At 67.6% G+C, this 44,719-nt stretch carries 44 protein-coding genes and 1 pseudogene (1 of these 45 cut by a window edge); 13 read left to right on the top strand and 32 right to left on the bottom strand.

Annotated elements, in window-relative coordinates; all coding sequences use genetic code 11:
* The 4 genes from BLR51_RS07810 to BLR51_RS07795 form a co-directional block, all read right to left on the bottom strand.
* A partial coding sequence (locus tag BLR51_RS07810) for a DUF4147 domain-containing protein (protein ID WP_131821798.1) occupies positions 1–563 on the bottom strand: 563 nt, incomplete at its 3' end.
* Between the two features lie 11 nt (positions 564–574).
* Positions 575–886 carry a Dabb family protein gene (locus tag BLR51_RS07805; protein WP_089845644.1) on the bottom strand — a complete coding sequence of 104 codons (312 nt, stop codon included), beginning with the start codon at positions 884–886 and terminating at the stop codon, positions 575–577.
* A 24-nt stretch (positions 887–910) separates the two neighbouring features.
* A complete protein-coding gene (locus BLR51_RS07800; protein ID WP_089845642.1) occupies positions 911–1,681 on the bottom strand; it encodes an enoyl-CoA hydratase/isomerase family protein in 771 nt (256 codons plus the stop codon).
* The gene (locus tag BLR51_RS07795; RefSeq protein WP_089845640.1) at positions 1,678–3,264 is read right to left on the bottom strand and encodes an acyl CoA:acetate/3-ketoacid CoA transferase; all 1,587 of its coding nucleotides are present in this window, start codon (positions 3,262–3,264) and stop codon (positions 1,678–1,680) included. Before BLR51_RS07795 ends, BLR51_RS07800 begins: the two co-directional genes overlap by 4 nt.
* 143 nt (positions 3,265–3,407) lie before the next feature.
* Here BLR51_RS07795 and BLR51_RS07790 point away from each other — a divergent pair, with 143 nt between their 5' ends.
* A complete protein-coding gene (locus BLR51_RS07790; RefSeq protein ID WP_089845638.1) occupies positions 3,408–4,226 on the top strand; it encodes an aldo/keto reductase in 819 nt (272 codons plus the stop codon).
* Positions 4,227–4,295: 69 nt separating this feature from the next.
* On the opposite strand, the gene BLR51_RS07785 is transcribed toward BLR51_RS07790, so the two are convergent.
* From BLR51_RS07785 to BLR51_RS07755, 7 genes are all read right to left on the bottom strand, one after another.
* Positions 4,296–5,894 (bottom strand): GMC family oxidoreductase, encoded by a 1,599-nt coding sequence (locus tag BLR51_RS07785; RefSeq protein WP_089845636.1) that lies wholly within the window; start codon positions 5,892–5,894, stop codon positions 4,296–4,298.
* Positions 5,895–5,897: 3 nt separating this feature from the next.
* Positions 5,898–7,400 (bottom strand): aldehyde dehydrogenase family protein, encoded by a 1,503-nt coding sequence (locus tag BLR51_RS07780; protein WP_089845634.1) that lies wholly within the window; start codon positions 7,398–7,400, stop codon positions 5,898–5,900.
* Positions 7,401–7,427: 27 nt separating this feature from the next.
* Positions 7,428–8,462: a zinc-dependent alcohol dehydrogenase gene (locus BLR51_RS07775; RefSeq protein WP_207543587.1), complete on the bottom strand. Its 1,035-nt coding sequence runs from the start codon at positions 8,460–8,462 to the stop codon at positions 7,428–7,430.
* Positions 8,463–8,472: 10 nt separating this feature from the next.
* On the bottom strand, positions 8,473–9,414 hold the full coding sequence (locus tag BLR51_RS07770) for an ABC transporter permease (RefSeq protein ID WP_089845633.1): 942 nt from the start codon (positions 9,412–9,414) through the stop codon (positions 8,473–8,475).
* Between the two features lie 9 nt (positions 9,415–9,423).
* Positions 9,424–10,929 (bottom strand): sugar ABC transporter ATP-binding protein, encoded by a 1,506-nt coding sequence (locus tag BLR51_RS07765; RefSeq protein WP_089845631.1) that lies wholly within the window; start codon positions 10,927–10,929, stop codon positions 9,424–9,426.
* A gap of 13 nt (positions 10,930–10,942) precedes the next feature.
* On the bottom strand, positions 10,943–11,908 hold the full coding sequence (locus BLR51_RS07760) for an ABC transporter permease (RefSeq protein WP_089845629.1): 966 nt from the start codon (positions 11,906–11,908) through the stop codon (positions 10,943–10,945).
* 90 nt (positions 11,909–11,998) lie between these two features.
* On the bottom strand, positions 11,999–13,105 hold the full coding sequence (locus tag BLR51_RS07755) for a sugar ABC transporter substrate-binding protein (protein ID WP_089845627.1): 1,107 nt from the start codon (positions 13,103–13,105) through the stop codon (positions 11,999–12,001).
* 260 nt (positions 13,106–13,365) lie between these two features.
* Between BLR51_RS07755 and BLR51_RS07750 the strand changes: the two genes are divergently transcribed.
* Positions 13,366–14,007 carry a TetR/AcrR family transcriptional regulator gene (locus BLR51_RS07750; RefSeq protein WP_230795795.1) on the top strand — a complete coding sequence of 214 codons (642 nt, stop codon included), beginning with the start codon at positions 13,366–13,368 and terminating at the stop codon, positions 14,005–14,007.
* Positions 14,008–14,013: 6 nt separating this feature from the next.
* Here BLR51_RS07750 and BLR51_RS07745 read toward each other — a convergent pair whose 3' ends face one another.
* The 4 genes from BLR51_RS07745 to BLR51_RS07730 all read right to left on the bottom strand — a co-directional run bounded on the left by BLR51_RS07745 (position 14,014) and on the right by BLR51_RS07730 (position 17,801).
* Positions 14,014–14,442: a GlcG/HbpS family heme-binding protein gene (locus BLR51_RS07745; protein ID WP_089845623.1), complete on the bottom strand. Its 429-nt coding sequence runs from the start codon at positions 14,440–14,442 to the stop codon at positions 14,014–14,016.
* A gap of 115 nt (positions 14,443–14,557) precedes the next feature.
* The gene (locus BLR51_RS07740) at positions 14,558–15,163 is read right to left on the bottom strand and encodes an Isoquinoline 1-oxidoreductase subunit (RefSeq protein WP_089845621.1); all 606 of its coding nucleotides are present in this window, start codon (positions 15,161–15,163) and stop codon (positions 14,558–14,560) included.
* Between the two features lie 3 nt (positions 15,164–15,166).
* Positions 15,167–17,338, bottom strand: a complete 2,172-nt coding sequence (locus BLR51_RS07735) for a xanthine dehydrogenase family protein molybdopterin-binding subunit (RefSeq protein WP_089845693.1) — start codon at positions 17,336–17,338, stop codon at positions 15,167–15,169.
* Between the two features lie 4 nt (positions 17,339–17,342).
* Complete coding sequence (locus tag BLR51_RS07730) at positions 17,343–17,801, bottom strand: (2Fe-2S)-binding protein (RefSeq protein ID WP_089845619.1); 459 nt, start codon at positions 17,799–17,801, stop codon at positions 17,343–17,345.
* A 290-nt stretch (positions 17,802–18,091) separates the two neighbouring features.
* On the opposite strand from BLR51_RS07730, the gene BLR51_RS07725 reads away from it, so the two are divergent.
* Genes BLR51_RS07725 through BLR51_RS07710 form a run of 4 tightly spaced genes read left to right on the top strand, consistent with a single transcriptional unit; the run spans position 18,092 to position 21,321 of the window.
* Positions 18,092–18,799: an ABC transporter permease gene (locus tag BLR51_RS07725; RefSeq protein ID WP_089845618.1), complete on the top strand. Its 708-nt coding sequence runs from the start codon at positions 18,092–18,094 to the stop codon at positions 18,797–18,799.
* Entirely contained in the window at positions 18,792–19,547 is a 756-nt protein-coding gene (locus tag BLR51_RS07720; RefSeq protein WP_089845615.1) for an ATP-binding cassette domain-containing protein, read from the top strand. The genes BLR51_RS07725 and BLR51_RS07720 overlap by 8 nt, the downstream gene beginning before the upstream one ends.
* A 22-nt stretch (positions 19,548–19,569) precedes the next feature.
* On the top strand, positions 19,570–20,391 hold the full coding sequence (locus BLR51_RS07715) for an ABC transporter substrate-binding protein (protein ID WP_089845613.1): 822 nt from the start codon (positions 19,570–19,572) through the stop codon (positions 20,389–20,391).
* Positions 20,392–20,436: 45 nt separating this feature from the next.
* Entirely contained in the window at positions 20,437–21,321 is an 885-nt protein-coding gene (locus BLR51_RS07710) for a substrate-binding domain-containing protein (protein WP_089845610.1), read from the top strand.
* Positions 21,322–21,355: 34 nt separating this feature from the next.
* Here BLR51_RS07710 and BLR51_RS07705 read toward each other — a convergent pair whose 3' ends face one another.
* From BLR51_RS07705 to BLR51_RS07670, 9 genes are all read right to left on the bottom strand, one after another.
* The gene (locus BLR51_RS07705; RefSeq protein ID WP_089845606.1) at positions 21,356–23,704 is read right to left on the bottom strand and encodes a mechanosensitive ion channel domain-containing protein; all 2,349 of its coding nucleotides are present in this window, start codon (positions 23,702–23,704) and stop codon (positions 21,356–21,358) included.
* Between the two features lie 168 nt (positions 23,705–23,872).
* On the bottom strand, positions 23,873–23,998 hold the full coding sequence (locus BLR51_RS28445) for a hypothetical protein (protein ID WP_269061956.1): 126 nt from the start codon (positions 23,996–23,998) through the stop codon (positions 23,873–23,875).
* Between the two features lie 36 nt (positions 23,999–24,034).
* On the bottom strand, positions 24,035–25,264 hold the full coding sequence (locus tag BLR51_RS07700; RefSeq protein WP_089845604.1) for a formate dehydrogenase subunit gamma: 1,230 nt from the start codon (positions 25,262–25,264) through the stop codon (positions 24,035–24,037).
* A 116-nt stretch (positions 25,265–25,380) separates the two neighbouring features.
* Positions 25,381–25,980 (bottom strand): formate dehydrogenase FDH3 subunit beta, encoded by a 600-nt coding sequence (gene fdh3B, locus BLR51_RS07695; RefSeq protein ID WP_089845602.1) that lies wholly within the window; start codon positions 25,978–25,980, stop codon positions 25,381–25,383.
* Positions 25,981–25,991: 11 nt separating this feature from the next.
* Positions 25,992–28,976 (bottom strand): formate dehydrogenase subunit alpha, encoded by a 2,985-nt coding sequence (locus BLR51_RS07690; RefSeq protein WP_089845600.1) that lies wholly within the window; start codon positions 28,974–28,976, stop codon positions 25,992–25,994.
* A gap of 122 nt (positions 28,977–29,098) precedes the next feature.
* Positions 29,099–29,293 (bottom strand): twin-arginine translocation signal domain-containing protein, encoded by a 195-nt coding sequence (locus tag BLR51_RS07685; protein WP_089845598.1) that lies wholly within the window; start codon positions 29,291–29,293, stop codon positions 29,099–29,101.
* A gap of 49 nt (positions 29,294–29,342) precedes the next feature.
* Positions 29,343–29,963: a TorD/DmsD family molecular chaperone gene (locus BLR51_RS07680; RefSeq protein ID WP_089845595.1), complete on the bottom strand. Its 621-nt coding sequence runs from the start codon at positions 29,961–29,963 to the stop codon at positions 29,343–29,345.
* On the bottom strand, positions 29,960–30,568 hold the full coding sequence (locus BLR51_RS07675; RefSeq protein ID WP_089845594.1) for a DUF3306 domain-containing protein: 609 nt from the start codon (positions 30,566–30,568) through the stop codon (positions 29,960–29,962). Before BLR51_RS07675 ends, BLR51_RS07680 begins: the two co-directional genes overlap by 4 nt.
* Positions 30,565–31,098, bottom strand: a complete 534-nt coding sequence (locus tag BLR51_RS07670; RefSeq protein ID WP_089845690.1) for a DUF3305 domain-containing protein — start codon at positions 31,096–31,098, stop codon at positions 30,565–30,567. The genes BLR51_RS07675 and BLR51_RS07670 overlap by 4 nt, the downstream gene beginning before the upstream one ends.
* A gap of 371 nt (positions 31,099–31,469) precedes the next feature.
* On the opposite strand from BLR51_RS07670, the gene BLR51_RS07665 reads away from it, so the two are divergent.
* The 6 genes from BLR51_RS07665 to BLR51_RS07640 are packed head-to-tail and all read left to right on the top strand — an operon-like array spanning position 31,470 to position 36,151.
* On the top strand, positions 31,470–33,416 hold the full coding sequence (locus tag BLR51_RS07665; protein WP_089845592.1) for a 4Fe-4S binding protein: 1,947 nt from the start codon (positions 31,470–31,472) through the stop codon (positions 33,414–33,416).
* A gap of 24 nt (positions 33,417–33,440) precedes the next feature.
* Positions 33,441–33,632: a DUF6494 family protein gene (locus BLR51_RS07660; protein WP_089845590.1), complete on the top strand. Its 192-nt coding sequence runs from the start codon at positions 33,441–33,443 to the stop codon at positions 33,630–33,632.
* Positions 33,633–33,635: 3 nt separating this feature from the next.
* On the top strand, positions 33,636–34,709 hold the full coding sequence (locus tag BLR51_RS07655; protein ID WP_089845588.1) for an Mrp/NBP35 family ATP-binding protein: 1,074 nt from the start codon (positions 33,636–33,638) through the stop codon (positions 34,707–34,709).
* Positions 34,706–35,419, top strand: coding sequence for a biotin/lipoate--protein ligase family protein (locus BLR51_RS07650; RefSeq protein ID WP_089845586.1), 714 nt, complete (start codon positions 34,706–34,708; stop codon positions 35,417–35,419). Before BLR51_RS07655 ends, BLR51_RS07650 begins: the two co-directional genes overlap by 4 nt.
* Positions 35,416–35,901, top strand: a complete 486-nt coding sequence (locus BLR51_RS07645) for a DUF6505 family protein (RefSeq protein WP_089845583.1) — start codon at positions 35,416–35,418, stop codon at positions 35,899–35,901. The genes BLR51_RS07650 and BLR51_RS07645 overlap by 4 nt, the downstream gene beginning before the upstream one ends.
* A gap of 1 nt (position 35,902) precedes the next feature.
* Positions 35,903–36,151, top strand: coding sequence for a sulfurtransferase TusA family protein (locus BLR51_RS07640; protein ID WP_089845581.1), 249 nt, complete (start codon positions 35,903–35,905; stop codon positions 36,149–36,151).
* A gap of 3 nt (positions 36,152–36,154) precedes the next feature.
* Here the strand turns inward: BLR51_RS07640 and BLR51_RS07635 are convergent, their stop codons facing one another.
* From BLR51_RS07635 to BLR51_RS07620, 4 genes are read right to left on the bottom strand one after another with little or no spacing between them, the layout of a single operon-like run.
* Positions 36,155–38,275 carry a molybdopterin-binding protein gene (locus BLR51_RS07635; protein ID WP_089845577.1) on the bottom strand — a complete coding sequence of 707 codons (2,121 nt, stop codon included), beginning with the start codon at positions 38,273–38,275 and terminating at the stop codon, positions 36,155–36,157.
* Positions 38,272–38,763 (bottom strand): molybdopterin-guanine dinucleotide biosynthesis protein B, encoded by a 492-nt coding sequence (mobB, locus tag BLR51_RS07630; RefSeq protein ID WP_089845575.1) that lies wholly within the window; start codon positions 38,761–38,763, stop codon positions 38,272–38,274. Before mobB ends, BLR51_RS07635 begins: the two co-directional genes overlap by 4 nt.
* On the bottom strand, positions 38,760–39,392 hold the full coding sequence (gene mobA / locus BLR51_RS07625; protein WP_089845573.1) for a molybdenum cofactor guanylyltransferase MobA: 633 nt from the start codon (positions 39,390–39,392) through the stop codon (positions 38,760–38,762). The genes mobB and mobA overlap by 4 nt, the downstream gene beginning before the upstream one ends.
* 24 nt (positions 39,393–39,416) lie before the next feature.
* Positions 39,417–40,286, bottom strand: a complete 870-nt coding sequence (locus BLR51_RS07620) for a formate dehydrogenase accessory sulfurtransferase FdhD (RefSeq protein WP_089845571.1) — start codon at positions 40,284–40,286, stop codon at positions 39,417–39,419.
* A gap of 79 nt (positions 40,287–40,365) precedes the next feature.
* Between BLR51_RS07620 and BLR51_RS07615 the strand changes: the two genes are divergently transcribed.
* Entirely contained in the window at positions 40,366–40,881 is a 516-nt protein-coding gene (locus tag BLR51_RS07615) for a DUF2478 domain-containing protein (RefSeq protein WP_089845569.1), read from the top strand.
* Positions 40,882–40,890: 9 nt separating this feature from the next.
* Here the strand turns inward: BLR51_RS07615 and BLR51_RS07610 are convergent, their stop codons facing one another.
* From BLR51_RS07610 to BLR51_RS07595, 4 genes and pseudogenes are all read right to left on the bottom strand, one after another.
* Positions 40,891–41,619, bottom strand: coding sequence for a FadR/GntR family transcriptional regulator (locus tag BLR51_RS07610; RefSeq protein WP_089845567.1), 729 nt, complete (start codon positions 41,617–41,619; stop codon positions 40,891–40,893).
* Positions 41,620–41,645: 26 nt separating this feature from the next.
* Entirely contained in the window at positions 41,646–42,506 is an 861-nt protein-coding gene (locus BLR51_RS07605) for an amidohydrolase family protein (protein ID WP_089845565.1), read from the bottom strand.
* Position 42,507: 1 nt separating this feature from the next.
* The gene (locus BLR51_RS07600; RefSeq protein WP_089845563.1) at positions 42,508–43,524 is read right to left on the bottom strand and encodes an NAD(P)-dependent oxidoreductase; all 1,017 of its coding nucleotides are present in this window, start codon (positions 43,522–43,524) and stop codon (positions 42,508–42,510) included.
* 30 nt (positions 43,525–43,554) lie between these two features.
* Positions 43,555–44,719: pseudogene (locus BLR51_RS07595) on the bottom strand (TRAP transporter large permease); it runs 33 nt beyond the window's last position.

Below are 44,719 nucleotides of genomic sequence, written 5' to 3'. Positions count from 1 at the left end.
TGCGCCGGATCATCCCCGGGCACGTCCGACACGATCAGGCTGACCACGCGGGCAGGCGCGCAGGCAGCCGCCAGCCTGCCGCCCTTGATGCGGCTCGCATGTTTGCGGATGGCGTTCATCACCCCGATCGGCGCGCCGGAGGCCAGCAGCGCCCGGTTCAGCGCCTGTTCCTCCGCCAGCGTCAGCCCCTCGGGCGGGGCGGGCAGCAGCGCCGAGCCGCCGCCGCAGACCAGCGCCACCACCAGATCACGCTCGGTCAGGCCCCGCACCGCGTCAAACAGCGCCTCTGACGCCGCCATCCCTGCCGCATCGGGCACCGGATGCGCGGCCTCCATCACCCGCAGCGTGGCACAAGGCGCGCCATAGCCGTAGCGCGTGACCACCACGCCCTCGAGCGGGCCGTCCCAGAGCTGCTCAAACGCCTGCGCCAGCTGCGCCGCCCCCTTGCCAAGGCCGATCACCACGGTGCGCCCCTCCGGACGCCCGGGCAGATGCGCCCGCAGCGCCTGCACCGGATCGGCAGCAGCCACCGCCGCGTCGAACAGCCCCGCCAGAAACTGCATCTCCGTCACGGTCAGATCTCCAGATCGCAGACAAACACCCCCTCCGCGCCGCCGTCCAGCCGCGCCACGATCTCGGCGCCAATGGCCTGATGCTCCGCATCGGCCAGATAGGCATCGCGCGCCGCCCGGTCGGCGAAGTCGATCCAGAACATGTCCAGAAAGCCCCGCACCAAGGGCAGCTCGACCGACAGATTGCGCCTGCTCTGAAACGCCACCAGCCCGTCAAGATGTGAAGAAAGCCCCTCAAGCCGCTCATAAAGCGCGTTTTTTTCGCGTTCAGTCACATCGTCGCGAAACCGCAGAAACACCATATGCCGGATCATCGGCCTTCCTCCCTGTGACAGATCTCAGCCGCGGAAGCGCGGCGGATGTTTGCCGCGAAACCCGGCCAGCCCGGCCTGAAGCTCTGCGGACCCGGCGGCGATGCGCCCGGCCAGCGACTCCAGCACGCGCGCGTTTTCCTCGCCCTCGGCAGCATTGATCAGCATCTTGGCAAGCTCGGTCGCAAGCGGGCCGCGTGCCAGAACCCGCGCCGCAAGCGCCTGCCCCGCCGCAAGCCCGCCGCCCGTGGCGGTGACGGCATCGACCAGCCCCAGCGCCTGCGCCTCCTCGGCGGTGAACACCTCGCCAAACAGCGCCATGCGCCGCACGGTCTGCGCCCCGAACCGCCGGGTGCAGCGCTGCGTGCCGGACCAGCCCGGAATGATGCCCAGCCCGGTTTCCGGCAGCCCGATCTTCACATGCGCTTCGGCGATGCGGTAATCGGCGCAGGCCGCAAGCTCCAGCCCGCCCCCCAGCGCGGGGCCGTTCAGCACCGCGATCACCGGCTGGCGCAGCCGGGCCAGCGCGTCAAAGGCGCTATGCCCGTCGCGGATCCAGTGCCGCCCGAAATCCTGCGCGCTCTCTCCGCTCCAGGCGTCGATATCTCCGCCCGCGCAGAAGGCCCGCCCGCTGCCGGTCAGCAGCAGCACGTCCAGATCGTCGCGCCGTTCGATCTCGCGGCAGAGGGCTGCAAGCTCGTCCACCATCGCGGCATCCAGCGCGTTGCGCCGCGCCTCCCGGGTCAGCCGCAGCACGCCCACCCGGTCCGCCACGCTGAGCGACAGCGCCCCGTTCATGCGCCCGCCGGGGTCAGCGACAGCCCCATCGGGCCGGGGCGGAACAGCCGCGCATCCATGGGCCGCAGATCCGCCGCCACCTCCAGCGCGCCGCTGCACTGATCCAGCACGTCGCGCTGCAGGTCCAGCCCCGGCGCAAGCTCTGTCACCACCAGACGCCCGCCGCGAAGACAGATCACGCAGCGTTCGGTCACATAGGTCACCTGCTGGCCCTGATCCGAAGCGCGGCTGCCGGAAAAGGACACCTGATCCACCGCATCGACAAATTTCGGAATCCGGCCCTCGCGGTCGATCACCAGCCGGCCATCGGTGATGCGCATCTTGGCCCCGGCGTTGAAATTTCCCGAAAAAACAATACGCTTCGCCCGAGAGGTAATGTCGACGAACCCGCCCGCGCCCGCTGTCCGGTGCGGCACCGCCGACAGCCGAGAGACATTGACCGACCCGTCACGCCCGACTTCCAGAAACGACAGCAGCGAAGCATCGAAGCCGCCCGCCTGAAAATAGGCGAACTGATGCGGGGAGGCGACAAAGGCCTCGGCATTGGCAGCGCAGCCGAATTTGAAATCCAGCAGCGGCACCCCGCCCACCGCGCCCTGTTCGATCATCCATGTGACGGCGCCGTGCTGGCCCTCCTCGACCAGAATGCGCGGCACATTGGCGGAGATCCCGAAGCCGATATTCACCGCCCATCCCGCCTGCAGCTCCTGCGCGACGCGGCGTGCGATGACCTTGCCCACGCCGAATTCCGGCAGGCTGAAGCTGTCGAGCGGGCGGATCAGCTCTCCGGAAATCGCCGGATCATAGGGGGTGGCCGTGGTCTGCAGCTGTTCCGGGGCCTCGACCACCACATCGACAAGAATGCCCGGCACCCGCACGTCGTGGGGCCGCAGCGAGCCGTTCATCGCGACGCGGCGCACCTGCGCGATGACGACGCCGCCGCTGTTGCGCGCGGCCAGCGCCAGTTCCATGGCACCAAGATAGGCGCCCTCCTGCTCGAAGCTGAGATTGCCGCGCTCGTCGGCGGTGCTGGCCCGGATGATCGCGACATCGGGCGCGATGGGTCGGAAATACAGCCAGTCCTCGCCCTCGAAATGGCGGCGCTGCACGATGGGCGCGGCGCGGGCGGCATCGTTCATCGCACCGCCTTCCAGATCCGGGTCGACAAAGGTCTGCATGCCGATCTTGGTCAGCACGCCCGGACGCCGGGCGGCACCTTCGCGCAGCATGTCGAAGATCACGCCCGAGGGCAGGTTGTAGGCGCGCAGGTCATTGGCAAGGATGCGCTGCCAGATCAGCGGCGGCTCGGCACTGCTGGGCCCCGATGGGTAGGATCCGCCGATGATGCAGGCGATCATGCCGGGCTGCGCCAGATGGTCCACGCCCTTGGTGCCGAACATGTCCCCGGCGGCGATGGGGTGCACCGTGGTCAGATCGCGCGGCGCGCCCTCGCGCGCAAACCGCGCGCCAAGCGCCGACAGAACCGCATCGGGGCAGCACAGCCCGCTCGACGAATTGACCGCCACAACGTCAGAATCCTTGACGAGCCGGACGGCCTCCTCCGCCGTCTTGACCTTGGACATCTGGCCTCCCCCCTCTTTCGCACTTCATGTAACTAACTGGTTATTTGTGACTATGGCGCGAAGGCCGCAGGGCTGCAAGTGTCTTTTCTTGCGTTAAATATAAGTAACTGTATGGTTACATTATTTGGCAAGGAGGACCAGAGATGACCATCTATTTCCAGAAGACCTACCAGCGCGGCTTCGGCACCTACCCGCTGCGCGCAGAGCCGCTGCGGCAGGCGATTCTCGCGGCTGCAAAGACCGGCTACCGCGCCTTTGACACCGCACAGATGTATGGCAACGAGGCCGAGACCGGTGCCGCCCTCGCGCAGACCGGCCTCGCGCGCGACGAATTCTGCCTGACCACCAAGGTGGATATCGCGAATTTTGGCGCGGACCGGTTCCTGCCCTCGGTGGAACAGAGCCTGCGGGATCTGCAGGTTGATGCGGTGGACGTGCTGCTGCTGCACTGGCCCGCGCCTGATGGCGATCTTGCGCCGTCGCTGGATCTGCTGGAACAGGCGCGCACGCGCGGGCTGACCCGGCATGTGGGCCTGTCGAATTTCACCGCCGCGATGATGCGCGAGGCGCGGCAGCGGATGTCCTGCCCCATCGTGACCAATCAGGTCGAATTCCACCCGCTGCTGGACCAGAGCCGCCTGCTGGAGGCCGCGCGGGACACGGGGATCCCGCTGGCCTCCTACTGCTCGGTGGCGCGCGGCGAGGTGTTCAGGCACGCCATCTTTGCCGAGATCGGCGCGGCTTATGGCAAAAGCGCGGCACAGGTCGTGCTGCGCTGGATCCTGCAGACGGGCGTATCCATCAACACCATGTCCACCAAACCCGAAAACATCGCCGCAAATTTCGACGTGATGGATTTTACCCTGTCCTCGGTCGACATGGCGCGGATCGGCGCGATGACCGCCACCGGCCACCGGGTCGTCAGCCGCGATCTTGTGCCCTATGCGCCGGAATTCGACTGACGCCACGCAAACGGGGGGCAGGCGCGCGGCCTGCCCCCCTGTCAATGCATGGGTCTTTGCCGCCGAAGGTCAGCGGTTGCCGCGGATCATGTCCGCCGCTTTTTCCGCGATCATGATGGTTGCAGCGTTGGTGTTGCTGCCCACAAGGCTGGGCATCACCGAACTGTCGCAGATGCGCAGCCCCGCCACGCCGCGCACCCGAAGTTGCGGATCGACCACCGCCATCTCGTCGCTGCCCATCTTGCAGGTGCAGGTCGGGTGATAGGAGGTCCGGCCATACCGCCGCGCATAGGCCTCGTAATCGGCCTGGCTCTGCACCGAGGCATCGGGAAAATGCACCGCGCGCAGGATCTTGCTGAGGCTGGGCTGGGCAAAGATCTCGCGGCTGATCTTCACGCCTTCGACCGAGACGCGCAGATCGTCCGGATCGCCAAGGAAATTCGGATCCACCAGCGGCTGATCCGCCGCAGTCCCCGACCGCAGCCGCACGCTGCCCCGCGACTTGGGCCGCAGCGTATAGCTGTTCAGCGTCACGCCAGAGCTGCCTTTCGGCACGCTCGGCACCCCGGCCTCTGCCCCGGCCCCGGCAAGGAAATGGAACTGCAGGTCGGGCATGGGCGCGCTGCGGTCGGCATACCAGAAGGCGCCCCCCTCCACCACGTTGGAGGTGACAGGCCCGCTGCCGAACAGCAGGTATTGCAGCCCCGCCCAGACCATCCAGTGCGGCCTGTTGTATTTGTCCAGACTGTCATGCCCGGTCAGCTCCGCCACGATGTCGATGCCGAAATGATCCTGCAGGTTCTCGCCCACGCCGGGCAGATCCTGCACGACCGCGACCCCCGTCTCGCGCAGATGCGCGGCAGGACCAAGCCCCGAAAGCAGCATGAGCTTCGGCGATCCGATGGCCCCCGCCGCAAGGATCACCTCCTGCGTCGCGCGCGCCACGATCCGGGCGCCCTTGCGGTCATACTCCACCCCGGTGGCGCGGCCCTTCTCGATCACCACGCGGTGCACGAGGCAGCCGGTTTCCACCGTCAGGTTCGCCCGCCCCAGCGCGGGCCGCAGATAGCCCACCGCCGTGGAACAGCGCCGCCCGTTCCGGGTCGTGGTCTGATAGATCCCGGCGCCTTCCTGCGTCGCGCCGTTGAAATCCGGATTGTAGGGCAGGCCCAGTTCCTGACAGGCGCGGACAAAGGCGCGGGTGGTGGGCTGCGGCGTGGGCAGGTCGGACACGCCAAGCGGCCCATCGGTGCCGTGCCACGCGCCGGAAAAGCTGCCATTGCCCTCGGCGCGCAGGAAATATTTCTGGATCTCGGCAAAGGACCAGCCCTCGCAGCCCTCCTCGAAGGCCCAGCGGTCGAAATCGGCGGGCACGCCGCGCGTGAACACCTCGGCATTGATCGAACTGCCACCCCCCAGCACCCGCCCCTGCACATAGGGCAGGCTGCGGTTGTCGGCATGGATCTGCGGCGTGGTGACAAGCCCCCATGTATAGGGGCCGGAGGTCATCTTGGCGAAGCCCACCGGCATGTGGATCAGCGGATGACGGTCGCGCCCGCCCGCCTCCAGCAGCAGCACCTTTGCCGAAGGATCCTCGCTCAGCCGTGTGGCCAGCACGCAGCCCGCAGCCCCTCCTCCGACAATGATGTAGTCATATCCCTCCCGCAAGGTTCACTCCCCCCAATGCGTGCGTTTCCCGATCTCGACGTGAACGGACTTGATCTGCGTGTATTCTTCAACCCCGTAGACCCCGGCCTCCCGGCCCCAGCCCGACTGCCTGAAGCCCCCCAGCGGCAGTTCCGGCCCGCCCGCAAGCGTGGTGTTGACCCAGAACCGGCCCGCGCGCACCCGCCGGGTGACGGTCAGCGCCGTGTCGATGTTCTTGCTCCAGACGCTGGCCGCCAGCCCGTAGACGGTATCATTGGCGATCTCGATGGCCTCGTCGAGCGTGTCAAAGGGCAGGATGACCAGCACCGGGCCAAAAACCTCGTCGCGGGCAAGGTCCATGTCGCGGGTCACGTCGGTGAATACGGCGGGGGTGATGAACCGCCCCTCGCCGGTATCCAGCACCTCGCCGCCACAGATCAGCCGCGCGCCATCCTCCTGACCGCTCTGGATATAGCCAAGGATGATGTCATGCTGCGCCGCCGTGGTGATCGCGCCCACCTGCGTCGTCTCGTCCAGCGGATCGCCGATGCGCAGCCTGGCCAGCTTGGCCTGCACCCGCTGCGCAAAGGCTTCGGCCACCGACCGTTCCACGATCAGCCGCGACCCGGACACGCAGCACTGCCCGGCATTGAAGGCGATGCCAAAGGCCACCCCGTCTGCCGCATCGTCAAGATCGGCGTCGGCGAACACGATCTGCGGGTTCTTGCCGCCCAGCTCCAGCCCCAGCTTCTTGAAATTGCTCCGCCCCGCCGCCTCGACGCAGCGCCGCCCGACGGCGGTCGATCCGGTGAAGGACAGCATGTCCACATCCATATGCTCGATCAGCGCCTGCCCGATGCTGCTGCCCGACCCTGTGACCACGTTCATGCAGCCATCCGGCAGCCCTGCCTCGGTCAGGATCTCGGCCAGCAGCAGCGTGGTGGCGCTGGTAACCTCGGAGGGCTTCACCACCAGCGTGCAGCCGGAGGCAAGGATATAGGGCACGCGTTCGCACAGGATCAGGAAGGGGAAATTCCACGGCGTGATAAGCCCCACCACCCCCACCGGTTCGCGCGTGACAAGGCCGAATAGCCCGTCGCCCAGATTGTTGAAGCTGTCGCCATGCAGGCTGCGCGCCAGCCCGCTGGCATAGTCGAACATGTCGGCGCAGCCCATCACCTCGCCGCGCGCCTGTGCAATGGGCTTGCCGTTCTCCAGCGTCTCGAAATAGGCGATCTCCTCGGCCCGGGCGCGGATCAGCGCGGCGGCGCGCAGCAGCACCGCCCCGCGCGCGGCCCCGCCCAGCCCCGACCAGCGCCGGTCCTCGAACGCGCGGCGCGCGGCGGCCACGGCGGCATCCAGATCCGCTGTGGTGCATTTCGGAATGCGGGTCACCGGCACGTCATGCGCGGGCGAGCGGCGTTCCGACAGATCCCGCGTGCCCGCAGGCACCACCTTGCCATCGACAAAAAAGCCGAACTCGCGCGGCACGGGCGGCAGAGAGAGGGGGGTCAGGGCTTGGGTCATCGGATGTCTCCGTTCTTTGGGACCGGCTCAGGCCATCACGATCTGTGTCTTCAGATCGGCGGGCCGGTCGGGACTGCTGTCAAAGGCCTGCTGGATCTGCTCCAGCGGATAGGCGGCGCGGGTGAAGGCGGAGGTGTCGAACCGGCCATGGCAGAGCAGGGTCAGCGCGTCATGCATGTCCTGCCCCATGCCCGCCACCGACCCCTTGACCGAGGTTTCGTGCAGGATGGTGTCAAGGATACCCAGCGGCAGCACCGCGTCCGGTCCGGTCAGCCCGAAGGCCGCAAGATGCCCGCCGCGCCGCATCAGCGTCAGCGCCTCGGCATAAAGCGCCGGATGCCCGACGCTTTCGATCACCAGATCGGCGCCGCGCCCCTCGGTCGCCTCCTGCACCGCCGCGCGCAGCAGGGCGGGATTGCTGATGCCCCGGTCCGCGCCGACAGCCACCGCCATGGCCACCCGGTCGGGCGACAGGTCGCTGACAAGGATCGGCGCCACGCCCAGCAGTCGCAGAAGCTGCACATGCAGGTTGCCCACCGGGCCCGCGCCGATCACCAGCGCCGACTGGCCCAGACCCACCTGCGCCTTGCGCGCGGCGCGCACCACGCAGGCCACGGGCTCGGTCAGGGCCAGAACCGCATCGGGCACGCGTTCCGGCGCGGGCAGCACCAGCCGGGCGGGCACCAGCAGATATTCGGCAAAGGCGCCGTCCGCAGTGATGCCGATCTGGCGCATCTGCGGACAGTTGAGGATTTCGTTGCGGCGGCACCAGTAGCAATGGCCACAGCCGATGTTCATGTCGACCACCGCCTTGGCGCCCACTTCCAGCCCGGTGACGCCCGGCCCCAGTGCGGCGATGCGCCCGGCCAGTTCGTGCCCCGGCACCATGGGCAGGCTGTCCGCAGCATAGCGCCCGTGGAAGATGTGCAGATCGGTGCCGCAGATCCCGACGCGGGTCACCCGGATCAGCGCCTCGCCGGGGCCGGGAACGGGAACCGGGCGGGTCTGCAGCGTGAAATGGCCCGGCGCGGTCAGGACGGCGGCCTGCATCGTCTTGGTCATGCCCCGCCCCTCATTTCACGATCCGCATCTTGCTGCGGTCGATGGTGGCGGCGATGGCGACGATCAGGATGATGCCGAAGACCATCTGCTGCATGGTGGCATCCACCTCGAAATAAAGCATGGACGAGCGGATCACCGCTACGATCAGCGTGCCGATCAGGGTGTTGATCACGCCGCCCACCCCGCCGGTCAGCGGCGTGCCCCCGACCAGCACCGCGACGATGGCGGGCAGCAGGAAACCATTGGCCAGCGTCGGCGACCCGCCGGACAGCTTGGCCGAAAACAGCAGCCCCGCGATGGCGGCCAGCATCCCCGACAGCGCGAAGGCCAGTACCTTGATCCGGCGCACCGGCAGTCCGGAGGCGGCGGCGGCGGGCTCGCCCGCTCCCACCGCCTTCAGCGCGCGGCCAAAGACCGTGCGGCTCTGCAGGAACCATGTCAGCGCCAGCAGCGCGGCCCCCACCACGATCTCGTGCGGGATGCCGAAGCTGGACCCGATCATCCAGCCGAAGGAGGCGTCGCGCAGGGTCACATCCATATAGAGCGCCCGCTGCCCCGACAGATACTGCGCCACCGAATAGGCGATGCCCCCCACCGCGAGCGTGGAGACAAACGAGGGCACCAGCAGCCGGGTGGTGACAAAGCCGGACACCGCCCCCATCGTCAGCCCCGCCAGAATGCAGACCAGCGCGGCGCCCAGCCCCAGACCCGGCAGCGCGATGGTCGCCAGCACTGTGGTCATGTTGGCCACCGACTGCGACGACAGGTCGATGCCGCCGATATAGATGGCAAAGGTCATCCCCAGCGCCATGATGAACAGCGGCATGATGTCAGCAACCATGGAGATCAGGTTCGCGGGCAGCAGGAAATTCGGATGCGCCACGCCCACGACCGCCACCAGCGCCAGCAGGGTGATCCATGGGAAATGCGGTTTGAGTTGGTGGAGGGTCATCTGTCTGCCTCAGGTCATGTGATGCACGAGGTCGAAGAGCGAGGGCTTGCTGCCCGGCGCGCCGCGGAACAGATGCCGCGCCTCTCCGTCCTTCAGAACGAGGATCGTGTGCGAAAGGCCGATCGCCTCCTCCAGCGTGTCGGCCACCAGCAGGATGCCCGCGCCATCGGCACACATCTCGCGCACCATGTCGTAGACATCTTCCTTGGCGCCGATGTCGAGCCCGCGCGTCGGATGGTCGAGCAGGATGATGTCCGACCCGCCAGAGCGCCATTTGGCAAGAACCACCTTCTGCTGGTTGCCGCCCGACAGCCCGCCGCAATCCTTGAAGACATCGGGGGTCTTGATGCCAAGCCGCCGGATCCAGTCCCGCGCCAGCGCCCTTTCCTTGCCAAGATGCAGGATCCCTGCGGTGGAATAGCGCCCCATCTGGCTGAGCGTCATGTTTTCATAGACGTTCATGCCGCCCACGATGCCCTCGATCTTGCGCTCGCGCGGGACATAGCCCACCCCCGCCTCGACCGCCGCGCGGGCGCCAAAATCGCGCCGCGCCTGGCCCTTGATCCGCACCGTGCCCGAGTCCGGTTTTTCCAGCCCGAACACGGTGCGCAGGATGGCCTCGCGTCCCGCGCCTTCGGTGCCGACAAGGCACAGCACCTCGCCCGCATGCAGATCAAGGGAAATGTCGCTGTAGCGGCCCGGCAGGCTGACGCGGTCAAGGCTGACCAGCACCCTGTCCGGATCATAGGGCTGCTGTTTCTGCTCGCGGTAATACTGCTTGTCGATGTCCCGCCCGACCATCTTGCGCTGGATGGCATCGACCCGGGCCTCGGCGCGGGGGACCATGTCCACCACCTCGCCATCCTTCATCACATAGACGCGGTCCGACAGCTCCAGCACCTCGTCCATGCGGTGCGAGACGAAGATGAACGAGGCACGCGAGGTCAGTTCCCGCACCAGCGAGAACAGCAGCTCCACCTCGGTGCGGGACAGCACGCTGGTCGGCTCGTCAAGCAGGATCACCAGATCCCCCTCCACCCGCTCTTCCAGCGTCAGCACCTTGGCCAGTTCCACCAGCTGCCGCTGCGCGAAAGACAGCTTGGCGGTCACCGTGGCCGGATCGATGTCCAGCTTGACCTTGGCCAGCTGCTGCCGCGCCGCGCGGGCCATGGCGGTCCAGTCGATCACGCCGAAGCGGACGAACTGCCGCTCATAGCCCAGAAAGATGTTTTCCATCACCGTCAGGTTGGTGATGAGCGACTGCTCCTGAAACACCATGCCGATGCCGTGGTCCATCGCCTGTCGCGGAGACTGGAACCGCACCGGCTTGCCATCGATGGCGACGGTGCCGCCATCGGCCTGATAGGCGCCGTAGATCACCTTCATCAGCGTGGATTTGCCCGCGCCGTTTTCGCCGACAAGCCCCACGATCTCGCCGCGCTCGATCCGGAAATCCACCGCCTTCAGCGCGTGGACGCCGGGAAAGACCTTGTCGACCTTGGTCAGTTCATACATCTTGGGCGCCCTTTCACTTCACGATGCTGACGGAGCGGCGGTCGGTGGACAGCACGACCGCGATGATGACCAGCAGGCCAAGGATGCCGTCCTGCAGGTAGCCGGGCAGGCCGATCACCACCATGCCGTTGCCGATGACGCTGACGATCAGCACCCCGACCAGCGTGTTCCACACGCCGCCCGTCCCCCCCCAGAGCGCGGTGCCGCCAACCACCACTGCCGTGATGGAGGTGAACATGAACCCGTTGCCGGTGGCCGTTTCGGCAATCCCGATCCGGGCCACGGCCATCAGCGCCCCCACCGCGTAGAACACCCCCGCCAGCATGAAGCCCATGATCCGCACCCGGGCGACATTCAGCCCCGAGCCATGCGCCAGATCCTCGCCGCCGCCCACGGCGTAAAGGTTGCGGCCCAGCGTGGTGCGCGACTGGATGAACCAGCCCAGCAGCAGGAACAGCCCCGCCACATAGATCATCACCGGAAAATCGAGCCAGCGGGTGGTCAGCAGCGCGCGAAAGGCCGGATCCTCGATACGGATGCGGTCGCCGCCGGTCATCAGCATGGCAAGCCCCGTGCCCACAAAACCAAGCGCCAGCGAGGCCATGAAAGACGGGATCCGGAGCCGGACATGGACCAGCCCGTTGACCAGCCCCAGCACAGCCCCCGCCACCAGCGTCAGCGGCAGCGCCAGCCAGCCCCAGCCGCCAAGGCTACCGCCGAGCCACAGGAAGACGAAGGCGAAGGACACAGCACAGACCGATACCGCCCCCTCCATGGACAGGTCGATGGAGCCCATCAGGATGATGAAGGTCACGCCGACCGCCACCATCAGCGCGGGGGCTGCGGAAATCGCGATGCGGGCAAAGTTCCGGACCGAGAAGAAGCGGGGCTCCAGCGCGGTGAAGAACAGCATCAGGATAAGAAGGACGATCAGCGGGGCCCACCTAAGCAGGACCTCACGGTTCGGGAAGCCGGTCACGGGATCCTCCGGGCAATGTCAGTGATCTGAGGGGGCGGTGGGGGCGGTGGCCCCGGCCGACAGAACCGTCGGCCGGGGCAGATCTGTCCGTCAGTAGCGGATCGGCCCGTTGCTGGGCCCCCAGTAATCGGTCCAGTCATAGTCGGGCGCGGAGTCGAGATAGGTCGCCTTGAACTCCAGCGCGTCCTCCGGGGTGACAAGGATGGTCGGGCCGTAGAACTCGCGATGCTCGTTCGGCTCCTCCGAAGGCTTGAAGGCCCCGGTGGCGGCGTAATAGGCCAGCGCCGCCGAGATGCCGCCGCCCCAGTAGGGATTGGTGAAGACCGTGGCGAGGATCTTCTTTTCGGCCACCAGCTGCACCGCCTGCGGGTTACCGTCATAGGACACGATGGGCATGTCCTCGATGCCCTCGGCCCGCAGCGCCTCGAGCACGCCATAAGCGATGGTGTCATTGGCGCAGTGCACGCCCGTGATCTCGTCCCCGAAGCGGGTCAGGAAGGCGGACATGACCTGATTGGCCTTCTGCGTGTCCCAGTCGGCGGGCTCCGCCGCCAGAAGCTCCACATCCGGGTAATCCTTCAGCGCGTTCTCCAGCCCCTGCCGCCGCTGGATCGCGGGGCTGTTGGAGGCGATGCCGCCCAGATGCACGACGCCGCCCTTGCCCCCCATCGCATCCAGCAGGATGCGCGCGGTGTCCTCGGCGGGTTTCACATCGGACCAGCTCATGTGGCTGACATAGTTGTCGCCAAAATCCCACGGATGCAGGTCGTCGGTCTTGTTCCAGATCGTCGCCACATAGGCCCCGGCCTCCGCCACCGCCTCGACCACGGGGCGGCAGTTCGGCGCGTCATTGGCATCGATGGCCAGCGCCAGATTGCCGCCCGTCTTGGCCAGCAGCGCCTTCACGTCCGACAGGCTTTTTTCCGAAGACCCCTCGTTGATGAGATGGGTCAGCGCGTCCCGCGGCAGGCCAAGGCTCTGCACGAAGCTTTCCCCGCCGGAGACGATCTCGTTCCAGTAGGGGTTGGTGCGGTTGCGGTAACCCCATGCGATGGTGGGATCGGTCAGCGCCGCCCGGGCCATGCCGGGGCCGAACAGACCGCCCGCCGCCACGCCACCCAGCCCCGCCGCCGACGCGAACAGGAAGTTCCGCCGGTTGAGGGTTTCACGCGCGATATAGTCCTTGATGAAACTCATGTGCTCCTCCCTAGAAAGCTGCCGTCACGCCAGCGGACGGCTCTGATCCTGCTGCCGGGCCGACCCTGTCTCCTGCAGGGCTGGCCGGTGCTCCGGACCGCTAATGCACCATCTGGTTACTTCATTGATTTCGAGTTCGTCAAGTCTTTTTGCGGGTTGCGGGACAGGCCCGCTCCACGCCGCAAGTAACCAGCCTTTGACCTTGTGCCCAAAACCCGGCTATCACTGCGGGCAACATGTCTGTCCAACCGAGGAAAAGAATGGCCGCCAAGGAAGCCCCCAAGCAGCGCGACGCGGAAGCGACAAAGGGCCGGATCCTGTCCGCCGCGAAAGTGGAGTTCGCGAAGAATGGCCTTGCCGGGGCGCGCGTGGACGAGATCGCCGACCGCGCCAAGGCGAACAAGCGGATGATCTACCACTATTTCGGCAACAAGGACGATCTGTTTCAGGCGGTGCTGGAAGAGGCCTATGTGGACATCCGGACCGCCGAACAGAAGCTGGAACTGGACCATCTGCCCCCGCGCGAGGCGCTGGAAAAGCTGGTGCGCTTCACATGGCAGTATTACCTGAAGAACCCGGAATTCATCACGCTGGTCAACAGCGCCAACCTGCACAAGGCGCGCCATCTGAAACATTCCAAGGTGATCGAGGTGGTGAGCCGCAAGTTCGTCACCATGGTCGGCGGGCTTCTGGATCGGGGCGTGGCCGAAGGCGTGTTCCGGCCCGGCATCGACCCCGTGCAGCTCAACATCACCATTGCGGCCATCGGGTACTACTACCTGACCAACCGCTTTACCGGCTCCATCGTCTTCGAGCGTGATCTGACCGCGCCGGAGGCGCTGGACGAGCGCCTGCAGTTCAACATCGACACGGTGCTGCGGCTGGTCTGCATCACCCCCTGAGCCGGATCAGCCCGGCGTCAGCCCCTGCGCGCGGATCGCGGTTTCGGCACAGAGGATGTCTTCGTCCTCCTGCGCGCCGGAGACCCCGAGCCCGCCGATGCAGATGCCATCCTCGAACACCGCGACCCCGCCGCCCCATGTCATCAGCCGGGGCCGGTTGCCATGGCCCGCGCGCAGCGTGTCGCTGGCCAGCACCCGCGCGCCCCAGACGCGCGAGGATTTGCCCAGCGTCGCCGCCGTCCATGCCTTGTCACAGGCGAAATCCCCCGCCGGAGTGATGGCCCGGTCCATCCGGCGAAACGCGATCAGCTGGCCCGACGGATCGACCACTGCCGCCGCCACCTGCCAGCCGCTGTCGGCGGCATGGCGCAGGGCTCTGGCAATCAGCGCCTCCGCCGTGTCGGATGCGATGACGCGCAGGGTAATGCTGGACATGGATCTGCCTCCCGTGATGTAACCATATAGTTACACAACGGTTCCGGCATTCTGCGCGCGCTGTCAAGCGCGGCGGTGGGTCACCCGCCGCGCAGCAGCCCGCCGCCGCCACCGGTCAGCTTTGGGGACAGGCCGCGCCGGTGTCGATCCAGGCCTGCGTCAGCTGGCCAAAGATCTCCTGACTGCCCGGCGCGGGCTCGCGCCCTTCGCCCGGGTGCCAGCCCCAGCCCACCAGACCATCTTCGGCATTGTGCTCGTGCAGATCGGCCAGCGTCTTGCCGCCATTGCGCTCCGGATCCTTGAGCTGCGCGCAGATCTCGGCGGCGCTCTTGCCGATCCACCCCATGCTGATGGGGGCAAGCTGCCACGGGCTATGGCCGGGGATCGACCCTTCGCCGGTGCTGTAGGTCACGTTCTCGTCGCTGTGGCAGGTGATGCAGCGCATCCCCGGCGCGCCAAAATCGGCATCACCCCGCACCACCGGCGGCTGGTGCATCTGCATGTCCATGCCCTGACGCGGCGAGTTGTCGACCGGGTGGCAGTTCAGGCAGCGCGGATGTTCGATGACCACCAGCATCTCCTGAAACAGCGCGACCGAGCGGTCGCTTTCGCTGTCGATGCTGTCGAACTCGTCGACGGTGCGCAGCCCGTTCACGGTCTCGGCAAGGCCAAGGGCGGGGGCGGCGCAGATCAGCGCCGCCAGCAGGAAGGTCTTGGTCATGGCTCAGGCCTCCAGCGCTCTGGCAAAGGGAAGACGGGTGACGTTGCGCCCGGTCAGCGCGCGCCACGCATTGGTGACGGCGGGCCCGATCGGCGGCACGCCCGGCTCGCCCACCCCGGTCGGGTCGGCATCGGATTTCAGGATTTCCACCATCACCTCCGGCATCTCGTGGATGCGCAGCATGCGATAGGTGTCGAAATTGGCCTGCTCCACGGCGCCGCCTTCCGCCAGCGTGATCTCGTCATAAAGGACCGAGCCCAGACCGAAGCCGATCCCGCCCTCCATCTGCGCGCGGATCACATCGGGGTTCACCGCCACGCCGCAATCCACCGCGCACCAGACCCGGTGCACGCGGGGCATCCCGCCCTCGTCCGACACCTCGGCAATCTGCGCCACATAGGTGTTGAAGCTTTCATGCAGCGCCACGCCATAGGCCCGGCCATCGCGCAGCTTGGTGCCATCCCAGCCTGCCATCTGCGCCACCTTTTCCAGCACGGCGCGATCGCGGCCCGCATCGGCGCGCAGCAGGTCAAGCCGCCCCTGCACCGGATCCTTGCCCTGCGCCTCCAGCACCATGTCAAGGAACACCTCGGTGGCATAGCCGGTATGGGTATGCCCGACCGAGCGCCACCACAGCACCGGCACCGGGCTTTCCTGTGCCGCCCAGCCCACGCGCAGATCAGAGAGCGCATAGGGCATCCGGGTGGAGCCTTCATAGGCGGTGGGATCAAGCCCGTCCTGCATCATCTGCGCCATGGGGCCGCCCGCCATGATCGACTGGTTGACCACGACATTGTCCCAGCCGGTGAGCGCGCCCTCCGCGTCCAGACCCGCGCGCATCCGGTGCACGGTCAGCGGGCGGTAATAGCCGCCCTGCAGGTCATCCTCCCGCGTCCAGACCAGCTTGAAGGCGCCGGGGCCGCCCGCAGCCTTCGCCACCTCGGCCAGTTCGGCGGCAAAATGCGCGGTGTCCTGCGCGCGCCGCCCGAAGCTGCCGCCTGCCAGCATCACGTTCAGCTGCAGGGTCTCGGGCGCAACACCCAGCCCCTGCACCAGCGTCGGCTTGTCGAGCGCGGGAAACTGCGAGCCCATCCAGACCTCAGCCCCGTCCTCGCGCAGCTCGATCACGCCATCAAGCGGCTCCATCGGCGCATGGGCAAGATAGGGAAAGCGGAACTCCGCCTCGATCACCCGCGCCGCGCCGTCGATGCCGGAGGCGCCGCGCCCGGCCAGTTCCGCCTCCTGCCCGCCTTCGGCAGCGGCTTGGGAGAACTCTTCGAACATCTGCTCGGTGGAGCGGGTTTCGGCGCCGCTTTCGTCCCAGTCGACGGACAGCGCCGCGCGCCCCTTCAGCGCCGCATGGGTAGAGGTGGCATAGACCGCAACCCCCTGCGGGATCTGCCGCACCGCCACAACGCCGGGCACCTGCACCGCCGCGCTGTCATCAAACCCCGCGACCGTGGCGCCGAATTTGCGCGGATGGGCCACCACCACGGTCTGCATCCCTTCGCGGTAGACATCCATGGTGAACTGCGCCGTGCCATTGGATTTGGCGGCGGTGTCAAGCTTCGGCAGGTCGGTGCCGATCAGGGTGAACTGGTCCGCGGATTTGACGGGCGGATCCTCGGGCGGGGTCAGCCCCGCCGCCCGCTCCGCCAGCGCCCCGAACCCCGAAGAATGCGCGCCATGGCTGATCCGGCCTTTGGAGACGGTGATCTCGGCCTCGGGCACGCCCCAGTCTTCGGCGGCGGCGGCGACCAGCAGCGCGCGCGCCGCGGCCCCCGCCTTGCGCATCTGCATGTAGGAATTGGCCATGGCGGTGGAGCCGCCGGTGCCCTGCATCCCGAAGGCAAGGTTCTTGTAAAGCTCGTCATTGGCGGGGGCATGTTCGGCCCGCATCTGGCTCCAGTCGGCATCCATCTCTTCGGCGACCAGTGTGGCAAGGCCGGTGAACGGCCCCTGCCCGAATTCGATATGCTTGATGAGCACGGTCACGGTGTCGTCAGGGGCGACCCGGATAAAGGCATTGGGCGCAAAACCCGCGCTGCCGGTGGCGCCCGACTGCAGCGCAGCGGCAGCACCCGACTGCGCGCGCGCAGCCAGCGGCAGGGTCAGGCCGATGACAAGCCCGGCGGAGGAGCCCAGAAAGGCACGGCGGGACAGGGAACGGGTCATGATCTTACCCTTCCAGCTGGTCGGCGGCGTCATGGATCGCCTTCCGGATGCGGACATAGGTGGCGCAGCGGCAGATATTGCCCGCCATGGCATTGTCGATATCGGCATCGCTGGGCTGACGCACCTCCAGCAGCAGGGCGGTGGCGCTCATCACCTGACCGGACTGGCACCAGCCGCATTGCGGCACGTCAAGCGCCCCCCATGCCGCCTGCACCGCGTCATATTCCGGGCCTTCCATGCCCTCGATCGTGGTGACGAAGCCGCCCTCGACCATGGACAGCGGCGTGACACAGGACCGTCGCGTCATGCCGTTCAGCATCACTGTGCAGGCGCCGCATTGCGCCACGCCGCAGCCGAATTTGGTGCCGGTCAGGCGCAGATCGTCGCGCAGCACCCAGAGCAGCGGGGTGTCGTCGGGCAGATCGACCGTCACCTCCCGACCGTTGAGTTCGAATGACGCCATGATGGTCCTCCTCGGCTGCGACAACGTGGCTGGATGGGCGGCGGAAATGATAGCGCTGCCGCAGGCCCCGTCCATGGCTGGGCGCCGCCTTTGCCGAAGAAAAAGCTGCTGTGCCGTCATTAGGGTTCGGATTTCGGGAAATTTTGCAGTATGGCGCAAGCCTGCGCGCAGCTCCAACGCTGCCACTTGCAGCGAAATGCTTGACTTTTGAGCAGGTAACGCGGATTGCTGGATCAATCCGGCCCCGCGCCCGCCCCGTCCAGCCGCATAATTTCCGGAAAGGGGAAATCTTGCACACCTTCACCGAGGCCTTTTCGCTCGCGCTGGCGCTGATCCTGACCGGCGGATCCGATCTTTACCAGATCGTCGGCCTGTCGCTGCAGGTCAGCCTTGGCGCCACGCTGGTCGCCTGTGCCCTTGGCCTGCCGCTGGGGGCGCTGGTCGCCATCGCGCGGTTCCGGGGGCGCAACCTGCTGCTGATCGTGATGAACGCGCTGATGGGCCTGCCGCCCGTGGTTGTCGGCCTGCTGGTCTATCTGCAGCTGTCGCGCTCGGGGCCGCTGGGGTTTCTGGGGCTGCTTTACACCCCCACCGCCATGGTGATCGCGCAGACCATCCTGATCACACCGATCATCGCGGCGCTGTCGCGGCAGGTGCTGGAGGATCTGCATGGCGAATATGCCGAACAGTTCCGCTCGCTCTGCCTGCGGCCCGCGCAGGTGATGGGCGCACTCCTGTGGGACGGGCGCCATGCGCTGCTGACCGTGGGGCTCGCGGGCTTTGGCCGCGCCGTGGCCGAGGTGGGCGCGGTGATGATCGTGGGCGGCAATATCGACCATCTGACGCGGGTGATGACCACGGCCATCGCGCTCGAAACCTCCAAGGGCGATCTGCCGCTGGCGCTGGCGCTGGGGCTTGTGCTGCTGGGGCTGGCGCTGGTCATCAACGGCGCCGTGCAGGCGCTGCGCCCTGCCGCACAAAGGCCCGTCCATGTCTGAGCTGACCGCCTTCCGCACGCAGGCCAAGGCTGCCAGCCCGGCGCTGAGCCCGCTGCTGCCGCTGGAGGTGCGCGGCCTGCGGCTGGGGTTCGGCGGCGCGCCGGTGCTGGACGGTCTGGATCTGCGGCTTGGCGCCAGCGGCTGCACCATGGTGATGGGCCCCAATGGCGCCGGCAAAAGCCTGCTGCTGAAGCTGCTGCACGGGCTGATGGCGCCGGATGCGGGCAGTCTGTCGTGGAATGGCAGCCCCCCGGGTCAGGCGACGGTGCGGCAGGCGCTGGTCTTCCAGAAACCGGTGCTGCTGCGCCGCAGTGTCATCGCCAACATGGATTTTGTGGTGCGGGCGCGCGGGGTGGATCCCGCCCGCCGCGACCACCTGCTGCAGGAAGTGGGGCTGGCGCATAAGGCGCGGCAGCCCGCGCGGCAACTGTCGGGCGGCGAGGCGCAGCGGCTGGCGCTGGCCCGCGCCCTGCTCACCGATCCCGAGGTGCTGCTGCTGGACGAACCCACCGCCAGCCTTGATCCCGCCTCGGTGCTGGTGATCGAACGCATCGTGGCCGCCGCGCGCGACCGCGGCACCCGCATCATCTTTGTCACCCATGACATCGGGCAGGCACGGCGCATGGCCGATGACGTGGTGTTCCTGCATCGCGGGCGCGTCGCCGAACACAGTCGCGCCTCCGCCTTTTTCCCCACGCCCAGCAGTGCGGCGGCGCGGGATTACCTGAACGGCAAGATTGTCGTCTGACCTTCCAGCAAAAGGATTCCCCATGTTGACCTCCCGTTTTCTGACCTCCTCCGCCCTTGTTCTGGGGCTGACCGGCGGCGCCATGGCGCAGGACACGTCCATTCTGGTGCAATCGACCACCTCCACCGCCAATTCCGGGCTTTATGACCATCTGCTGCCGCTCTTTACCGAAAAAACCGGCATTCAGGTGAATGTGGTCGCCGTGGGCACCGGTCAGGCCATCCAGAACGCGCAGAACTGCGATGCCGACGTGCTGCTGGTCCATGCCAAGCCCGCCGAAGAGAAATTTGTCGCCGAAGGCTACGGAACGCAGCGCACCGACCTGATGTATAACGATTTTGTCGTGGTCGGCCCCGAGGCGGACCCGGCGGGGGTCACCGGGATGACCGATGCCGAGGCGGCGCTGGCCAAGATCGCCGAGGCGGGTGCGCTTTTTGCCTCGCGCGGGGATGATTCCGGCACGCATAAAAAGGAACTGGCGCTGTGGCAGGCGGCAGGGGTCGATCCGGCCACGGGTTCGGGCGACTGGTATCGCGAGACCGGGTCCGGCATGGGCGCCACGCTGAATGCCGGGATCGGCATGGGCGGCTATGTGCTGACCGACCGCGCCACATGGATCAGCTTTGACAACAAGCAGGATTACACCATCGCCGTCGAAGGCGACACGGACATGTTCAACCAGTATGGCGTGATCCCGGTGAACCCGGAAAAATGCCCCGAGGTGAAGATCGAGGCAGCGCAGGACTTCGCCGACTGGCTGGTCTCTGCCGAAGGTCAGGCGGCCATTGCCGACTATACCATCGACGGGCAGCAGCTTTTCTTCCCCAACGCCCCGCAAAGCTGATAGTCCTGCGGGGGCAGCGCCTTTCTGCCCCCGCAAGACAGACCGATGACCACAAGCCAGACACCTTCGCATGACTATCTCACCGTCCGGGAACTGGCGGATCTGCTGCGCCTGAAAGAGCGCAAGGTCTATGACCTTGCCGCCTCGGGCGCGCTACCCTGTTCGCGCGCCACCGGCAAGCTGCTGTTCCCGGCGACCGAGATCCGCGACTGGATCGCCCGCGCGCAGTCGGGCGGCCTGCCCGCCCAGCCCGACCGGCCCCGGGTGTTTCTGGGCAGCCATGATCCGCTGCTGGACTGGGCGATCCGGCAGTCCCGCTGCGGGCTTGCCACCTATTTCGACGGCTCCGAACAGGGGTTGCGCCAGTTCGCCGCGCGCGAAGGCGTGGCGACCGGCCTGCACCTTCCGGACCCCTCCGGCGGCTGGAACCGCACCGCCGCGCAGGACATCTGTGGCGGGCAGGACGCGGTGCTCTTGCGCTTTGCGACGCGCAGGCGCGGGCTGGTGCTGCGCCCCGACGGACCCGCACCGCAGCGGCTGGGTGATCTGGCGGGCCTGCGGATCGTGGCACGGCAGGAAGGATCCGGCTCGCAGCGGCTGCTGCAGCAGCTGATCCGGCAGGAAGGGCTCGACCCCGCTAAGCTCAGCTTCACCGCCCCCGAACGGACCGAGGACGAGGCCGTGCAATGCGTCCGCCGTGGCGAGGCGGATGCCGCGCTGGGGCTCGACTGTGCCGCGCGCGCGGCGGGCCTGCCCTTCGTGCCGCTGGTCGAGGAAAGCTTCGATCTGCTCTGCGACCGCAAGGCGGTGTTCGACCCGCCGCTGCAGAGCCTGCTGGAGTTCTGCCGCAGCCCCGCCTTCCATGACCGCGCGACAAGCCTTGGCGGCTATGACGTGACGGGGCTGGGCCGCGTGGTCTGGAACGGCTGACCGGCCCCGCCCGAAGACGGGGCCGCGCCCTGCCTCAGCTTTCGCCCGCGCCTTCGCTGCGGATGCGGAACGGCTGGGTGGTGCCGTCCTTTGCCTCGCCCAGATAGATGGTCTGATGCGGGAAGGGGATTTCGATGTTGCGGTCATCGAACACCCGCTTGAGCACGCCGTTATAGGCCCGGCCCACGCCCCATTGCGCACCCGGCACGCATTTGATCCGTGCCCGCACCACCACGGCGCTGTCACCGAAGGCATTGATGCCGAACCATTCCAGATCGCCCATGATCGACTTGGCCTGCTCCGGATCGCTGCGCAGTTCCTCGAACGCGTCGAGCATGGCCTGCTTCACCTCGTCGATGTTCTCGCGATAGGCCACGCCCATGTCGCAGACGAAATAGCCGAATTCACGCACGAAGTTGGTGACCATGTCGACCGAAGAGAACGGGATGACATGAAACGCCCCGCTGAGATCGCGCAGGCTGACCGAGCGGATGGTCAGCCGTTCCACCACGCCGGTGGTGCCGCCCACCGTGACCACATCGCCCACGTTCATCGCATTCTCGAACTGGATGAAGATGCCGGTGATGATGTCCTGCACCAGCTTCTGCGCACCAAAACCGATGGCCAGACCCAGAACCCCCGCCGAGGCCAGCAGCGGCGCGATGTCGAGCCCCACCTCGGACAGCACGAACATCAGCGTGATGATGACCAGCGCGATGGTGGCGGCATTGCGCAGCAGCGTCAGCAGCGTGCGTTCCCGCGCCGTGGCGATCGATCCGAATTCCGGGTTCAGCCGGTAATCCACCCACGAGGTCATGGCCACCCAGACCACGAAGGCCACCAGCAGCACCGCCGCCACCGAAAAGATCGTGCTGGTCAGCTGCACGCCGATCTGGCTGGCCATCCACGCGCGCAGGTCGATCAGGCTGATCGCGTTCAGCGCAAAGACCACCACCAGCACGAAGATGGCAAAGCGCAGCACCACCAGCAGCTTCGGCACGAAGGTGTTGAGCCGCTTTTCCAGCAGCGGCAGCCGCGCGTTGACGGTGTCGGGCAGCTGCACCCCGCGCACCACGACACGCGACAGCACCCCCGACAGCGTGATCCCCAGCAGCGCCACCACCAGCACCTGACCGGAATTCAGCAGCGAGCGGAAGGCGGCGTCAGCGGGCTGCACCAGCACCAGCACCAGCATCACCAGCAGATAAAGCAGCGCGGGCCAGTGCCAGTGCCGGGCAAGGAAATGCAGCGGGCCGCGTTTCCTGCGCGCGGGCTCTGGCGCGCCCATGGGGAATTCCTCGGGGGCGGCGGAGGCGGGCATCGCCCCGGCCTCGACCTCGCGCACCAGACGCTGTTCCTCGGCGTGATGCTCGGGCGGCTGGCCGCCGCGTTCCAGCCAGTCGGCCACGGGGCGCCGGTTGCGCAGCACCAGCCAGATGGCCAGACCCACGACCAGCACCGCGATCAGCGCCGACACCGCGCGCCCTGCCGCGGCAGAGGCCTGCGCGTTGATGATCGGCACCACCAGAAGCTGGCCATAGCCCACCAGCCCCACCATCAGATTGAGCCGCCGCGCCAGATAGCGCGCCGCCGTGTCCGAGACCGGCAGAGGCCGCAGGTTGTGCGCAGAGGGCGACAGCACCAGCCGCACCGCCACCTTGGCCAGTTCCACGATCAGGAAGGCGTTGAGGTAAAGCGTCTGGCGGATGCCGATCTGGCCGAAATTGCCCAGAACCAGCGTGGCCAGCAGATAGCCCACCGCCCATGAGATTGCGACGATCAGGATGTCGATCAGCCCGGAGGCGACAAACAGGAACAGCGTGCGCAGCCAGCCACTGTCGCGCGCGGTGGCGCCCATGCGGGCGTAGATGCCCTTGCCCAGACGGCGCAGCAGCAGGAACACCGCAAACGTGACCACGATCACCAGCGCCAGTTCCTGCAGGGCGCCAAGCAGCACCCCGGCTTCGGAGCCGCTCAGCCCGTCAAACACCTGCGGCGCGCGCACAAGCTGCGCCCATGCGCCTTCCAGCGCGCCTGCCACATCCTGCGCCACCTCCTGCGTGATCAGCGCGATGCGGCGGCCAAAGGACATTTCTTCGGGCAGCGCCATGCCTTCGGGGGCCAGCGTCTCGACGATCTGTTCATCGACCGGGGCGGCCACCTCCTGCTGCGCGGCGCGCAGATCCTCGATCAGCGCGGCGCGGCTGGCATCATCCTCGATCACGTCCAGCAGCAGATCCAGATTGCTGCGCACGGGGTCAGAGGTGGCTTCGGCGTCCGGACTGGCGGTGTCCTGCGCAAGCACGGGGGTCGAAGGGAAGACGCCGAGCGCCACGGTTGCGAGGATCAGCAGAGCTGCGATCCGAAGTCCAAGTCGTTTCATGCCACCACGTTCGGTTACCAAAGTCACAGAGGCCCTGCCTGCGACAGCAGGGCCGGGATTGACACCGGCGGATCATCACAGTTCCGTGATGATCCGCCGCAGCATCTTCCTGTGGGGTATTTAGGCTCGTGCGCCCGCTTGGCCAGAAGAAGCTGACCCGCGCGGCGGTCAGTCGAGCCGCACGGCGGGGCTGGAATAGACCTCTGCCGAAGTCAGCCCGATCTGGTGCAGCCCATACCAGGCTGCGACCCCGATGATGATGATTGCGGCGAAACCGCTCAGCATGGCTTTCATGGAATGGTCTCTTTCACGTCCGTGCCGGTTGTGGCGTCATTCCGCCGGGGTGGCGGATTTGCCCTTGGGGGTCTCGCCGCGCGCCTTCAGCTCGTCATACCAGATGGAATGGTGCTGATGCGCCCAGTTCTCGTCCACCTCGCCCGATCCCATCGCGTCATAGGCGCCTTCCATGCCCACGGTGCCGATATAGATATGGCCGATGATGACCGCCATCAGCCCGAAGGCGACGATGGAATGCCAGAGCTGCGCGAACTGCATCTCTTCCTGCGGGGCAAGATCGACGGGCAGCGGATCCATCCCCACCCAGCCCGGCGCGCCCAGATCGTTGAGAAACTGGAAGCTGTGCGCAAAAAGCGGCATGTCGAACGGGAACAGCAGCGACAGCCCCGAGACGGAGATCGACGCGCCGAGCAGGATCACCGACCAGAAGATGATCTTCTGGCCCGCGTTGAACTTCTTCGCGGGGGGGTGGTTCTTGCCGATGATGCCGCCCGCCTGCGCGAACCATGTGAGGTCGGTGCGGTTGGGAATGTTGTGCCAGACCCACATGAAAAACACCATGACCAGCGCCAGCATGAAGGCCCAGCTGACATTGTTGTGGATGAATTTCGACGCGGTCAGCAGCACGCTGTTGGCCTCGTGCCCCAGGATCGGGATCAGATACATCCGGCCAAACAGGGTGAAAAGGCCGGTCAGGCCCAGCAGGATGAAGGATCCGGCCAGCATCCAGTGCGCGAAACGTTCGATCCACTGAAACCGCAGCACCGTGGTGCCCGCCTTGCCGCCTTCGATGCGGACCCGTCCGCGCAGCAGGTAGAACACCGCCAGCACCGCGATGGTGACCAGAAGCAGCAGCCCGCCGTAATGGGCCAGCGGACCTTCCCGGAATTCCAGCCACCACATGCCGCCGTCCTGAATCAGCACCCGGCCATTGGGGTTGAGCGTGGAGCTTTGCACATCCGCCTCGTCATAGCGCAGCGCGCGCCAGAGATCGGCATCAGAGGCCGCGCCGCGCGGACCCAGCCCGCCGGGGGGCGTGCCCGCCGCCTCGGCCCGTTCTGCGGCGCGCTCCAGACTGTTGCGGCGGAAGTCGTCATCCACCTTCAGCCCTTCCTGCCGCCGCAGGATGTCGTCAAGCGTCTGCGCGCCGCCAGTGGCGGAGCGGTCGATCTGGGCGGGCGCACCGGCATCCTGTGCCGCCACGCCCATGGGGGCGGCGGTCAGCAGGACCAGCGCAAGAAAGGCCATGACATGGCGCAGCATGGGAAACTCCCGGAAAACGGGCCGGACGGCGCGCGCGGCAGTGCCGCACCCCCCGCCCGACCGGCGTTGAAAGGCCAAGAACGGGCCCGCGCGGGGCCCGTCCGTCCGGTTCCGTATCAGGGCGTCGGGTTCTTCGACTCATAGGCCGTGCCCCAGCCCCATGCGCCCGAGCCGAAGCCGCGGGCCACGACGCGCTCGCGGTAGATCTCGGACACCATGTCGCCATCCCCGGCCAGCAGCGCCTTGGTGGAGCACATCTCGGCGCAGATCGGCAGCTTGCCCTCGGCGATCCGGTTGCGGCCGTATTTCTGGAACTCGGCCTGTGAGCCGTTTTCCTCGGGGCCACCGGCGCAGAAGGTGCATTTGTCCATCTTGCCGCGGGATCCGAAATTGCCCGCCTGCGGATATTGCGGCGCGCCAAACGGGCACGCGTAGAAGCAGTAGCCGCAGCCGATGCACAGATCCTTGGAATGCAGGACGATGCCTTCCTCGGTCTGGTAGAAGCAGTCCACCGGGCAGACCGCCATGCAGGGCGCATCCGAACAGTGCATGCAGGCCACCGAGATCGAGCGTTCGCCCGGCTCGCCGTCCTGAATGGTCACCACCCGGCGGCGGTTGATGCCCCACGGCACCTCGTGCTCGTTTTTGCACGCGGTGACGCAGGCGTTACATTCGATGCAGCGCTCGGCATCGCACAGAAATTTGGCTCGTGCCATGATGTAGTTCCTTATGCCGGCATGATCTTGCAGAGAGTGGCCTTGGTCTCCTGCATCTGGGTGACGCTGTCATAGCCATAGGTCTGCGCGGTGTTGGTCGACTCGCCCAGAACGTAGGGATCGGCGCCGTCGGGATATTTCGACCGCTGGTCGACCCCTTCGAAATGCCCGCCGAAGTGGAAGGGCATGAAGGCCACGCCTTCGCCCACCCGCGGTGTCACCTGCGCCATGACCTTGACCTTGCCGCCCTCGGGGCCTTCGACCCAGACCTGCGCCCCGTCGCGCACGCCCAGATTGTTGGCGTCCCGCGGGTTGATCTCGACGAACATGTTCTGCTGCAGTTCGGCCAGCCACGGGTTCGACCGCGTCTCGTCGCCGCCGCCCTCGTATTCGACCAGCCGCCCGGAGGTGAGGATGATCGGATAGTCGCGCGAGAAGTCGTTCTTCTGGATCGAGGCGTAAAGCGTCGGCACCCGCCAGAACGACTTGTCCTCGTAGGTCGGGTAATCCGCCACCAGATCGCGCCGGTTGGTGTAAAGCGGCTCGCGGTGCACGGGGATCGGGTCGGGGAAGGTCCAGACCACGCAGCGCGCCTTGGCATTGCCGTAGGGCGCGCAGCCATGCAGGATCGCGACGCGCTGGATGCCGCCCGACAGGTCGGTCTTCCAGTTGACGCCGCCGACCTTTTCCACCCATTCCGAAGGGTAGGGCCCGGTCTGCGACTGCTCGCCCACCACCGTTTCGGTTTCGGGCCGCGCCTCCAGATAGCCCGACACCCATTCGATCATGCCCCGCTCATAGGGGGTCAGGTCGCTGTCCCAGCCCAGATCGATGAGCATCTGCATGGTGAATTCGGGATAGCCGTCCTGAATTTCCGACCCCACCGTATAGGTGCCTTCGGCCAGCAGGTTGTCGCCGTTATATTCCACGCCATAGCGCGCGCGGAACGGCAGGCCGCCCTGCGCCACCGGGATCGACTGGTCGTAAAGGTTGGCCGAACCGGGGTGGTTCATCTCGGGCGTGCCCCAGCAGGGCCACGGCATCCCGTAGAAATCGCCATCGCAGGGCCCGCCATTGGCGCGCAGCGTGGTGCGGTCAAAGGTGTGCTGGTTGGCCATGTGCTTTTTCAGCCGCTCCGGCGACTGGCCGGTATAGCCGACGGTCCACATGCCGCGATTGAACTCGCGGGTCAGATCCTCGATGTTGGGCTCGTCCTCGCTGTCCATGGAAATGTTGCGCAGCATCTGGTCGGCAAAGCCGAACTTGCGCGCGAATTTCGTCATGATGACGTGGTCGGGCAGGCTTTCGAACAGCGGATCCACCACCTGATCGCGCCACTGCAGCGAGCGGTTGGAGGCGGTGACCGATCCGCGGGTTTCGAACTGCGTGGTGGCGGGCAGCAGATAGGTGTTGTCCGTCCGGTCATGCAGGATCGCCGACACGGTGGGGAACGGATCCACCACCACCAGCAGGTCGAGCTTTTCCATCGCCGTCTTCATTTCCTTCAGACGGGTCTGGGAGTTGGGCGCATGGCCCCAGAACACCATGGCGCGGGTGTTGTCGGGCTGTTCAAGGTTGTCCTTGGCTTCCAGCACGCCATCGATCCAGCGGGAGACGGGGATGCCGGTCAGGCCCATCATCTCCTTGTCCTTGCCGTCCTTGCCCTTCATCGTGACGAAGCGCGACTTGAGGTAATCCAGATCCTCGCCCCAGACGCGGGCCCAATGCGCCCATGCCCCGGCGGTCAGGCCGTAATAGCCCGGCAGCGTGTCGGCCAGAACGCCAAGGTCGGTGGCGCCCTGCACGTTGTCATGGCCGCGGAAGATGTTGGTGCCGCCGCCGGCCACGCCCATGTTCCCCAGCGCCAGCTGCAGGATGCAATAGGCGCGGGTGTTGTTGTTGCCGTTGCTGTGCTGCGTGCCGCCCATGCACCAGATCACGGTGCCGGGACGGTTGTTGGCCAGCGTGCGCGCCACGCGCTCCAGCTGGGTGCCGGGCACGCCGGTCACACGCTCCACCTCTTCGGGGGTCCAGCGGGCGACTTCGGTGCGGATCTGGTCCATGCCCCAGACGCGGGTGCGGATGAATTCCTGATCTTCCCAGCCGTTTTCAAAGATGTGCCACAGCAGGCCCCAGACCAGCGCCACGTCGCTGCCCGGACGGAAGCGGACGAATTCGTCGGCATGGGCGGCGGTGCGGGTGAAGCGCGGATCGCAGACGATCAGCGGCGCGTTGTTCTGTTCCTTGGCCTTCAGCACATGCTGCAGCGAGACGGGATGCGCCTCGGCGGGGTTGCCGCCGATGATGAAGATCGCCTTGGAATTGTGGATGTCGTTGTAGCTGTTGGTCATGGCGCCGTAGCCCCATGTGTTGGCCACGCCCGCCACGGTGGTCGAATGGCAGATGCGCGCCTGATGGTCCACGTTGTTCGTGCCCCAGTAGGCGGCGAACTTGCGGAACAGATACGCCTGTTCGTTGGAATGCTTGGCCGAGCCCAGCCAGTAGACGCTGTCGGGGCCAGAGCTTTCGCGGATCGACAGAAGCTGGTCGCTGACCTCGTTGATGGCCTGCTCCCACGAGATCCGCTGCCATTCGCCGCCGACCTTCTTCATGGGGTATTTCAGCCGCCGTTCGCCATGCGCATGTTCCCGCACCGAAGCACCCTTGGCGCAATGCGCGCCGAGGTTGAACGGGCTGTCCCAGCCGGGCTCCTGCCCGACCCAGACGCCGCCCTGCACTTCGGCGATGACGGTGCAGCCCACCGAACAATGCGTGCAGACGGTCTTGCGGGTTTCGATGGCGCCGCTGGCCACGGCAGTGGCCGCATCGGCGCGGCTGACGGTGCCGCCGGTGGCGGCGATGGCCGCAAGCCCGCCGATGGCGAGCCCCGATCCGCGCAGGAAGGCGCGCCGGTCAACCGAGGTTCGCCCCACCTCGGCAAGGAGACTTGTCCGCTGGGAGCGTCGCGCAACCCCGTTGGTCTTTTTCCTCAACATGTGTCTTACTCCCTAGCGTGCTCGGCCCCCATGGTGCGTCGCTTGCTTGGTTACGGGTTCGGTGCCTTGGACAGTCGGGCGTCACGCAACCAGTCGTCCTTGGCGGTGGATCCAGCGTCCGGTCAGAACCGGGCGGAGGCGTAATAGGCGCGGGTATGCGCGGTATCCTGCATCTTGGTCTGCGACAGGTCGGGTTCGGCGGCCTGCGCTTCGGTTCCGTCCGTGGTCACCACCGCCACCACCGCAAGCGGTGCCGCCGTGGAGGCCAGTTTCAGAAAGCCGCGGCGGCTGGTGGCCGTCTCGTCGGTCCGGGTCATCACAATCCTCCTGTTCCTCTAGGGTGGCGGTTGCCCGCCGGGGTGCGGATCACTCCGCGCTCATCCGAAAGGCTTCGGCCTCGATCTCCATGAACGCCCGGCCCAGACGGCCGACCGGCGCATAGAAGACAGAGTTCTTCGCCCCTTCGAGATCGGTGAAAAAATGCCCCGCCCATGGTCCGATATGGCGGTTGAAAAAGGCTTTCTGCTGGGCCAGCGTCGCGGGCGCGCCAAAACGGCCCACGATCATCGCGCCCATCATCTCCATCAGGCTGGCGATGTTGTCCTCGGGTTCGAACACCGTTTCGGCCCGGGCCAGCCCGCGCAGCGCCATGTCCTGCCGCAGCAGCGCCAGCGGCTTTTCGTTCAGAAAGCCGGTCAGGTAATAGGAGGCATAGGGCAGCAGTTCGCCCCGCCCCAGCCCGATGAACAGGCGGTTGTATTCGCTGGTCACGGCGGCGGGCTTGGTCAGCCGCGCCATCTTGGCCAGCGTCCCCACCGCCTCGCCGATGGCGCCGTCGCTGCCCTGCAGCCCGGCGGTCTGGTCCAGCAGCATCTGGTCGGGCGGCTGCGCCAGCAGCACGCCCAGATAGTTGTAAAGATCGGCGCGCAGACGGTCTTCTTCGTCGATGCGCAGGTCGGGAGCGGCGGTCATGGGATCATCCGTCATGTCTGGTCCTCGAAGCGGAACTGCATGCGCCGGAAGCTGGGCGGCAGGGCGGCGTCTTCGGGATCGGTCTCGGGGGCGGGATCGGATTCGGGCCGGGGCGCCGGGGCCACGGCCAGCGTCGGGCCGGGCGTGTCAGGCAGGCGGACCGGATCCAGCGGTTCGGGCTCGGGGGCGGGCGCGTCATCGGCCTGCGCCGCGGCCAGCCGCTCGGGGGCCGTGGCCAGATGTTCCAGATGCGCGAGCAGGCCGCGCCCCACCTCATAGGTGGTGCCAAAGCCCGGCGCGCAGGGCACGATCTTGGTGTAATCGTCGGCGTAATCCACCAGCCCGTCGAGATTGGCAAGCAGCGGATTGCTGCGCCACAGCGCGCGCAGGGCGCGCGTTTTCAGCCGCTGCGGCAGGGCGGAACGCAGGAATTTCTGCACCATCTCGCCCGAAGCCACATCCTCGGGCAGCGGCAGCCCCGCCTCGGCCAGCAGGTCGTCATCGCTGCGCGCGGCCTGCGCGGCCTCGGCCTCGGCGCGGTCGGTCTCGCGCAGCGCTGCCACCTCGGCCCGGCTTTCGGCATCCACGGCGGCTTTGCGGCGGGCCCAGAAATCGCTCATGTCAGCCGCCCCCGTTTCAGCGCGGGCGAGGCATAGACATCGCCTTCGGTGCTGATGCGCGGATCGCCGATGCCATCCTGACGGCCATCGGTTTTGGCCCGGTCACGGCGGCGTTTCACGAACTCCTCCTCGTGGTGGAAGCGTTCGACAAAATCCCCGACCCAGGCCAGCAGCCCCGGCGGCATCGGGATCTTCTCCACCACATCCTCGCCATTGTCGTTGTAATCCTGCGCCTCATAGGGCGAGGCGGTGACCAGCACCATGTCGAAGGGATGCGGCCCCAAGACCGGGCGCATGATGACGTAAACGCTGGGCTCGCGGGCGGTGATGCCGTGCAGATAGGCCTCGGTCTCGGCCTTGTAGAGCTCCAAAGTCAGCGTGGTGGCGTGGTAATCCACCGCGTCGCCCTCGCGCCGCAGCTCGCGCCAGTCCGCAGGACCAGCGCCGGGCAGGATCGCCACCGCGCGCCACGCCCATTTTGCCCAGCGGGTGACACCGGGAGTGCGGCGCATCACCACGCCGATCGGCATGTGCTGGTCAAAACTGGGATATGCTGACACGAGTATTCCTTCCTCCGTCCCCTATTGGAACAGCAAGCCGCAGAAAAGAAAGACACAATCGGCGTGACCCTGCGTTTTTGCCGCATTTTCGGACAAAAAATCCTGTCCGCCCGGGGCGGACAGGCCCTTGGCCCCGGAAAAGCAAAATCCGAGTTTTTCGCTTGGATTTTTTGCTGCGGGGCAGCACACGAATCACGGAGCCGTGCTCTGGCAGCCGGTGGTTGCCTTCTGCGGAAATCCGCCACAGGAAAGGGGACGGTCGGACAGGCGAATCACCGCGCCACCCCGATCCCACCCACTGCGGACATCCCGGCGCCCCGGGGTTGGACAGAAGGCACACCATGACCAAGACCTTGATACCGTGCGATTGTCTGGGCACTCAGGCGCTTGATGCCAAGGCGCTGTCCAAAGCCACCGGCCTGCAGGTGATGCCGGTCTGTTCGGCGCTCTGCACCACCGATCTGTCCCGCGCCGCCGACGCGCTGACGCAAGGGAATGCCGTGATCTGCTGCACGCAGGAATCCCGCGTGTTCGAAGCGCTGGCCGCCGATCTGGATCTGCCGCCCCCTGCCCTGCTGGATCTGCGCGACCGCGCCGGATGGAGCGCCGATCCCCGTTCCAAACTGCCCAAGATGGCCGCGCTGACCGCCGAGGCGATGCTGCCCGCCGCCCCCGAAAAGGCGCTGGACGTGATCTCGGAAGGGCTGTGCCTTGTGCTGGGCGCCGCCGATGTGGCGCTGGCGGCGGCGGAACAGCTTGCCCCGCATCTGGGGGTGACCGTGCTGCTGGAGGAGGCGGAGGATCTGCCCGACAGCCGCGCCTATGAGGTCATCACCGGCAAGCTGCGCCGGGCACAGGGCGCGCTTGGCCAGTTCCGCGTCACCATCGATGCGCTGCGGCAGGTCCAGCCCGGCGGGCGCGGCAGCCTGACCCTGACCGAACCGCGCGACGGCGGCATTTCCGACTGCGACATCGTGCTGGATCTGCGCCGCGCGCCGCCGCTGTTCCCCGCCCCCGAAAAGCGCGAGGGCTATCTGCGCGCCGATCCGGGCAATCCGCTGGCGGTGGCGGCGGCGGTCATGGCCGCCTCGCATCTGACCGGCACGTTCGAAAAGCCGCTGCATGTGCGCACCGATGCGCTGCTCTGCGCCCATTCCCGCGCCGGGCAGACCGGCTGCACCCGCTGTCTGGATCTGTGCCCCACCGGCGCGATCGTGCCCGACGGCGATCACGTCACCGTTGATCCGATGATCTGCGCGGGCTGCGGCGCCTGTTCCGCCGTCTGCCCCTCTGGCGCGATCAGCTTTGACGCGCCGCCGGTCGATCTGATCCTGCGCCGGGTGCAGGTTCTGGCGCAAAGCTATCTGGCGGCGGGCGGCTTCGTGCCCCGGCTGCTGGTGCATGACGCCACGGGGGCCGAGATGATCCGCCTTGCCGCGCGCCATGGCGACGGGCTGCCCGCCGATGTGCTGCCGCTGGACCTGCCCAGCATCGGCGTCTTTGGCCATGCCGAAATGCTGGCGGCGCTGGCGGCGGGCTTTGCCGCGGTCACGCTGCTGCCCGGCCCGGGCAGCGACCGCACAGCCCTTGAGGCGCAGATCACGCTGGCCCGCGCGCTGGCAGGCGCCGACCGCATCGACCTGCTCGACACCCCCGACCCCGAGGTGCTGACCGCCACGCTTTATGACGCGAGCGCCCCCGCTCCGGTCGCCACGCCGGTGCGCCCCATGGGCACGCGGCGGCAGGTGACGCGGCAGGCGGCGCGGGCGCTGAATCCGGGCACCGACACGCTGCCCCTGCCGCAGGGCGCGCCCTATGGCGCGGTGCTGGTCGATACCGATGCCTGCACGCTGTGCCTGTCCTGCGTGTCGCTCTGCCCCTCGGGCGCGCTTGGCGACAATCCCGACCTGCCGCAGCTGCGCTTTCAGGAAGATGCCTGCCTGCAATGCGGCATCTGCGCGACCGCCTGCCCCGAGGATGCGATCACCTATGAACCGCGCCTGCTGCTCGCCGAAGAGGCGCTGAGCCAGCGCGTGCTGCACGAGGAAGAGCCCTTTGCCTGCATCGACTGCGGCACGCTCTTCGGGGTGAAATCCACCATCGAGCGGATCACCGAAAAACTCTCCGGTCACGCGATGTTCAGCGGCGACAAGCTGCGGATGATCCAGATGTGTGACAACTGCCGCGTGAACGCGCAGTATCACACGCAGGACAATCCCTTTGCCGGACGCGACAGACCCCGCCCGCGCACCACCGAGGATTACCTGTCAAAGCGCCGCGATCACTAGGCGGCCCAACCAACGGAGCAGGCGATGAGCGACGATTTCAACATGTCGATGCGGAAATTCCTCAAGCAGGTGGGCGTCACCTCGCAGCAGGCGATCGAAGACGCGATGCGCGGCGCCGACACCGCGGGCAAGACCTACAAGGTGCGCGCCGTGCTCACCATCGAAGAGCTGGACCTTCACCACGAGGTCACCGGCGAGATCAAGGGACAGGAGTAAACCTTGCCAGCCAGCAGAGAGACGGTTCAGGCCGTCCTGAAAACCATCGCCGACCCGGTGCGGGGCGGCGACATCCTGTCCAGCGGCGTCGTGCGCGCGCTGAATGTCGACGCGGCGGGCGCCGTGCGTTTTGTCATGGAAATTCCCGGCAATGCCGGCACCGCCTATGGCGCCGCCCGGACCGAGGCCGAGACCGCGCTGCGCGCCACCGAAGGTGTCACGGCGGTGTCGGTGGTGATGACCGCGCATTCCGAAAAGGCGCCGCCGCCCGATCTGCGCGGCCCGCGTGCCGCCGCCGAACCGCAGGGGCCGCAGGGCATTCCGGGGGTGGCGCATATCATCGCCATCGCCTCCGGCAAGGGCGGCGTGGGCAAGTCCACCGTCGCCTCCAACCTTGCCTGCGCGCTGGCGCAGCAGGGCCGCCGCGTCGGTCTGCTGGATGCCGATGTCTACGGGCCCTCGCAGCCGCGCATGCTGGGGGTGTCGGGCCGTCCCGCCTCGCCCGATGGCAAGACGATCCTGCCGCTGCGCAACCATGGCGTCACGCTCATGTCCATCGGGCTGATGACCAACGAGGATCAGGCGGTGGTCTGGCGCGGTCCCATGCTGATGGGCGCGCTGCAGCAGATGCTGATGCAGGTGCAGTGGGGCGCGCTTGACGTGCTGCTGGTCGATCTGCCGCCCGGCACCGGCGACGTGCAGATGACGCTGGCGCAGAAGGCGCGGGTCGATGGCGCCATCGTGGTCAGCACCCCGCAGGATGTGGCCCTGCTGGACGCGCGCAAGGGCATCGACATGTTCCGCCAGATGAACGTGCCGCTGCTTGGCATGATCGAAAACATGTCCACCCATGTCTGTTCCGCCTGCGGGCATGAAGAACATGTCTTCGGCCATGGCGGTGTCGCGGCAGAGGCGGCAAAGCTCGGCGTGCCGCTTCTGGCAGAGGTGCCGCTGGATCTGCAGATCCGGCTCGCCTCTGACGGCGGCGCCCCCATCGTGGTCAGCGCGCCGGACAGCGCGCAGGCGCAGGCCTTTCACGCCGTGGCCTCGGCGCTGGTTGCACGGGGTCTGGCATGACCGAGGGCGCCGATCTGGTCTTTCCGCCGCTGCTCTGGGGCGAGGAGGTCACGACCGATGCCTTTGACCATGCCTGCCGTCGCGCGCTTCTGGGCTGCGATGCGGGGCTGGTGGCATGGCGCGCCACGCCCGACCTGCTGGAGGGTGCGCTGGTGCTGGCCCCGGACGTGCCGCTCAGCCGCGCCATGACCATGCTGCCGCTCTGCGGCGTGGGCTTCCAGAACGCGCTTGGCGCGCTGGCCCCGCCGGAAGTGGCGGTGCATCTGGACTGGGATGGCGGGCTGCGGGTCAATGGCGCCTCCTGCGGGGGGTTCCGCTGCATGGCCGCCAGCGCCGATCCCGACGCGGTGCCCGACTGGCTGGTGATCGGCTTCGCCCTGCCGCTGCTGCCGGAAAACGACGCGCCCGGCACCACGCCCGACCGCACCTCGCTTTACGCCGAAGGCTGCGCCGAGGTCTTCCCCCCCGCCCTGCTGGAGGCATGGGCCCGGCACACGCTTGGCTGGATCAGCCGCTGGGAACAGGACGGATCGCGCGGGCTGCATGCCGAATGGCGCGGGCTGGCGCATGGTCTGGGCGAGCCTGCCCGCCAGAACGGCCAGACCGGGCTGTTTGTCGGCGTGGACGAGGATTTTGGCATGCTGCTGCGCGACGATCACGGCACCACCCATCTGATCCCCCTGACCACCCTGCTGGAGCCCGCGCCATGAAACTTGCCCGCGCCATCCATTTTGATGAAAGCGACCAGCGCGTCTACGCCTCGCCCGCGCGCACCGGCGAATGGTGCATTGCGGGCGGGTTCGAGTTTTCCGACTGGACCGAGGGCGACCTGACCGGCAAGGCGCGGCAGGCCTTTGCCAACGGCTTTCTCGGGCTCGAAACCTTTGGCCGCGTGACCTTCGTGGCGGTGACGGTGGTGGAGCCCGCCGAACTGGCGCAGCTGACCGAAACGCTGGCCGGACATTTTGTCGACTGGTATGGCGCGCCCTCGCAGGATCTGGCGCGGCCCGTCGCGGCAGAGGAACTGGCGCAGATGCGGGATCTTTGCGAGGATCACGCCCCCAACACCCTGCTGACCGTCGCGCGCGAGCTGACCTCGGCAGGCGTGCGCGAGATGTTCCGCGCGCTTGACCCGCGCGAGGCCGGGCTGGACCAGTTCGCGCTGCATGGCAGTCTGGACGAGGATCACTGAGATGGACGACGGCAAGACCCGGGCGGCATGGGATCAGGATCTGGATGCGCAGGGCCTGCTCTGCCCGCTGCCGGTGCTGAAGGCGCGCAAGCGGCTGGCGGGCATGGCACAGGGTCAGGTGCTGCGGATGCTGGCCACCGATCCCGCCGCCGTCATCGACGTGCCGCATTTCTGCGCCGAGGCCGGGCATGACCTGCTGGGATCCGAAGATCAGGACGGCCTGCAGATCTATCTGATCCGCAAGGGCTAGGGCTCAGATCCCGAAGGCGCTGTAGGGGATGTAGCGCACCGGGGTGCCGGGGGTGACGTCAAGCGCCGCATCGGGCAGTTCCACCAGCCCGTCGGCCCATGACAGCCCGCTGATCCGCCCCGACCCTTCGGATCCGAACACCTCTGCCGTGCCTTGGGCGGTCAGCCTGGCCCGCAGATATTCGCGCCGCCCCGGCTTCTTGGATTTGGAGAACCCGGCGGGCACGGTGAAGCCCACCGGCTCCACCCAGCCTGCGCCCGCCAGCAGCGACAGCGCCGGGCGGGCAAAGACCAGCGCGCAGACCAGCGCCGCCACCGGGTTTCCGGGCAGGCCGAAGACCGGCACCCCCTGCCACAGCGCCAGCGCCAGCGGGCGCCCCGGCTTCAGCGCGATGCGCCAGCTTGACAGCGTGCCCTGCGCGCGCAGCAGCGCCGAGACGTGATCCTCGTCCCCGGCGGACGCCCCGCCAGAGGTGAGGATGACATCGACCTGCCCCGCCGCCTCGTCCAGCCGGTCGCGGATCAGCGCGCGGTCATCGCGCACATGGCCCAGATCCACCGGCGCGCAGTGCCAGCCCGCCGCCAGCGCCAGCAGCATGGGCCGGTTGGCATCCCAGATCTGATGCGGCAGCGCGGAATCGGCGGGGTCGGGCACGATCTCGTCGCCGGTGGACAGCACGCCCACCCGCAGCCTGCTCCGCACCGGCAGATGCGACAGCCCCAGCGCCGACAGCAGCGCCAGATCGGGGGCGCGCAGGCGATGCCCCGCGGGCAGGGCCTGCGTGCCTTCGGCCACGTCTTCGCCGGCGCGGCGGGTGTTGGCGCGGGCGCGCACCGGCCCGTCAAAGGCCACCAGCGCGCCATCCGTGGCGGTGTCCTCCTCCAGCACCACGGTATCGACCCCTTGGGGCAGCGTGGCACCGGTCAGGATGCGCAGCGCATGGCCCTGCGGCACAGGCCCGTCATAAGGCTGGCCCGCCGCCGCCCGCCCCGCCAGCAGCGGCAGCCGGTTCACCCCCGCCCCGGTGGCGGCAAAGGCAAAGCCATAGCCATCGACGGCGGAATTGGGCAGCGGCGGGTTGGACCGGCGCGCCATCACCGGCTCTGCCAGAATGCGCCCCATGGCCTCTGCCGTGCGCAGCTGTTCCACCCCCGTCACCGGATGCAGGGCGGCACGCAGCCGCGCCAGCGCCTCGTCCACCGGCACCCAGGCCACGCCCTGCGGCATGGCGAAACAGTCGTCGCGCAGACGCGGCGGCAGCAGCGGGGCGCAGGCCCGCCGCGCGGCCTGTTCCAGCAGCGCCGCATGCCCCAGCCCGAGGATCCATCCCTCCACCACATCGCCTTCGCGGCTCAGCGCGTCGAGCTTGCCCGGCTCCAGCGCGCGCAGCGCCGAGGCCAGCACGCGGACCTGCGCCCGGTCCTTGATCTCGGCCTCTTCCGCCAGATCGGCGACGGTTCCGGCGATCAGCGAGGGGAACAGTTCCACCAGCGTCACGGCCGTGTCCTGCGTCTCGAACGGTCGCACGGAGATGTCGGCGCCAAAGCGCACCCGCAGGGACTGCAGCCGGGGGATGCCAAGCAGCGCCTGCGACCCGACCGAGCCTGCGCCCGCCAGCTTCCAGACCGGCTGCGCGCCGGGAGTGGTATCGCAGCGGCGCCTGTCGGCAAAGGGACTGGCATAGCCCGCCTTGGTGCGCGGCAGATCCGCAATGTCGCGGCCAAGTCCGTTGCCCCAGAACGGGCCGGTGCCGGGGAACAGCCGGTTGATCGCCGCCGCCGCATCCAGCCGGTTGTTGGCATTGTCAGGGCCATCGCTGATCCGCGCGGCAAGCTCCGCCCAAAGCGCCAGCGGATCATCGGTGCCGGTCAGCGCGCGGGCAAAGCCGCGCGGATAGGCGAAGGGGAAATCGAACCCCGCCAGCACCCGGCGCCCGGCGGCGATTTCGGTCTGGAACAGATCCGCCAGGGCCTCGGTCGCGGCGTGGCGGGTGCGGTGATACTGCGCCTCGGTGCCGGTGTCGCGGGCGATGCCGATCCAGATCGCATCCTTCGCGGGCCGGGCGGGAGAGGGCGAGGCCGCCCCCGACCAGTCCACCACCACCACCGTATCGAACCGGCTCACAGCCCCAGATCCCGCAGGATAAAATCCGCAATGCCGCGTGTGTCATCCAGATCGAAGCACGGCAGGGCGGTGTCAAGCGCACTGTCGCAGGCCAGCGCGCGCACGGTCGGATTCTCCTGCGCCAGCGGCGGCTTGGCGTTTTCGGCGCGATGCGCCTCGATCTTGGGATGGGCGCCCTGCTTGTAGCCTTCGACCAGCACCAGATCGACCGGCGCCAGCTGCGCCAGCAGGTCGGCCAGCGACGGCTCCGGCGCGCCGCGCAGTTCGTGCATCACCGCCCAGCGTCTTGGCGTGGCCAGCAGCACCTGCCGCGCCCCCGCCTCCCGGTGGCGGTAACTGTCGCGGCCCGGCTGGTCGATGTCGGTGTCGTGATGCGCATGCTTGACGGTGGACACGGCCAGCCCGCGCGTGGTGAATTCGGTCACCAGCCGCTCCATCAGCCCGGTCTTGCCGGAGTTTTTCCAGCCGGTGACGCCATAGACCTTCATGCAATCAGCGCCTCGGCGCGGGCCAGATCCTCGGGCGTGTTGACGTTGAAGAAGGGATCAAAGGGGGTGGCGGGAAACAGCGCCTCGGCGGCCTCGTGGCGGTCGGTCCACAGCACCACCTTGCGCAGCCCGTCATTGAGCGCCGCGCGCAGATCCTCGCGCAGGGCCACCGGCCACAGGCCAAAGGTCGGGTGCCGGTTCAGCCGCCCGCCGGATTTCAACCCGGCCCCCGGATCGCGCGGCGTGCAGGCCAGCGCCAGCAGATGCGGGCGCCCCTCGGCGGCCAGCAGCAGCCACGGCACCAGATCGCAGGGAAAGAACGGCGTATCGGCGGCCACGGTCACGATGCTGTCCGCGCCCTGTTCCGCCGCCCAGTCAAGCCCCGCCAGAACCCCCGCCAGCGGCCCGGGATGGCCGGGCACCGAATCCGCCAGCACCGGCAGGCGGGTGCGGGCAAAGCGCGCCGGATCGCCATTGGCATTCAGCGCCAGCCCCGCCACCTGCGGCTCCAGCCGTTCGATCACCCGGTCCAGCAGCGTCCGCCCGGCAAGCGGCAGCAGCGCCTTGTCGCCACCGCCCATGCGCGTGGCAAGCCCGCCCGCAAGGATCACACCCAAGGGCTGCTTCATGCGCGCAGCCCCCTGATGGCCGGATCAGTCCGCATCGGATCCCTTTCGCCGCTGCGCGCGGTCCTCGTCCGGCACCAGCGCCGGATCCACGTCGCGGATCAGCCGCGCCTCGCCGGACAGGCAGACAAAGCGCTGCCCGCGCATCCGCCCGATCAGCGTGAGGCCCACCTGCCGCGCGATTTCCACCCCCCACGCGGTGAAGCCGGAGCGCGAGGCAAGCACCGGAATGCCCATCAGCGCGGTCTTGATGACCATCTCGGAGGTCAGCCGCCCGGTGGTGTACAGGATCTTGTCGCCAGCGGGCAGGCCGTGGCGGAACATGAAGCCCGCGATCTTGTCCACCGCGTTGTGACGGCCCACATCCTCCATATAGACCAGCGGGCGGTCCTGCTGGCAGAGCACGGTGCCATGGATCGCCCCCGCCTCCAGATAGAGCGAGGGCGTGGTGTTGATCTGCCGCGCCAGCGCGTAAAGCCACGAGGCGCGCAGCTCCGCCTGCGGCAGCACCAGCCCGTCGAGCCCCTCCATCATGTCGCCAAAGACGGTGCCGACAGCGCAGCCCGAGGTGCGGGTCTTTTTCTGCACCTTCGCCTCATAGGAGGTCTCGCGCGCGGTGCGCACCACCACCGTGTCGATCTCTTCGTCGTAATCGAGGCCGGTCACCACGTCATCGTCGCGCAGCATGCCCTGATTGCGCAGGAATCCCAGCGCAAGGTAATCGGGATGGTCCCCGATGGTCATGGCGGTGACGATTTCCTGCCGGTTGAGGTAGATGGTCAGCGGGCGTTCCTCGACCACGGCGATCTCGGTGGGCTGGCCGGTCTGGTCGGTGCCGGTGACACGGCGCGTCAGACGCGGGTCACGGGGATCCGGCAGCAGCGGCAAATCGGGCATGGATGGGATGATCTTGCCTCCTCTGGCCTCGGCCCGGCGCATCTTGTAGCCTGCGCGCCAGAGTTTCAAGGGGGTGGGCATGCTGGGCTATGTGACTGGACAGGCAAGCGGATCGTTGGACCGGCTGATCCGCGAGGTGGCGCAGCAGCTGCGCGCGCGAGGAATTCCGCTGGCAGGCGCGGTGCAGATCAACGTCGACCGGGGCGAAGGCGCCAAATGCCACATGGATCTGCATGTGCTGACCGGTACCGAGGTGGTGCGCATCAGCCAGAACCTTGGCCCGCTCTCCAGCGGCTGCAGGCTGGATCCCGCCGGGCTGGAGCGGGCGGTGGGGCTGGCGGGCGCGGGGCTGGGACAGGGCGCGCGGCTGCTGGTCGTCAACAAGTTCGGCAAGCAGGAAGCCGAGGGCCGCGGCTTTCGCCCGCTGATCGCCGAGGCGCTGGCCCGCGGCATCCCGGTGCTGACCGGGGTCAATGCGGGCAATCTTGCCGCCTTCCTGCACTGGGCCGAGGATCTGGCGCAGCCCCTGCCCTGCGACGCGGCAGGCGTGCTGGACTGGTGTCAGGCCCAGATCGCCGAGGCCAGCGCCGCCTGACCGCCCGCGCTAGGCTTCGCTGGTCTCGATACGGCTCAGGATGTCCTCGCGGCCCTTGTGGACCAGCTGCAGCATCTCGTGGCGGCTGCGCACCGGATCCCCCGCCGCGATGGCATCGGCAATGGCGCGGTGATAGGGCAGCGTGATCCGCATGTTTTCCGGGCGCAGCACCTCGGGCGACAGCATCGCGTCGAAGAAATTGTCAAGCATCGGCTGCATGTGCAGGATGAACTGGTTGTCGGTGCCGCGCAGGATATGGCGGTGAAAGGCCAGATCCGCCGCGAACCAGTCGCCCCGGCCTTCCAGCGCCGCCGCCATCTCGTCGCAGCAGGCATGCAGCACCGAGGCGTCGAATTCGGGCCGCGCCGCGCAGATTTCCACCGCGATGGTCTCGATGGCGGCGCGAAAGCGGGTCATGTCGTCGACAAAGGTGGCGTCGCGGCTGTAGCGGAACCGCCATGCCAGCACTTCGGGGTCGAACAGGCTCCAGTCCGACACCGGCAGAACGATGGTGCCGGTCTTGCGCCGCACCTGCAGCATGCCCTTGGCGACCAGCGTGCGCACCGCCTCGCGCACCACGGTGCGCGAGATTTCCAGCTCTTCGCCGATCTCGGTCTCGGTGGGCAGCACCGCGCCCACCGGATACCGTCCGATCATCAGCCATTTGGCAATGGCCTCGACCGCGTCGCGGTGCAGCGACTTCACGGGCGCCCGGGTCTGCTGGTCTGTGGCGTGCATGCGGGTCTTTCTGCTGGAAGCCGCCGTCACCCGGCGGGTTTGGAGGTGTCAGGCTCCATTATCGCGGAGTCGAAGCCATAGACAACGCCCGGGTTCTCGCAAAGGATGCGGTGGCGGGTCGCGGCGTCCGGCGCCCAGTCCTGCAGCAGATCCAGCATCCGGCGGTCATCGGGGCGCGGCGTGGTCAGGATATGCGGCCAGTTGGACGCCCAGAGCATACGTTCCGGCGCGTGAGCGACCAGCGCGCGCGCCAGAACCGACACATCCTCGTAATCCGGCGCGCCATCGCGCGACACCTCGTAGGGGGCCGACAGCTTGACCCAGACGCGCCCGCTGTCGATCAGCCGCAGCAGGCAGCGAAAGGCGGGATGGTCGGGGCGGACCGGATCAAGGAACTTGCCGATATGGTCGATCACTACCTGCCCGGGCCATGACAGGATCTGCGCCTCGCGCTCGGGCAGCAGGCGGCCATCCATCTGCAGCTGCACATGCCAGTCCCAGCCTCCAACCCGGTCGGCGATGCGGTCGACCTGATCCCAAGGGATGATGCCCCCCGGCAGCATCTGCATGCGCGCACCGCAGAAGCCCGCCTCGGTCAGCGCGCGCAGGTCGGCCTCTGACACCGTCTCGTCCACCACGGCCACGCCGCGCGTCTCGGCGCGGCCCAGTTCCGCGATGCCCTCGGCGGTCACGCGGTTGTCGGTGCCATAGGCCGTGGGCTGCACGATGACCGCGCGGGAAAGCCCGAGCGCGTCGCGCATCGCGCGGTAGCGGCCCACCTCTTCGGTCTCGGGCGCGGCAAGGGCGCCGGGCACGGTGGGCGTGCCGGGGCGGTAGACATGCAGATGGGTGTCACAGGCGCCCGGCGGCGGCAGAAGATGGGTCATGTCAGGCTCCTGTCGGGGAAATAAAAGCGGCGCCGCGCGCCCTGAGCCGGGTCGCGGCCTCGGCATTCACCGCCTCGGGCGGCAGCAGCCCCTGCGCCAGCTGCGCCACCTGAGAGGCGACATGCAGCGCCTGCCCCTCGCTGGCCTGCGGGGTCTGGCCGCCGATATGGGGCGTCGCGATCACATCGGGGCGGCCCGCCAGACGCGAGGGCGGGCGCTGGTCGGGCCCGCTGCCCACATCCAGAGCGGCGCAGGCGATCTGCCCGGAGTCGAGCGCCGCCTCCAGCGCGGGCTCGTCGACCAGCGCCGCGCGGGCTAGGTTCAGGAACAGCGCGCCGGGTTTCATGCGGGCAAAGGCGCTGGAGCCGAACAGCCCCACGGTCTGCGGCGTGGCGGGGGCAAGGCAGACCACCACATCGGCCCGGGCCAGCATCTGATCGAAGGGCAGAGCCTCGATCCCCGGCGGCAGCGCGCCCGGGGCGGGATCGGTGATCAGCACCCGCATCCCCAGCGCCTGCGCCAGCCCCGCCAGATGCCGCCCGATCACGCCATAGCCGCAGAGGCCCAGCGTGCTGCCCTGCAGCTGCAGGCCCATGGCCACGCCCGGCTCCTGCCCCGTGCGATAGGCGGTGACCGCCCGGCTGATGCCGCGCGCGGCGTCGATCATCAGCCCCAGCGCCAGTTCCGACACCGAGGCCGCGAAGGTGGGGATGGAGCGGGTGACCAGCACCCCCCGCGCCGAGGCTGCCGCCACGTCGATGGTGCTGATGTCCACCGCGCAGCGCATCACCGCCAGCACATCCTCTGCCGCCTCGAAAAACGCCGCATCAAGGCCGGTCTGCCGGTCGGCGATGACCAGATCGCAGCCCGCCGCAGCCCGGGCGAGTGCCGCCCCGCCCAGCACATCCGGTCCGGGGTTCAGCACCAGCGTGCCATGACGCGCGAGATCCGCGCGGGCCGAAGGCGGGAAAAGCAGTTCCAGCGCCTCGGGCGTGTGGGTGAGAAACATGCGAAACATCAGGGTCTTTCCGGGGTCGAAACGCGGCGCTTAGTTGCCGAAGACATAGGAGGGGATGGCCACGGTCAGCGGCTCGAAGAAGATGACCAGCAGCAGGGCCGCGATTTCCGCCGCGATGAAGCTCCACGAATAGCGCACCGTCTCGCTATAGGGGCATTTGGCGATGCTGGAGGCGACGAACAGCAGCACGGCCACCGGCGGCGTGGTCGATCCGATCTGCGTGGCCATGACCAGCGCCAGACCCAGCTGCAGGTCGTTGATGCCCACGGCATTGCCGATATGCACCGCGATCGGCACGGTGATGATCAGCACCGCCATGCTGTCGACGAACATGGTCAGCACCAGCATGACCGCCACCAGCAGCAGGAAGACGGCGGTGGGATCCTGCGTGGTCGCCATGATCAGCGACAGGATCATCTGGTTGAAGTTGAGATAGGACAGCAGCCAGCCGAAACCGCTGGCGATGCCGACGATGCCCAGCACCATGGCCGTGGTGATCGCCGCCTGCACGAAGATCTGCGGCAGGTCGCGCAGCGTGATGGTGCGATACAGGAAAAAGCTCACCAGAAAGGCGAAGACGCAGGCGACCACGCCGGATTCCGTGGCGGTGAACACGCCGCCAAGGATGCCCGCCACGATGATGACCGGGGCCACCAGCGCCGCCCAGACATCGACCAGCGAGCGCAGGCAGCGCCCCAGCGAGAACCTCTGGCCGGATTTCTGCAGTTCGGGGTGGCGCGAGACCGACAGCGACTGCAGATAGACCACCGACATCAGCGCAAGCCCGACAAGGATGCCGGGGATGATCCCGGCCAGAAACAGCCCGCCCACCGACACGCTGGCCAGCGCGCCATAGACGATCATCGTCATGCTGGGCGGGATGATCGCGCCGATGGTGCTGCTGGTGGCGGTGATCGCCGCCGCATAACCTGCGGGATAGCCCTTTTCCTTCATGGCGGGGATCAGCACCGACCCCACCGCCGAGGTGTCTGCCGTGGAGGAGCCCGACGATGGTTTCGGCAAAATCCACCAGCTTGCGGCTGATCCCGCCGCGCGACATCAGCTCGCCCGCAAGGATGAAATAGGGCATCGCCAGCAGGCTGAAACTGTCAAGGCTGGAGAACATCTTCTGCGGGTAAAGCGGCAGCGCCAGATCGGGCACGATCAGGATCCCCGCCAGCCCGACAAGGCCCAG

Source organism: Salipiger marinus, assembly GCF_900100085.1.
Classification (GTDB): domain Bacteria; phylum Pseudomonadota; class Alphaproteobacteria; order Rhodobacterales; family Rhodobacteraceae; genus Salipiger; species Salipiger marinus.
The sequence above is the reverse complement of the archived record's forward strand: the minus strand, read 5'-3'. Positions and strand labels throughout refer to the sequence as shown.

Coding starts and splice junctions, on each gene's coding strand:
- BLR51_RS07805 (WP_089845644.1), bottom strand. CDS start 886: ATGATCCGGCATATGGTGTTTCTGCGGTTTCGCGACGATGTGACTGAA.
- BLR51_RS07800 (WP_089845642.1), bottom strand. CDS start 1,681: ATGAACGGGGCGCTGTCGCTCAGCGTGGCGGACCGGGTGGGCGTGCTG.
- BLR51_RS07795 (WP_089845640.1), bottom strand. CDS start 3,264: ATGTCCAAGGTCAAGACGGCGGAGGAGGCCGTCCGGCTCGTCAAGGAT.
- BLR51_RS07790 (WP_089845638.1), top strand. CDS start 3,408: ATGACCATCTATTTCCAGAAGACCTACCAGCGCGGCTTCGGCACCTAC.
- BLR51_RS07780 (WP_089845634.1), bottom strand. CDS start 7,400: ATGACCCAAGCCCTGACCCCCCTCTCTCTGCCGCCCGTGCCGCGCGAG.
- BLR51_RS07775 (WP_207543587.1), bottom strand. CDS start 8,462: ATGACCAAGACGATGCAGGCCGCCGTCCTGACCGCGCCGGGCCATTTC.
- BLR51_RS07770 (WP_089845633.1), bottom strand. CDS start 9,414: ATGACCCTCCACCAACTCAAACCGCATTTCCCATGGATCACCCTGCTG.
- BLR51_RS07765 (WP_089845631.1), bottom strand. CDS start 10,929: ATGTATGAACTGACCAAGGTCGACAAGGTCTTTCCCGGCGTCCACGCG.
- BLR51_RS07755 (WP_089845627.1), bottom strand. CDS start 13,105: ATGAGTTTCATCAAGGACTATATCGCGCGTGAAACCCTCAACCGGCGG.
- BLR51_RS07750 (WP_230795795.1), top strand. CDS start 13,366: ATGGCCGCCAAGGAAGCCCCCAAGCAGCGCGACGCGGAAGCGACAAAG.
- BLR51_RS07745 (WP_089845623.1), bottom strand. CDS start 14,442: ATGTCCAGCATTACCCTGCGCGTCATCGCATCCGACACGGCGGAGGCG.
- BLR51_RS07740 (WP_089845621.1), bottom strand. CDS start 15,163: ATGACCAAGACCTTCCTGCTGGCGGCGCTGATCTGCGCCGCCCCCGCC.
- BLR51_RS07735 (WP_089845693.1), bottom strand. CDS start 17,338: ATGACCCGTTCCCTGTCCCGCCGTGCCTTTCTGGGCTCCTCCGCCGGG.
- BLR51_RS07730 (WP_089845619.1), bottom strand. CDS start 17,801: ATGGCGTCATTCGAACTCAACGGTCGGGAGGTGACGGTCGATCTGCCC.
- BLR51_RS07720 (WP_089845615.1), top strand. CDS start 18,792: ATGTCTGAGCTGACCGCCTTCCGCACGCAGGCCAAGGCTGCCAGCCCG.
- BLR51_RS07715 (WP_089845613.1), top strand. CDS start 19,570: ATGTTGACCTCCCGTTTTCTGACCTCCTCCGCCCTTGTTCTGGGGCTG.
- BLR51_RS07710 (WP_089845610.1), top strand. CDS start 20,437: ATGACCACAAGCCAGACACCTTCGCATGACTATCTCACCGTCCGGGAA.
- BLR51_RS07705 (WP_089845606.1), bottom strand. CDS start 23,704: ATGAAACGACTTGGACTTCGGATCGCAGCTCTGCTGATCCTCGCAACC.
- BLR51_RS28445 (WP_269061956.1), bottom strand. CDS start 23,998: ATGAAAGCCATGCTGAGCGGTTTCGCCGCAATCATCATCATCGGGGTC.
- BLR51_RS07700 (WP_089845604.1), bottom strand. CDS start 25,264: ATGCTGCGCCATGTCATGGCCTTTCTTGCGCTGGTCCTGCTGACCGCC.
- fdh3B (WP_089845602.1), bottom strand. CDS start 25,980: ATGGCACGAGCCAAATTTCTGTGCGATGCCGAGCGCTGCATCGAATGT.
- BLR51_RS07690 (WP_089845600.1), bottom strand. CDS start 28,976: ATGTTGAGGAAAAAGACCAACGGGGTTGCGCGACGCTCCCAGCGGACA.
- BLR51_RS07685 (WP_089845598.1), bottom strand. CDS start 29,293: ATGACCCGGACCGACGAGACGGCCACCAGCCGCCGCGGCTTTCTGAAA.
- BLR51_RS07680 (WP_089845595.1), bottom strand. CDS start 29,963: ATGACGGATGATCCCATGACCGCCGCTCCCGACCTGCGCATCGACGAA.
- BLR51_RS07675 (WP_089845594.1), bottom strand. CDS start 30,568: ATGAGCGATTTCTGGGCCCGCCGCAAAGCCGCCGTGGATGCCGAAAGC.
- BLR51_RS07670 (WP_089845690.1), bottom strand. CDS start 31,098: ATGCCGATCGGCGTGGTGATGCGCCGCACTCCCGGTGTCACCCGCTGG.
- BLR51_RS07665 (WP_089845592.1), top strand. CDS start 31,470: ATGACCAAGACCTTGATACCGTGCGATTGTCTGGGCACTCAGGCGCTT.
- BLR51_RS07660 (WP_089845590.1), top strand. CDS start 33,441: ATGAGCGACGATTTCAACATGTCGATGCGGAAATTCCTCAAGCAGGTG.
- BLR51_RS07650 (WP_089845586.1), top strand. CDS start 34,706: ATGACCGAGGGCGCCGATCTGGTCTTTCCGCCGCTGCTCTGGGGCGAG.
- BLR51_RS07645 (WP_089845583.1), top strand. CDS start 35,416: ATGAAACTTGCCCGCGCCATCCATTTTGATGAAAGCGACCAGCGCGTC.
- BLR51_RS07640 (WP_089845581.1), top strand. CDS start 35,903: ATGGACGACGGCAAGACCCGGGCGGCATGGGATCAGGATCTGGATGCG.
- mobB (WP_089845575.1), bottom strand. CDS start 38,763: ATGAAGGTCTATGGCGTCACCGGCTGGAAAAACTCCGGCAAGACCGGG.
- mobA (WP_089845573.1), bottom strand. CDS start 39,392: ATGAAGCAGCCCTTGGGTGTGATCCTTGCGGGCGGGCTTGCCACGCGC.
- BLR51_RS07620 (WP_089845571.1), bottom strand. CDS start 40,286: ATGCCCGATTTGCCGCTGCTGCCGGATCCCCGTGACCCGCGTCTGACG.
- BLR51_RS07615 (WP_089845569.1), top strand. CDS start 40,366: ATGCTGGGCTATGTGACTGGACAGGCAAGCGGATCGTTGGACCGGCTG.
- BLR51_RS07610 (WP_089845567.1), bottom strand. CDS start 41,619: ATGCACGCCACAGACCAGCAGACCCGGGCGCCCGTGAAGTCGCTGCAC.
- BLR51_RS07605 (WP_089845565.1), bottom strand. CDS start 42,506: ATGACCCATCTTCTGCCGCCGCCGGGCGCCTGTGACACCCATCTGCAT.
- BLR51_RS07600 (WP_089845563.1), bottom strand. CDS start 43,524: ATGTTTCGCATGTTTCTCACCCACACGCCCGAGGCGCTGGAACTGCTT.